The following is a 56,972-nucleotide window of genomic DNA, read 5'->3' as shown; positions in this document are numbered from 1 at the left end:
CAACGGCCATCTGTTCATCGATACCGGGGTGATCAAGATCCGCAACGCGTTCCATCGCCACGATGATTCGCCGCTGGATCCGACCTGCGATTGCTACACCTGCACTAACTTCTCCCGCGCCTATCTCCATCACCTGGACAAATGCGGCGAAATGTTGAGCAGCATGTTGAATACGATCCATAACTTGCGTCATTACCAGCGTCTGATGGCCGGTTTACGCGAGGCTATTCAACAAGGTAAATTGGCCGCCTTTGTCGACGCCTTCTATGCCAAACGCGGGCTGCCTGTGCCGCCTTTGGACTGACTGTCTCTCACGTATTGCCAACTCAACACGTGCAACTTAACAACTGGAGTGTCACATGAGCTTTTTGATCCCCGCCGCTTACGCGGACGCAGCTGCCCCGGCCGCCGGCCCTGCTGGTACTGGCTTTGAGTGGATTTTCCTGGTTGGCTTCCTGGTCATCTTCTACCTGATGATCTGGCGTCCACAGGCCAAGCGTGCCAAAGAGCAGAAGAACCTGCTGGGCAACTTGCAAAAAGGTGACGAAGTTGTCACCAACGGCGGCATCGCCGGCAAAATCGTCAAGGTTTCCGATGATTTCGTGGTTCTGGAAGTGTCCGACACCGTCGAGCTGAAGTTCCAGAAGGGCGCCGTGGCTGCGACCCTGCCAAAAGGTACGCTCAAGGCTATCTGAGTTACCGGTTTTCTTTTCCAGTCGGGGCGCGCAACGCGCCCCGCGTCTTGAACGGGCGGCGTGATGCTGAACAAATACCCTCTGTGGAAATACGCACTGATCGTGCTGGTACTGGCGATCGGTTTCATTTATTCCGCTCCCAACCTTTACCCGGATGATCCGGCGGTGCAGATCAGTGGTGCGAGCTCCGCACTGCAGGTCAACCAAGCCGACCTCGATCGCGTCACCAAGGCGCTGAGCGATGCCGGTATCGCCGTGAAGGGCGGTAGCCTGGGCGAGAAGGGCAGTGCGCTGGTGCGCCTGACCAACCAGGAAGACCAGCTCCCTGCCAAGGATGTGGTGCGCAAGGCACTGGGCGATGATTACGTCGTGGCCCTGAACCTGGCCCAGACCACCCCGCAGTGGCTGCGTAACCTGGGTGCAAGCCCGATGAAACTGGGTCTGGACCTGTCCGGTGGTGTGCACTTCCTGCTCGAAGTGGACATGGACAAGGCCATGAGCGCCCGGATGAAAGTCTACGAAGGCGAAGTGAAGACCCTGTTGCGCAAAGAGCGCATCCGCTATCGCAGCCTGCCTCAGCAGGACGGCGGCATCATGCTGGGCTTCTCCGACGACGCCACCCGCGAACAGGCCCGTGCCCTGATCCGCAAGAATTTCACTGATTTCGACCTGACCACCACCGAGCGCAACGAGCTCGCCGTGCTGCGTCTGGCGCTGACCCCGGCCAAAGTTGCCGAGATCCGCGAATACTCGATCAAGCAGAACCTGACCACCGTCCGTAACCGTGTCAACGAGTTGGGCGTGGCTGAGCCACTGGTGCAGCGCCAAGGCGCCAACCGCATCGTGGTCGAGCTGCCAGGCGTGCAGGACACTGCCGAAGCCAAGCGTATCCTCGGCAAGACCGCCAACCTCGAGTTCCGCTTCGGTGCCGAGCCAGGCGCGTCCAAGGCCACCACTGAGGTCTTCGAGTTCCGTGACGGTGGTCGCTCGGCGCCCGTCGAGCGCGGCCTGATCATCACCGGTGACCAGGTCACCGATGCCCAGGCCAGCTTCGACGAGCAGGGCCGTCCGCAGGTCAACATTCGCCTCGATGGCCATGGCGGCGAACTGATGAGCCGCGCTACCCGCAGCAACGTCGGGCGCAGCATGGCGGTAATCTTCATCGAGCAGAAGCCGGTGACCCGCTACGTCAAACAGATGGTCGACGGTGTCGAGAAGGAAGTGCCAGTTCAGAGCTTCCAGGAAGACAAGAAGATCATCAGCCTGGCGACCATTCAGTCGCCACTGGGCAGCCAGTTCCGGATCACCGGTCTGAACGGCCAAGGCGAATCGTCCGAGCTGGCCCTGCTGCTGCGTGCCGGTGGTCTGGCCGCACCGATGTACTTCGCTGAAGAACGTACCATCGGTCCAAGCCTGGGTGCTGACAACATCACCAAGGGTGTCGATGCATCGCTGTGGGGCATGCTGTTCGTCTCGCTGTTCATCATCGCCATCTACCGTGGCTTCGGTGTGATCGCGACCATCGCCCTGACCGGTAACATGATCCTGCTGCTGGCGCTGATGTCGCTGCTCGGCGCGACCCTGACCCTGCCAGGTATTGCCGGTATCGTGTTGACCATGGGTATGGCGGTTGACGCCAACGTGCTGATCTTCTCGCGGATTCGCGAGGAGCTGAAAAACGGCATGACGGTCCAGCGCGCCATCCACGAAGGCTTCAGCCGTGCCTACACCGCGATCATCGACGCCAACCTGACCAGTCTGTTGGTCGGCGGCATCCTGTTCGCCATGGGTACCGGTCCGGTCAAAGGCTTCGCGGTTACCATGTCCCTCGGGATTTTCACCTCGATGTTCACCGCCGTCATGGTGACCCGCGCAATGGTCAACCTGACCTGCGGCGGGCGTGACATCAAGAAGCTGTGGGTTTGAGGGAATAACCATGAAAACCATCAACTTCATGGGCGTGCGCAATGTCGCGTTCGCCATCACCGTACTGCTTACCGTGCTGGCACTGTTCAGCTGGTGGCAGAAGGGCCTGAACTTCGGTCTGGACTTCACCGGCGGTACGCTCATCGAGCTGACCTACGAGCGTCCGGCAGACCTGAAAACCGTGCGTGCCGAGCTGGTCGAGTCGGGCTTTGGCGATGCCGTGGTGCAGAGCTTTGGTGCGACCACCGACCTGCTGGTGCGGATGCCTGGCGACGACCCGCAACTGGGTAGCAAAGTCGCGGCGGCGTTGCAGAAGGCCGGTGGCGACAACCCGGCAACCCTCAAGCGCGTCGAGTTCGTCGGCCCGCAGGTGGGCGAGGAGCTGCGTGACCAGGGCGGCCTGGGCATGCTCCTGGCGCTGGGCGGGGTGTTGATCTACCTGGCCTTCCGCTTCCAGTGGAAGTTCGCCGTGGGCGCGATCATCTCGCTGATCCACGACGTGGTGGTGACCGTAGGTATCCTGTCGTTCTTCCAGATCACCTTCGACCTGACGGTGCTGGCGGCGGTCCTGGCGATCATCGGTTACTCGCTCAACGACACCATCGTCGTGTTCGACCGGGTACGTGAGAACTTCCGGGTCATGCGCAAGGCTTCGTTGATCGAGAACATCAACGTCTCGACCACCCAGACCCTGCTGCGTACCATCGCCACCTCGGTGTCGACCTTGCTGGCCATCGCGGCGCTGCTGTTCTTCGGCGGCGACAACCTGTTCGGCTTCTCCCTGGCACTGTTCATCGGGGTCATGGCCGGTACCTACTCGTCGATCTACATCGCCAACGTGGTGCTGATCTGGCTGAATTTGAACAGCGAAGACCTGATTCCACCGGTCAAGGCTGAGGGTGTGGACGACCGTCCGTAAGGATTTGTCCTACGCCGTTTGACGCAAAGAGAGCCGCGAGTGTTGAACTCGCGGCTTTTTTTTTACTCCAAGGCTGGGAGAAGCGCGGGTTCGGACCCGCAAGTACGATCAGGAGGTTCACGTGAATAAATCAATGCTAGTGGGTGCGGTGCTGGGTGCTGTCGGTGTCACTGCCGGAGGTGCTGTGGCGACCTACAGCTTGGTGAACAAAGGCCCTGAGGTTGCTCAGGTGACGGACGTGCAGCCGATTAAACAGCAGGTCAAGACCCCGCGCGAAGTGTGCAAGGACGTCACCGTGACCCGTCAGGCGCCGGTCAAGGACCAGCACCAGATTGCCGGCACCGTGGTCGGTGCACTGGCTGGCGGCTTGCTGGGTAACCAGATTGGCGGCGGTACCGGCAAGAAGATCGCCACCGTGGCCGGTGCGGTCGGTGGCGGTTATGCCGGTAACAAGGTGCAGGAGGGCATGCAGGAGCGTGACACCTACACCACCACGCAAACCCGCTGCAATACGGTCAACGACCTCAGCGAGAAGGTGGTTGGCTACAACGTGACCTATTCGATTGGCGACAAGGTCGGCAAGGTGAAGATGGATCACGAGCCGGGCTCGACCATTCCGCTGGATGAGAATGGCAAGCTGGTGCTGAGCCAGGCGCAGCCGGGGCAGTAAGGCTAGTTCTCTGACTGACGCAGTGCATCTTGGACGGCAGTATCGTGGACGCAGTGCATCGTGGGAGCGGGCTTGCCCCGCGATAGCGTCAGGCGGGCTTCCTAGGTTGATGGGCGCATGCTATCGCGGGACAAGCCCGCTCCCACGCATCTCACCAGGGCAATAGCCACAAAAAAGCACCCCGTAGGGTGCTTTTTTTGTGGCTGAAATCCGCCTCAGCGTTTCAGCGAGTGCGGCACGTGCGGCTGGATGGCAGTCAGCACGGCTTTGAAGCACTTGATGTTGCCCGCAACGATATGGCCCTTCTCGAGGAAGTCATGGCCACCGTTGAAGTCGCTCACCAGGCCGCCGGCTTCTTGTACCAGCAGTACGCCGGCAGCCATGTCCCATTCGGACAGGCCCGACTCCCAGTAGGCGTCGAAACGGCCAGCGGCGACATAGGCCAGGTCCAGGCTGGCGGAGCCGGCGCGGCGGATGCCGGCGGTCTGGCCAGTCAGGGCGCGGAACATGCCCAGGTAGTTGTCCAGGTCTTCCATCTGGTTGTCGCGGAACGGATAGCCGGTACCCAGCAGTGCGCCTTCCAGGCTGGTGCGCGAGCTGACGCGCAGGCGGCGACCGTTGACTTGGGCGCCACGGCCACGGCTGGCGGTGAACTCTTCCTGGCGCACTGGGTCGAGGACCACGGCGTGTTCCAGGCGGCCACGGTATTTGCAGGCGATGCTGACCGCAAAGTGAGGAACGCCACGCAGGAAGTTGGTGGTGCCATCCAGCGGATCGATGATCCACAGGTAATCCTTGCCTTCTTCGCCGGAGCCAGCGTGCAGGCCGGTCTCTTCGCCTTGGATGGAGTGGTTCGGGTAAGCCTTGCGCAAGGCGTTGACGATGCTCTGCTCGGCAGCGCGGTCAACCTCGGAGACGTAGTCCTTGGCTTCCTTTTCGTCGACCTTGATGCTATCCAGGCGTTCGATGGAGCGGAAAATCAGTTCACTGGCGCTGCGAGCAGCGCGCAGGGCGATATTCAGCATAGGCTGCATGGGCGTTTCACCTGGGGATGTTAAAGAAGAAAGCCGCACATTCTAGCAGAAAACTCCTGCGGCAGAAGTGTGACATTTGCTTTCGTGGCGTTACGCTGGTCGGTTCTGTAAGATCAATACCCCCTTCAATCGCATCTATGAGCACACACCTTGCTGCAGAATATTCGTGTTGTTCTGGTCAATACCAGCCACCCCGGCAACATCGGCGGCGCTGCTCGTGCCATGAAAAACATGGGCTTGTCGCGCCTGGTGCTGGTTCAGCCACTGGACTTTCCCGCTGCCGACGCCAGCGCCCGTGCCTCCGGCGCCGACGATGTGCTCGATGGCGCCCAAGTGGTCGGCTCGCTGGAAGAGGCGCTGGTCGGCTGCAGCCTGGCGATCGGCACCAGTGCCCGTGACCGCAGCCTGCCCTGGCCCATGCTCGACCCGCGTGAGTGCGGCGCCAAGGCCGTAGAGCGCGCCGCTACCGGTGAGGAAATCGCCCTGGTGTTCGGGCGCGAGCATGCCGGCCTGACCAACGACGAACTGCAGCGATGTCACTTCCACGTGCACATTCCCTCGAACCCCGACTTCAGCTCGCTGAACCTTGCTGCCGCTGTCCAGGTGCTCGCCTACGAGGTGCGCATGGCCTGGCTGACCGAGCAGGGCACACCGGCGAAAGTCGAGAAAGCGGACGCCGGCGAGCTGGCGACACTGGACGAAATGGAGCGTTTCTACGACCACCTGGAAAAAACCCTGGTGGATATCGCGTTCCTCGATCCCGAGAAGCCCAAGCACCTGATGGCGCGTCTGCGCCGGTTGTATGGGCGTAGTGCGGTCGACCGTTCGGAAATGAGCATTTTGCGCGGCATCCTCACCGAGACCCAGAAGGTCGCCCGAGGCGAGCCGCATAAGCGGAAGGACTGAAAGATGTTTGAACGTCTGCGTGAAGATATCCAAAGCGTATTTCATCGTGACCCGGCAGCGCGCAACGCCTTCGAGGTGCTGACCTGCTACCCGGGGATGCACGCCATCTGGCTGCACCGTCTCGGTCATGCCCTGTGGCTTCGTGACTTCAAATGGCTGGCTCGGCTGGTGTCGAACTTCGGTCGCTGGATGACCGGTATCGAGATCCATCCCGGCGCGACCATCGGTAGGCGCTTCTTCATCGACCACGGCATGGGTATCGTCATTGGCGAGACTGCCGAGATCGGTGACGACGTCACCCTGTACCAAGGCGTGACCCTGGGCGGCACCAGCTGGAATAAAGGCAAGCGCCACCCCACCTTGGAGAACGGCGTGGTAGTCGGTGCCGGCGCCAAGGTGCTGGGCCCGTTTACCGTCGGTGCCGGGGCCAAGATCGGCTCCAACGCCGTGGTCACCAAGGAAGTGCCGCCAGGCGCCACGGCGGTGGGTATCCCAGGGCGCATCATCGTCAAGACCGAAGACAGCGAAGTCGAGGCCAAGCGCAAGGCCATGGCCGAGAAAATCGGCTTTGACGCCTACGGCGTCAGTGGCGACATGCCCGATCCGGTGGCGCGAGCGATTGGCCAGATGCTCGATCATCTGCAGGCCGTCGACGAGCGCCTGGAGGGCATGTGTGGCGCCCTGACCAACCTGGGTAGCGATTACTGTGGCAAGGAACTGCCGGCTTTGCCTGAAGACGACTTCGTCGAGCTGATTCAGGGCGAAGCCAAGCCGGCCGACGCCAAGCAAGCCGCGCAGGGTGACACCCAGCCGCATTGACATCAGTTCGTCATCTGGGGCGTGTGATCACGCCCCATGTCTGCTACACTCGCGCCCGCCTCCCAGATGCAAACCCGACTAAAGCAGTAGGTCTTATAGTTGACTTAAATGCTCGGGAATCGCATACTCGCTCACATCTTGTAACTCCCGTGGTACCCATACGCCATGCGACTGACTACCAAAGGCCGATACGCCGTGACCGCCATGCTTGACCTGGCACTGCACGCGCAGCATGGGCCGGTGTCTTTGGCCGACATTTCCGAGCGCCAGGGCATTTCCCTCTCTTATCTGGAACAGCTGTTCGCCAAGCTGCGCCGTAGCAGCCTGGTTTCCAGCGTGCGCGGTCCAGGCGGTGGCTACCAGCTGTCGCGGGGCATGGAAACCATCCAGGTGGCCCAGGTCATCGATGCGGTCAATGAATCGGTCGATGCCACCCGCTGCCAGGGCCTGGGGGATTGCCATGCCGGTGACACCTGCCTGACTCACCACTTGTGGTGCGACCTCAGCCAGCAGATCCATGAATTCCTCAGTGGCATCAGCCTGGCCGACCTCGTGATGCGCCGTGAGGTGCAAGAAGTCGCCCAACGCCAGGACCTGCGCCGTGTCGCAGGCCGATCCGCCCAGCTGGACAAGATTGAGACGTCCGCCGTCGACTGAACCGTGACGACGAGCGACGCCAACGCCTGATAGGAGATACTCAATGAAGTTGCCGATCTACCTCGATTACTCCGCGACCACCCCGGTCGACCCACGTGTGGCCCAGAAGATGGCCGACTGCCTGCTGGTCGACGGAAACTTCGGTAACCCGGCTTCGCGCTCCCACGTGTTCGGCTGGCGCGCCGAGGAAGCTGTGGAGAACGGCCGTCGTCAAGTAGCCGAGCTGATCAACGCCGACCCGCGCGAGATCGTCTGGACCAGCGGTGCTACCGAGTCCGACAACCTGGCGCTGAAGGGTGTTGCGCACTTCTATCAGACCAAGGGCAAGCACATCATCACCTCCAAGATCGAGCACAAGGCGGTCCTGGATACCGCTCGCCAGCTCGAGCGTGAAGGTTTCGAAGTCACCTACCTCGAGCCGGGCGAAGACGGCATCGTCACCCCGGCCCAGGTCGAGGCGGTGCTGCGCGACGACACCATCCTGGTCTCGCTGATGCACGTCAACAACGAAGTCGGCTCGATCAACGACATCGCCGCCATCGGTGAACTGACCCGTTCGCGCGGCGTGCTGTTCCATGTCGACGCCGCCCAGTCGGCTGGCAAGGTCGAAATCGACCTGCAGAAACTCAAGGTCGACCTGATGTCGTTCTCGGCGCACAAGGTCTACGGCCCGAAAGGCATCGGCGCGCTGTACGTCAGCCGCAAGCCACGGGTTCGCCTGGAAGCCATCATTCACGGCGGTGGCCATGAGCGCGGCATGCGTTCGGGCACCCTGCCAACCCACCAGATTGTCGGCATGGGCGAGGCGTTTGCCATTGCCAAGCAGGAAATGGCCAGCGAGAACGTCCGCATCAAGGCCCTGAGCGACCGCTTCTTCAAGCAGGTCTCGGACCTCGAAGAGCTCTACGTCAACGGCAGCCAGACTGCCCGCGTGCCGCACAACCTGAACCTGAGCTTCAACTACGTTGAAGGCGAGTCGCTGCTGATGTCGCTCAAGGACATCGCGGTATCGTCGGGTTCGGCCTGCACCTCCGCTTCGCTCGAGCCGTCCTATGTACTGCGCGCTCTGGGCCGTAACGACGAGCTGGCACACAGCTCGATCCGCTTCTCCTTCGGCCGCTTCACCACTGAAGAAGAAGTCGACTACGCCGCGCAGGAAGTCTGCAAGGCAGTCAACAAGCTGCGTGAGCTCTCGCCGCTGTGGGACATGTACAAAGACGGCGTCGACATCTCCAAGATCGAGTGGGCCGCCCACTAAGCAGTCGCCGGCAAGAGCGGCTCCCTGATGAGGAAGGAATTGCACCATGGCATACAGTGAAAAGGTCATCGACCACTACGAAAACCCGCGCAACGTCGGCAAGATGAACGCCGACGATCCGGATGTCGGCACCGGCATGGTCGGCGCCCCGGCCTGCGGTGACGTGATGCGTCTGCAGATCAAGGTCAACGAGCAGGGCGTCATCGAAGACGCCAAGTTCAAGACCTATGGCTGCGGTTCGGCCATCGCCTCCAGCTCCCTCGCCACCGAGTGGATGAAGGGCAAGACCCTGGACGAAGCCGAAACCATCAAGAACACCCAGCTGGCTGAGGAACTCGCGCTGCCGCCGGTCAAGATCCACTGCTCGGTACTCGCCGAAGACGCCATCAAGGCGGCCGTACGCGACTACAAGCAGAAGAAAGGCTTGATCTGAGTCGCAAGACTCAACGGTAAGCACAGCTAAGCAAAGGAGCTCCGATGGCTATCAGCATGACAGAAGCCGCCGCCAACCACGTGCGGCGTTCCCTCGACGGGCGCGGCAAGGGTGAGGGCATTCGCCTGGCCGTGCGCACCACCGGTTGCTCGGGCCTGGCCTACGTGCTGGAGTTCGTCGACGAAGTGGCGTCTGAAGATCAGGTGTTCGAGAACCACGGCGTGAAGGTCATCATCGACCCGAAAAGCCTGGTCTACCTCGACGGTACCGAGCTCGACTTCGTCAAGGAAGGGTTGAACGAAGGCTTCAAGTTCAACAACCCCAACGTGCGCGGTGAGTGTGGCTGCGGCGAAAGCTTCAATGTCTGAGGCTTGACGTGGGTACTCCTTGCCATTTCGCTCTGTTTGACCTCAAGCCGGGCTTTCGTCTGGACCTCGACAAGCTGGCCGTTCGCTACCGCGAGCTGGCCCGCGAGGTCCATCCGGACCGTTTCGCCGATGCCTCCGAACGTGAACAGCGCATTGCCCTGGAAAACTCGGCAGCGTTGAACGACGCCTACCAGATCCTGCGCAGCGCCCCGCGGCGTGCCCGCTATCTGCTGGCCATCAGTGGCCATGAAGTGCCGCAGGAAGTCACCGTGCATGACCCGGACTTCCTGTTGCAGCAGATGGAGCTGCGTGAGGAGCTCGAAGAGCTGGACGATCTGGACGGTGTCGCGGTGTTCAAGAAGCGCCTCAAGGCTGCCCAAGACACGCTCAACGAGGATTTCGCCGCCTGCTGGGATGATGCTGCGCAGCGTGAACAGGCCGAGCGCCTGATGCGCCGCATGCAGTTCCTCGACAAGCTCGCCCAAGAAGTGCGCCAGTTGGAAGAGCGCCTCGACGATTAACCCGGCGTTGCCGTGACGACGCCTAAGGTATCTAGATAAGCATGGCCCTACTGCAGATCGCCGAACCCGGTCAGAGCCCACAGCCGCACCAGCGCCGCCTGGCGGTGGGGATCGACCTGGGTACCACCAATTCTCTGGTTGCCGCCTTGCGCAGTGGCCTGAGCGAGCCGCTGCCCGACGCGCAGGGCAGTGTCATCCTGCCGTCCGCCGTGCGCTACCTCGATGGCCGCGTTGAAGTCGGCCAGGCTGCGCGCGACGCTGCCTCCAGCGACCCGCTCAATACTATCTTGTCGGTCAAGCGCCTGATGGGCCGTGGCCTGGCAGACGTCAAGCAACTCGGCGAACAGCTGCCTTACCGTTTTGTGGGCGGTGAGTCGCACATGCCGTTCATCGACACGGTCCAGGGGCCAAAGAGCCCGGTGGAAGTGTCTGCCGACATCCTCAAGGTGCTGCGCCAGCGTGCTGAGCAGACCCTGGGTGGCGACCTGGTAGGGGCGGTGATTACTGTCCCGGCCTACTTCGACGACGCCCAGCGCCAAGCCACCAAAGATGCCGCCAAACTGGCCAGCCTCAACGTTCTGCGCCTGCTCAACGAGCCGACCGCTGCTGCCGTGGCTTATGGTCTGGACCAGAACGCCGAAGGCGTGGTGGCGATCTTCGATTTGGGTGGCGGTACGTTCGATATTTCTATCCTGCGTCTTACCGCTGGCGTCTTCGAAGTGCTGGCCACGGGGGGCGATACGGCCCTGGGTGGTGACGATTTCGATCACGCGATTGCTGGCTGGATCATCGAGCAAGCGGGTTTGTCCGCTGACCTCGATCCCGCTACCCAGCGCCTGCTGCTGCAGACTGCTTGCGCCGCCAAGGAAGCCCTGACCGACGCCGACGCAGTTAGCGTTCAGCACGGTGCCTGGCAGGGCGAGCTGAGCCGGGCGGCCTTCGAAGCGATGATCGAGCCAATGATCGCCCGCAGTCTCAAGGCTTGCCGGCGCGCCGTGCGTGACAGCGGCATCGAACTCGAAGAGGTCGGGGCGGTGGTCATGGTGGGTGGTTCGACTCGCGTTCCGCGTGTGCGCGAAGCGGTCGGCACGCTGTTTGGCCGTACCCCGCTGACGTCGATCGACCCCGATCAGGTGGTCGCTATCGGCGCCGCGATCCAGGCCGATACCTTGGCGGGTAACCGTCGCGAAGGCGGCGAGCTGTTGCTGCTGGACGTCATCCCGCTGTCGCTCGGTCTTGAGACCATGGGCGGCCTGATGGAGAAGGTGATCCCGCGCAACACCACGATCCCTGTGGCCCGCGCGCAAGAGTTCACCACTTATAAAGATGGCCAGTCGGCCATGATGATCCACGTCCTGCAGGGTGAGCGCGAGCTGATCAGCGACTGCCGCTCCCTGGCCCGCTTCGAGTTGCGCGGCATTCCGGCAATGGTGGCAGGCGCGGCGAAGATCCGCGTGACCTTCCAGGTCGACGCCGACGGGCTGCTCAGCGTAGCCGCCCGCGAGCTGGGCTCTGGCGTGGAGTCGAGCATTCAGGTCAAGCCGTCGTACGGCCTGACCGACGGAGAGATCGCCCGCATGCTCAAGGACTCCTTCGAGCACGCAGGTTCCGACAAGCAGGCGCGTCAGCTGCGTGAGCACCAGGTCGACGGCGAACGCCTGCTCGAAGCGGTGCAGGGCGCATTGGACGCCGATGGCGAGCGCCTGCTAAGCGCCGAAGAGCGCGAGGCTATTGCCTTCCAGATGCAACAACTACGTGATTTGCTGGCCGGCACCGATGGCCCTGCCATCGAGCAACAGACCAAGATTCTGTCGCAGGTGACCGATGCATTTGCCGCCCGTCGCCTTGATTCGACGGTCAAAGCCGCACTGGCCGGGCGCAACCTGAATGAGATCGAGGAGTAACCGATGCCCCAGGTGAAATTCCTGCCGCACGAGAAGTTCTGCCCGGAGGGCCTGGTGGTCGAGGTGCCTGCTGGCACCAACATCCTCGAGCTGGCTCACGAGCACCATATCGAGATGGAAAGCGCCTGCGGCGGCGTCAAGGCCTGCACCACCTGCCACTGCATCGTGCGCCAGGGCTTCGACTCGCTGGAAGAAGCCGACGAGCTCGAAGAAGACATGCTGGACAAGGCCTGGGGCCTGGAAGCACAGTCGCGCCTGGGTTGCCAGGTAGTGGTCGGTGATGAAGACCTGACCATCGAAATCCCCAAATATTCGCTCAACCACGCCGCTGAAGCGCCGCACTGAGTCTGGAGGCTGGCATGAGTCTGAAATGGGTTGATGTACTTGAGATCGCCATCCAGCTTGCAGAAAGTAAGCCTGAGGTCGATCCTCGTTATGTAAATTTCGTCGATCTGCACCGTTGGGTACTGGCCCTGCCAGAATTTAGCGACGATCCGTCACGCGGCGGTGAGAAAGTGCTCGAGGCCATCCAGGCGGCTTGGATCGAAGAAGCCGACTGAGCGTTATCTGCAGGTTAGGCAATCCCCTGGAACCCGCGTATAATTCGCGGGTTTAATTTTTCGCAACACTCAATTTTCTGGAGTTATCATGGCTGTTCAACGTACTTTCTCGATCATCAAGCCTGACGCAGTTGCCAAGAACGTCATCGGCAAGATCACCACTCGCTTCGAAGACGCTGGCCTGAAAATCGTTGCTTCGAAAATCAAGCAACTGTCCAAAGCCGAAGCTGAAGGCTTCTACGCTGAGCACAGCGAGCGCGGTTTCTTCGGTGACCTGGTTGCCTTCATGACTTCCGGTCCAGTTGTCGTTCAGGTTCTGGAAGGCGAAAACGCCATCGCTCTGAACCGTGAGCTGATGGGCGCTACCAACCCTAAAGAAGCTGCTGCCGGCACCATCCGTGCTGACTTCGCTGAGTCGATCGACGCCAACGCCGTTCACGGTTCGGACTCCGAAGCTGCCGCTGCTCGCGAAATCGCTTACTTCTTCGCTGCTACCGAGGTAACCACTCGCTAAGCGAAAGCTTACGGGTGAGGGTGAATCCATGACGACATCTACTGGCAAAATCAACCTGTTGGGTCTGACCCAGCCGGAAATGGAACAGTTCTTCGACTCGATTGGGGAGAAGCGCTTCCGTGCCGGTCAAGTAATGAAATGGATTCACCATTTTGGCGTCGATGATTTCGCCGCCATGACCAATGTCGGCAAGGCCTTGCGCGAAAAGCTCGAGGCTGTTGCCGAGATTCGGCCTCCGGAAGTGGTCAGTGAAGACATTTCCGCCGACGGCACCCGTAAATGGGTGATCCGCGTTGCCTCCGGCAGCTGCGTCGAGACCGTCTACATCCCCACCGACGACCGCGGTACCCTCTGCGTTTCGTCCCAAGCCGGCTGCGCCCTGGACTGCAGTTTCTGCTCCACCGGCAAGCAAGGCTTCAATAGCAACCTCACCGCCGCCGAAGTCATTGGCCAGGTGTGGCTTGCGAACAAATCCTTCGGAACCGTCCCGGCCAAAGTCGACCGCGCCATTACCAACGTGGTGATGATGGGCATGGGCGAGCCGTTGCTCAATTTCGACAATGTCATCGCCGCCATGAAGATCATGATGGATGATCTGGGCTATGGCATTTCCAAGCGTCGCGTCACCTTGTCCACTTCCGGCGTGGTGCCGATGATCGACGAACTGGCCAAGCACATCGACGTTTCCCTGGCGCTGTCGCTGCACGCGCCGAACGACGAACTGCGTAACAAGCTGGTACCGATCAACAAGAAGTACCCGCTCAAGGTGCTGCTGGAGTCGTGCATGGGCTACATGGCCACCCTGGGTGGCAAGCGCGTGCTGACCGTCGAGTACACCCTGCTCAAGGACGTCAACGACCAGCCGGAACACGCGGCGCAGATGATCGAACTGCTGCGCGATGTGCCGTGCAAGATCAACCTGATCCCGTTCAACCCATTCCCGCATTCCGGTTACGAGCGGCCGAGCAACAACGCCATCCGCCGCTTCCAGGACATGCTCCATCACGGTGGATTCAACGTCACCACCCGCACCACCCGTGGCGAAGATATCGACGCCGCCTGTGGTCAGCTGGTTGGCCAGGTGATGGACCGCACCCGCCGCAGTGAGCGCTACATTGCTGTGCGTCAGCTCAACGACGACGTGCAGATGCAAGATAGCGCCGCGCGCCACTGACCGAGAACCTGCCAATGACCCTGCGCGCCGCGCTGTCGATCCTGACGCTGTTGCTGCTGGCCGGCTGCGTGTCCGGCGGCGCCGGCGATCCGCTGGCCAGCCATCAAGGTCGGGTCGAAGCGGGGCGGGCTTATGTACAGTTGGGCTTGGGTTATTTGCAACAAGGTTTGACCGAGCAGGCCAAGGCGCCGCTGGCCAAAGCCCTGGCCCTGAATGACCGCGATGCCGACGCCCATGCCGCCCTGGCCTTGGTGTTCCAGGCGCAGGGCGAACCCGCCCTGGCCGAGGAGCATTTTCGCCAGGCCCTGGCGCAGCGTGCCAATGACACGCGGATTCGCAACAACTACGGCAGTTTCCTATATGCTCAGGGGCGTTTTAGTCAGGCCGAGCAGGTCTTTCGCCAGGCCGGCGCCGATACCCTGTATCCTGAGCGCTCGCGAGTCTTTGAAAACCTTGGCCTGACCGCCATGAAGCTAGGGCGTCCAGAGCAAGCGCGCGAGTATTTGGAAAAAGCCCTGCAACTCAACCCACGGCAACCCAGGGCGTTGCTGGAAATGGCTGAGTTGTCCTACGAAAACAGGCATTATGTGCCGGCCCGTGATTACTACGATCGTTTCAGCCAGCTGAGCGACCCGCAAGCCCGCAGCCTGCTGCTGGGTAGCCGCCTGGCGCGGGTGTTCGCTGAACCGGCCGTGGTGGCTGAACTGGGCCAGCAATTACAACGACTTTATCCCGGTACGCCGGAATATCAGCAATACCTGTCGGAGCAACGATGAAAGCCGCTCATCCCGAAGTAGCAGCAGCGTCTCACCAGCACCCCGGTGAGATCTTGCGCCAGGCCCGCGAAAACCGCGATTGGTCGCAAGCCGAGGTAGCCCGCAAGCTCAACCTGACCCTGAGTTCGCTGAACAACCTGGAATCCGGCGCCTTCGACAAGCTGCCAGGGCACACCTTCGCCCGTGGTTACATCCGTGCCTATGCCAAGCTGATGGACATGGACCAAGCCCCGTTGGTGGCCGCCTTCGACCAGATCACCGGTACCCATGCCCAAGGCAGCCAAGTGCATGCGCTGGGCCGTATCGAAGAGCCGGTGCGCCTGTCGCACAACATCCTGCGCGGTGTCAGTCTGCTGTTGCTGGTGGCGGTGGTCGGCGGTGGCTTTTTCTGGTGGCAAGACCAGACCAGCCTGCGCGGCAAGGACTTGGCCAAGATCGCCCTGGAGCACGTTGAAGTCGAAAGCGCCGACGGCACCACGCAGATTCACCCGTTGGACGAGCCAGAAGACCAAGCCGTCAGCGAAGGCCAGCAGCCGCAAACCGAGCCATTGGCGCTAGAGCAGGCACCTGCTGGCGAGACCAGCGGCTCAGCCAATGAAGAAGCTACTGCGCCGGCCACGCCCGCGGCCGCAGCCAGCACCCCAGCGCCGGCAGCCCCGGCCGCTGCGGCACAGGCTCCTGCAGCTGCGGCTGCGCCAGTGGCACCGGTCGCGCCAGTAGCGCCAGTAGCAGCTGCTACCCCGGCCGCCAGCGTGCCGGCTAGCGCCGCCGAACCTGCCGCCCCGGCCCCAGCCGGCAGCGCCAAGGTTGCAATTCAATTCACCGCCGATTGCTGGACTCAAGTCTCCGACGGCAACGGCAAGGTGCTGTTCAGCGCCATCAAGCGCAAGGGTGACAGCCTGGAACTGACCGGCAAGCCGCCGTTCGCGGTACGCCTGGGCTTTGCCCGTGGCGCCCAGGTCAGCTACAACGGCCAGGCCGTCGACGTTGCACCGTTCACCAGTGGCGAAACCGCTCGCCTGAAGTTGGGACAGTAAGTCATGCACGGCGAATCTCCGATCAAACGTCGCGAATCCCGGAAAATCTGGGTCGGCAATGTGCCGGTGGGCGGCGATGCGCCCATCGCGGTGCAGAGCATGACCAACACCGACACCAATGATGTCGCCGCCACGGTCGGGCAGATCCAGCGCCTGGTCGATGCTGGCGTCGACATCGTCCGTGTCTCGGTACCGGACATGGACGCCGCCGAAGCCTTCGGCCGCATCAAGCAGCTGGTCAGCGTGCCGCTGGTGGCCGATATCCACTTCGACTACAAGATCGCCCTGCGTGTGGCTGAACTGGGTGTCGACTGCCTGCGCATCAACCCGGGCAACATTGGCCGCGAAGACCGCGTACGCGCGGTGGTCGATGCGGCGCGTGATCGTGGTATCCCAATCCGTATCGGCGTCAACGCCGGCTCCCTGGAAAAGGACCTGCAGAAGAAGTACGGCGAACCGACCCCAGCCGCGCTGGTCGAGTCGGCGCTGCGCCATGTCGAGCACCTCGACCGCCTGGATTTCCAGGACTACAAGGTCAGCGTCAAGGCATCCGACGTGTTCATGGCCGTCGAGGCCTACCGCCAATTGGCCCGGCAGATCGTCCAACCGCTGCACCTGGGCATCACCGAAGCCGGTGGCCTGCGTTCGGGGACAGTGAAATCCGCCGTCGGCATCGGTATGCTGCTGGCCGAAGGCATTGGCGATACGATTCGTATTTCCCTGGCCGCAGACCCTGTTGAAGAAGTGAAGGTCGGCTACGACATCCTCAAGTCGCTGCACCTGCGTTCGCGTGGCATCAACTTCATCGCCTGCCCGAGCTGCTCGCGGCAGAACTTCGATGTGGTCAAGACCATGAACGAGCTGGAAACGCGCCTGGAAGACCTGCTGGTGCCGTTGGATGTGGCCGTGATCGGCTGCGTGGTCAACGGCCCAGGTGAGGCCAAGGAGTCGCATGTGGGCCTGACCGGCGGTACGCCGAACCTGGTCTACATCGACGGCAAGCCTGCGCAGAAGCTGAACAATGACAACTTGGTCGATGAACTGGAAAAGCTCATCCGCCAGAAAGCGGCCGAAAAGGTCGAGGCCGATGCGGCGCTGATCGCCCGTGGCTGAAACACAGATTGGTAAGGACTTTTCGTGAGCAAATCGCTGCAAGCCATCCGTGGCATGAACGACATCCTGCCTGAGCAGTCGCCGCTGTGGCGCTACTTCGAGGGCACCGTGGCCGGCCTGCTGGATGGTTACGGCTACAGCCAGATCCGCACGCCGATCGTCGAGTTCACCGAGCTGTTCAAGCGCTCGATCGGTGAAGTCACTGACATCGTCGAAAAAGAGATGTACACCTTCGAGGACCGCAACGGCGATTCGCTGACCCTGCGTCCCGAAGGCACCGCCGCCTGTGTACGTGCAGTGCTCGAGCATGGCATCACGGGCAATGGCCAGGTGCAGAAGCTTTGGTACATCGGCCAGATGTTCCGCCACGAGCGCCCGCAGAAAGGCCGCTACCGCCAGTTCCACCAGATTGGCGTGGAAGTGTTCAACCTCGACGGTCCGGACATCGACGCCGAGCTGATCATGCTCACCTGGCGCCTTTGGGGCCAATTGGGCATCCAGGACGCGGTCAAGCTTGAACTGAACAGCCTGGGTACCAGCGAAGCCCGTGCCCGCTACCGTGACGCGCTGGTCGAGTTTCTCTCGGCGCGCCTGGAGCAGCTCGACGAAGACAGCCAGCGCCGCCTTAAAAGCAACCCGCTGCGCATCCTCGACAGCAAGGACCAAGGCACCCAAGCGGTGCTGGTCGGTGCGCCGAAGCTGGAAGATTACCTGGACGAAGAATCGCGCCTGCACTTCGAGGGCCTCAAGGCCCGCCTGGACGCTGCCGGTATTCCGTTCGTGATCAACACCAAGCTGGTGCGTGGCCTGGACTACTACAGCAAGACCGTGTTCGAGTGGGTCACCGACAAGCTCGGCGCCCAGGGCACTGTCTGTGCCGGTGGTCGCTACGATGGCCTAGTCGAGCAGATGGGCGGCAAGCCGACCCCGGGTGTGGGTTTTGCCATGGGTATCGAACGCTTGATCCTGCTGCTCGAGACACTGGGCAAGGTGCCCGAGTCGATCAGCCGTCAGATCGACCTGTACTTGTGCGCCTTTGGCGAGCAGGCGGAGCTGGCGGGCCTGAAGCTCTCCGAAACCCTGCGTGACCAAGTGCCCGGCCTACGCCTGGCGGTCAACGCCGGTGGCGGCAGCTTCAAGAGCCAGTTCAAGAAAGCCGACAAGAGCGGCGCGCTGTTCGCCCTGATCATGGGTGACGACGAACTGGCGCAACAAGTGGTAGGTTTCAAGCCCCTGCGTGGCCAGGGCGAACAACAGAACATTGCCTGGGATGCTCTGGCCGAGCACCTGCAAGCTGCTCTCGCGCAAGCGTAAGCAGTCAAACAGCCGAATTGCTGAATAGGAGTATTGGGGTGTCGAGTACCGATGATGATGGCCTGGTTGCGGTCAAGGACTGGTGGGACCGCAACGGCAAGCCGCTGCTGACCGGCGCCCTGCTGGCTGCTGCCTTGGTAATGGGCTGGCAGGCCTGGCACAAGTACCAGAATAACCAGTCGCAGGGCGCGTCTGTGTTGTACCAGAACCTGCTGGAAACCAGCCTGACGCCAACTGGCCAACCTGATGCGGCCAAGGTTGCGGAACTGGCCGGCAAGCTCAAGAGCGAATTCGCTGGCACCGCCTATGCCCAATACGGCAGCCTGTTCGTGGCTAAAGTGGCGGTCGATAGCGGTAAGCTCGACGATGCTGCCAGCGAGCTCAAGAGCGTGCTGGACAAACCGGCCGATGCCACCCTGGGCGAAATAGCGCGCCAGCGTCTGGCGCGTGTCCTGGCTGCCCAGGACAAGGCTGAAGACGCCCTCAAGCTGCTTGACGGCGATGCTGACAAAGCTTTCCAGGCCAGCCGCGAAGAGCTCAAGGGCGACCTGCTGGTACAGCTCGGTCGTGCCGGTGACGCCCACAATGCATACGAAAAAGCCAAGGCCGCGCTGTCTGATGAAGCAGCGGTCGGTGGCCTGCAACTGAAGCTGGACGACCTGGCCAAAGGGGACGCTTGACGTGATCGGTTGGAAACAAGCAGCAGTGCTGACCCTGGCCGTACTGGCCGCGGGTTGCAGCAGCAACAGCAAGAAGGAACTGCCTCCGGCCGAGCTGACCAAGTTCACCGAAGAAGTGGTGCTCAAGAAGCAGTGGAGCCGTTCGATCGGTGACGGTCAGGGTGAGACCTACAACACCCTGGTCCCGGCCATCGAGAACGACCGTATCTACGCCTCTGACGTCAACGGCTTGGTGATGGCCCTGGACCGCGTCAACGGCGACGTTGTGTGGAAGAAGGATCTGGAGCTGCCGGTTTCCGGCGCTGTCGGCGTAGGCTACGGCCTGGTCATGCTCGGCACCCTCAAAGGTGAAGTGATTGCCCTGGACAGCAGCACCGGTGAGGAGCGCTGGCGCTCCCGCGTCACCAGTGAAGTGCTGGCGCCGCCTGCCAACAACGGTGACGTTGTGGTGGTGCAGACCCAGGACGACCGCCTGATCGGCCTCGATGCCGCCACGGGTGATCGTCGCTGGATCTACGAAAGCACCCCGGCGGTACTGACCCTGCGTGGTACCGGTGCACCGATCGTGACCAATCGCCTGGCCATCGCTGGCCTGTCGACCGGTAAGGTCATTGCCGTGGATACCCAGAACGGCGTGCCGGTGTGGGAAAGCCGCGTAGCCATCCCGCAAGGCCGTTCGGAGTTGGACCGGGTAGTGGATATCGACGGCGGTCTGCTGCTGTCTGGTGGTACCCTGTACGTCAGCACCTACCAGGGCCGCGTTGCGGGCCTGGATCTGGAAAGCGGCCGGGTACTGTGGCAGCGTGATGCCTCCAGCTACGTGGGTGTCGCCCAGGGCTTTGGCAACGTTTACGTCAGCGAGGCCTCGGGTACCGTAGAAGGCGTTGACGAGCGCTCCTCCAGCGCCCTGTGGAGCAACGATTCCATGGCTCGCCGTCAGCTGTCGGCGCCGGAAGTGTTCTCCAGCTACGTCGCTGTCGGTGACTTCGAAGGCTACCTGCACCTGCTCAGCCAGGTCGATGGTCGCTTCGTTGGCCGTGAGCGTATCGACAGTGATGGTCTGCGCGCCCGCCCTCTGGTGGTCGGTGACACCATCTATGTCTTCGGCAACAGCGGCAAGCTCCAGGCACTGACCATCCGCTGAAGCTATGCTTGAGGCCTTGCCGGCCTCGAGCCGCGGCGCACGAAGCGCCGCACGAACTCCGGCCGCTGCTTCGCAGCGGCCTTTGCATTTTCAAGAATTCACGAGTGGAGAGCCGTATGGTTCCCGTAATCGCCCTGGTGGGGCGGCCGAACGTCGGCAAGTCCACCATGTTCAACCGTTTGACCAAAACCCGTGACGCCATCGTTGGCGACCTGTCGGGCCTGACCCGTGACCGCCAGTATGGCGACGCCATGTGGCAGGGTCGTTCGTACATCCTGATCGACACCGGTGGTATCACTGGTGATGAAGTCGGCATGGACGAGAAGATGGCCGAGCAGTCGCTGATGGCCATCGAAGAAGCCGATTATGTGCTGTTCCTGGTCGACGCCCGTGCCGGCATGACCGCCGCTGACCAGATGATTGCCGAGCACCTGCGCAAGCGCAACAAGTCGGCCATCCTGGTTGCCAACAAGATCGACAACATCGATGCCGATGTGGCCCGCGCCGAGTTCTCGCCGCTGGGCATGGGCAATGCGATTCCGGTGGCCGGCTCCCAGGGCCGTGGCATCAACGCCCTGATGGAATCTGTGCTCGGCCATATTCCGCGTGACCAGGAAGAGGAAGCGCTCGACCAGGACGTGGCCCAAGGCGAAGAGGCCGTGCGCATCCCTGGCCCAAGCGAGAAGGATGGCATCAAGATCGCCATCATCGGCCGCCCTAACGTCGGCAAGTCGACCCTGGTCAACCGCATGCTCGGCGAGGAGCGTGTGGTGGTCTACGACCAGCCGGGCACCACCCGCGACAGTATCTACATCCCGTTTGAGCGCGATGGCGAGAAGTACACCTTCATTGACACCGCCGGGGTGCGTAAGCGCGGCAAGATCCATGAAGAAGTCGAGAAGTTCTCGGTGGTCAAGACGCTGCAGGCGATCAAGGACGCCAACGTGGTGATCTTCGTCATGGACGCCCGCGAAGGGGTGGTCGATCACGACCTGAACCTGCTGGGCTTTGCCCTGGAAGCTGGCCGCGCCATCGTCATCGCCCTGAACAAGTGGGATGGCATGCAGCCAGGCGAGCGTGACTACGTCAAGACTGAGCTCGAGCGCCGGCTGTTCTTCGTCGACTTCGCCGACATTCACTTCATCTCCGCGCTGCATGGCACGGGCGTGGGCAACCTGTACAAGTCGGTGCAGGCCGCGTTCAAGTCGGCGGTCACCCGCTGGCCGACCAGCCGCCTGACCCAGATCCTTGAAGACGCGGTCAGCGAGCACCAGCCGCCGCTGGTCAATGGTCGTCGGATCAAGCTGCGTTATGCCCACCTCGGTGGTGCCAACCCGCCGCTGATCGTCATCCACGGCAACCAGACCGACAAGATCCCGCGCTCGTACTCGCGTTACCTGGAAAACACCTATCGCCGGGTGCTCAAGCTGGTCGGTACGCCGATTCGCATCGAGTACAAGGGTGGTGAGAACCCGTACGAGGGTAACAAGAACACCCTCACCGACCGCCAGGTCAACAAGAAGCGCCGCTTGATGTCGCACCACAAGAAGGCCGAGAAGAAGCGCAAGGACAAGCGTAAGTAAGCTCGTTTCGCGTAATTGGGGCCGCTTTGCGGCCCATCGCAGGCTTGCGCCAGCTCACGGATACTGCCCAATCTGGAAATGTGCGCGGTAACTGTCGGAGCTTGCGCAGCCTGCGGCCTCGCTATGGATCTCGCGCAATTCCCTTATTGTTTCAACCTTTTTCCTGACTGCTCGATCCGCTATGCTCGGACTCCATCCCGTGCCGGATACACCCCAGGAAAGAGGGCTCCATGATCCGCAGCAAACTGCCGAACGTCGGCACGACCATCTTCACCACCATGTCGCAACTGGCTGTCCAGACCGGTGCGCTGAACCTTTCCCAAGGCTTCCCTGACTTCAACGGCCCGCAGGCGCTGCTCGATGCCGTTGGTCGGCACGTGGCCGCCGGCCACAACCAGTACGCGCCGATGACCGGCCTGCCAGCGCTGCGCCAGCAGGTAGCAGCCAAGGTTGCCCGGCTGTACGGGGTAAAAGTCGATGCCGATCAGGAAGTGACCATCACCCCCGGCGCCACCGAGGCGATCTTCTGCGCTATCCAGGCGGTGATCCAGGCCGGTGACGAAGTGATCGTGTTCGACCCTGCCTACGACAGCTACGAGCCCTCTGTGGAGCTGGCTGGCGGACGTTGTGTGCACGTTCAGCTGAGCGATGGCGATTTTCGTATCGACTGGCAGAAGTTCAGTGACGCACTGACCCCGCGCACGCGCATGGTTATCCTCAACTCGCCGCACAACCCTAGCGGCGCGCTGATCAGCCGCGAAGACCTCGACCAGCTGGCCCAGCTGATTGCCGAGCGCGACATCTACCTGGTCAGCGATGAGGTGTATGAGCACCTGATCTACGATGGCGTACGCCATGCCAGTGTCCTGGCCCACGAGCAGCTCTATGCGCGCGCGTTCGTCATAAGCTCGTTCGGCAAGACCTACCATGTCACCGGTTGGAAGACCGGCTACGTCATCGCCCCGCCAGCGTTGAGCGCCGAGCTGCGCAAGGTCCACCAGTACGTCAACTTCTGCGGGGTAACGCCCCTGCAGTGCGCGCTGGCTGACTTCATGGCCGAGCACCCTGAGCATATCGATGAGTTGCCGGGCTTCTACCAAGCCAAGCGCGACATGTTCTGCGAGCTGTTGCAGGGCTCGCGTTTCAGCTTTACCCGTACCCCGGGTACTTATTTCCAGCTGGTGGACTATTCGCAGATCCGCCCGGACCTGAACGACGTCGACATGGCCCTGTGGCTGACCCGTGAGCACGGCGTTGCGACCATTCCGGTGTCGGTGTTCTACCAGCGACCTATCCCCGAGCAACGCCTGGTGCGCCTGTGCTTTGCCAAACGTGAGGAGACGCTGCGACAGGCGGCGGAAAAACTATGCGCGATCTGACTGCATTGCCCAATCTGAACATCGCCCTGGTGCAGACCAGTCTGGCCTGGCACGACCGCGAAGCCAACTATGCACATTTCGAGGTGTTGCTGGAGCAGGCGCGTGGCGCCGACCTGGTGATCCTGCCGGAGATGTTCACTACGGGTTTTTCCATGGAGTCCGAGGCCCTGGCTGAGCCTGAACACGGCCCGACCTATAAGTGGCTCAAGGCCCAGGCGAAGAAAATCGAGGCGGTGATCACCGGCAGTGTGATCATCCAGGCTGCCGATGGCAGCCACCGCAACCGACTGCTGTGGGCGCGCCCGGATGGCGAGATCCTGCATTACGACAAGCGCCATCTGTTCCGTATGGCAGGGGAGCACAAGCACTACACTCCGGGTGAACGTCAGGTGCAGTTCGAGCTCAAGGGCTGGCGGATTCGCCCGCTGATCTGCTACGACCTGCGCTTCCCGGTGTGGAGCCGCGATGCCCAGGATACCGACTTGTTGCTGTACACCGCGAACTGGCCGGCAGCGCGGCGCCAGCATTGGAACCGACTGTTGCCGGCGCGCGGGATCGAGAACCTGTGCTATGTGGCGGCGGTGAACCGGGTAGGCACCGATGGCAAGGGCTTTGCCTATTCCGGGGACAGCCAGGTGCTGGACTTCCAGGGTGAAAGCCTGATGAACGCCGGGGAGGCGGATGGGGTGTTTCCCGTGGTACTGCGCGCGGCGGATCTGGCGGCCTATCGCACGCGTTTTCCGGCGAACCTGGATGCCGATACCTTCGAATTGCATTGATTGAACGTATGTTTCGACAGCGCCGGCTCTATCACGGGGCATGTCGGAGCGGCGAACCGCCGCTCCGACACGACCCGCTCGATCGTGGGAGCGGGCTTGTCCCGCGATAGGGCCAGAGGGCGCTACCTCATACCTTGATCAATACACATCCCGCCGATACCGCCCATCCTCCACCAGCCGCTGCACCGCCTCATCGCCCAGAATGCCCTTGAGCGCCGCATCCACTCCCGCAGCCATCCCCTGCAAACTGCCGCAGACATACACACACGCGCCGTCAGCCAACCACTGGCGCAGCGCTTGAGCCTGCTGCAGCAACACATCCTGGACATAGACTTTTTCTGCCTGATCCCGCGAAAACGCCAGGTCCAGCCGTTGCAGATCGCCGCTGTCCAGCCAGCCTTGTAGCTCATCACCACAGAGCAGATCGTAAGCTCGATTGCGCTCACCAAACAGCAACCAGTTACGCTGCTCGCCCTCGCTGATCCGCGCCTTGAGCAAGCTGCGCAGGCCCGCCAAGCCGGTGCCGTTACCAATCAGGATCAGCGGCGCCGGTCCTTCAGGAAGGTGGAAGCCACTGTTACGGCGCAGCCGCAGACTGACGCTGCCCTGCACCGGCAGGTACTCGGTCAGCCAACCCGAACCCAGCCCAAGATTGCCATCGGCATGGCGCTCCTGGCGCACGATCAGCTCCAGCACGCCGTCGCTGGCAATCGAGGCAATCGAGTATTCACGGCTGCCGATGGGCACCAGAGCCTCGACCAGCGCCTGCGCATGCAGGCCCACCAAGTGTTCGCGGCTGACCGGCAGTTGCCGGCTGGCAAGCGCCTGAGCGAGGGGCTCGCTCAGGCCATCGCGCTGCACCCGCGTTTCGCTGTCCAGCCCCAGGCCGCTGAGGAAGGCCTCGACCCGTGCCTGGCCGTTGCGCGGGAGGATGTCTACCAGGTCACCGGCTTGCCAGCTGGCCGGGGCCTCAGGTTGCAGGCCAATCAGATAGACCGGTTGGCCTTGGCTGCCCGGGTTGAGTAGCTCGCGACGGGTCAGCGTCCAGTTAGCGAAGCTCGGCGGCTGCCAGGCGCTGACCGGCTGCGCACCGGTCAATTGCCCCAGCGCTTGTTGCCATTGCTGCAAGGCGGCCTGATCGGCGTTGTCGACTTCGATTGCGCTGAAAGCGCTGCTGGCGCCGCGCTCGCCGAGCCAGGCTTGCAGTCGCCGGGCGAAGCCGCAGAAGTGCGGGTACTGGCGATCGCCGAGGGCGAGCAGGGCGTAGTCGAGGTGCTCCAGTGGCCAGGCTTGGCCGAGCACTTTGCGTTCGAAGGCGCGGGCGCTGTCGGGCGCTTCGCCGTCGCCGAAGGTGCTGACCACGAACAAGGCCCGGCGCGCCTGGCGCAGGTCTTGTTCGCCCAATTCACCCAGGGCACGTACTTGCACGGACAAGCCGGCGGCCTGCAATTGGCCTGCGCTCTGCCAGGCCAATTGCTCGGCAAAGCCGCTCTGGCTGGCAAAGCTGATCAACCAGCTGTCAGCCGCGTTCGAAGCGTTGTCGACAGTGCCACGGGCTGCACGGACCTGGCGCTTCTTGCGGCGGCGGTCCAGGTACAGCAGCCAGCCGGTGACGAAGAACAGCGGCATGCTCAGGCTGGCGAGGGTGACGATGATGCGCCCCGGCAAGCCGAAGTAGCTGCCCACATGCAAGGCATACACGCTTTGCAGCAACTGCGCCTTGAACGACTTGTCGGCGTAGCGCTCCAGGCGCGTGATCTGGCCAGTGGCGGGGTCAAGGGTAATGGTGTTCAAGGCGCGCTCATGCGCGGCGTTTTCGAGCAGGTAGAACAGCGTCGCCGGCTGGCCCCCGGCCGGCGGCAGGCGCAGGTTGTAGGTGGTCAGGCCTGGGCCGGCGGCATCCTTGAGGTTGCTCCAGATGGCATCGTAGTCGACCACCAGGGGAGGTGCGTTGTGGTCGACTTTCTGCGGGCCATGGCGGCCACGGCCTTCGCTGCGTTTGTGTTGTTCGCCGGCAGCGGGGGCATCGGCCAGCAGTCTGTTCAGGCCGTCGCGATACCACTCGTAGGACCAGAACAAGCCAGTCAGGGCGAACAGCAGGTAGAACAGCAGGCACCAGGTGCCGGCGACCGCGTGCAGGTCCCAGTTGAAGGCGCGGCCTTTCTTGGCCCAATCGAGGGTCAGCCAGGTTCGCCAGTTCAGTGCCTTGCGCGGCCAGCGCAGGTACAGGCCGGAAAGGCAGAAGAAAATCAGCAGCAGGGTGCAGGCACCGGTAATCTGCCGACCAGTGTCGCCAATGGTCAGGAACCTATGCAGGTTGAGCATCAGGTTGAAGAAGTCTTGTCCGGCGACTTCACCTTTGAGCTCGCCGGTGTAAGGATCGGCATAGCGCAGTTCACCGCGGCGTTGGCCGGGCGGCGGGGTAAAGAAGACCCGCGCGGCGTTGCCTTCGCGAGTATCGACCCACAGCATCGACACCTTGTCGCCCTGCGCCGCCTCGACCCGTCGTACCAGCTCGGCGGGCGGTAATACGCCTTCTTGGCGTACTTGAACCTTGAGCACCTCGGCGTTGAATAGGCGCAGCAGTTCTTCTTGGAACGACCAGATGGCACCGGTGGTGCCCATCAGTGCCAGCACCAGGCCAGCGGTGATGCCAAAGAACCAGTGCAATTGGAACAGCGACTTCTTCACCACATCGATCACCTTGTCTTGCCGCTCAAGTCCGCACCGCGTGCATTATGCCTTGCTACGCAAAAGCCCCGCTCACTGCAATGAACGGGGCTTGGGCTTACTTCATTATCAGAAGTGCACGCTGGTGGTCAGCAACGCCGTGCGACCGGCAGCCTGGTTGGCATAGTGCGCACCGTAGGCTTTGTCGTAGTAGACCTCGTTGGTGAGGTTCTGCACGTTCAGTTGCAAGTCGACGTTCTTGGTCAGCTTGTAGCTGGCCATAGCGTCATAGCGCCAGTAGGAATCGACCATCACGCTGTTTGTGGTATTGCCGAACACGTCATCGACATAGAAGGCGCCACCGCCGATGGTCAGCTTGGGCGTGACATTGTAGGTAGTCCACAGGGTCAGGCTGTTGTTCGGCGTGTTGGGCAACTGATTACCGTCGTTGTAGCCGTCGATAATCGCCGTGCCGACCTTTTGCGCGCCGCCATCGACCAGCTTGGCGTCCATGTAGGTGTACCCAGCAAACACTTGCCAGTCGTTGGTGAGTTTACCGGTGGCGCTCAGCTCCAAGCCGTCGACGCGGGTCTTACCGACGTTCTGGTAGGTATCGGCATCAACCAGCACCCGCGCGTTGTCTTTTTCGGTGCGGAAGATCGCCGCGGTCAGCGACAGTCGCTCTTGCAGCAAGTCCCACTTGGTGCCGATTTCGTAGTTGGTGGTCTCTTCGGCCTTCAGTTCGCTGCTGGTGGTGGCGGTCAGCAGCGGGTTGCCGTCCGAGCCTTCGCCGAGCGAGGCGCCCGCCGGGGTGGCGGAGGTGGCGTAGGACACATAGACGCTGCCGTTCTCGGCAGGCTTCCAGGTCAGGCCCAGTTGGCCCGTGACGAACTCGCTGGTGTCTTCGGTCTTGAAGTAGGTCAGCTTGCCCTTGGTCAGCGCACGGCTCTTGACCTTGGTGTCGAAGTGGTCGTAACGCAGGCCCATGGTCAGCAGCCACTCTGGCGTCAGCTCCAGGGTATCGGTCAGGTACAGCGCACGGGTGTTGCCGGTGGTGTCGGCGCCCAGGTCGTTGCGCGCGACGCTGCCATCCCAAGGCTCATTGGGATTGGGATTGGGAAACGAGGTGCAGACACCGGAAATCTGCCCGGTGGCAGTGGAGCACTGGCCCGACGCGAAGCCGGTGACGTCATAACCGGTTTTGACCGAAGCCTCGCGGCTGAACTCGATGCCGGTGGAGAAGGTGTTCTTGAAGCCGCCGATGTAGACCTCACCAAACAGATCGGTCTGGTTGGTGGTGGTGCGGGTATTGGCCACGCGGTTGTTCGGGCGGCGCCAGACTTCACCGTTGAGGATGTTGCCCTTGCTGTCATCCGGCTGGCTGTAGATATAGTCCTGCAGGGTGTTGCCATGGCGCAGGGTGTTCTTGAGGGTCAGCGCGTCGCTCAGGTCGTGCTCGATGGCAATGGTGGCGATGTCGGCGCGGGTCTTGTAGAAGTCGCGGTCGACCAGGCCATAGTAGTTGCTGCTGTGACCGCCGCCATGGGTCGGCTTGTCGGGGTTGGCCGAGGTGCGATTGGCCGAGCTGCCGGAGCGCAGGCTGTAAGGCACGCCCGAGTCGGGCAAATCGTCGCTTTCGACGTGGTAGTAATCCAGGTTCAGGCGGGTGTCGGTGCCCAGCCCGAATACCAGCGACGGTGCTACCCCCCAACGGTCGTAGTTGACCTCGTCGCGACCGGCCACATTGCTTTCGTGACTCATCAGGTTCAGGCGAAACGCGGCGCTGTCGAGGAACTGATAGTTGCCATCGAAGGTGTAGCGTTTGGTCTGGTCCGAACCCCAGGTGAAGGCGCCTTCGGTCGAGTTGCCCAGGTGGGCGCGCTTGCTCACCAGGTTGATGGTGCCGCCAGCCGCGCCGCGTCCGCCAATCGCCGAGTTCGGGCCTTTGGCGACTTCTACCGATTCTACGGCGAAGATCTCGCGGGTCTGCGAGCCGGTGTCGCGCACGCCATCGAGGTACATCGAGCTCTGGCTGTCGAAGCCGCGAATGAACGGCCGGTCACCCGAAGGGTTGCCGCCTTCGCCAGCGCCCATGGTGATCCCGGGTACGGTGCGCAGAGCGTCTTGCAGGTTCAGCGCGTTGGTGTCCTTGATGACCTGTTGCGGGACCACGGTGACCGAGCGGGGGATGTCCACCAACGGTGCGGTGTACTTCTGCGAGGAGACTTTGTCTGCCTTGTAGTCGGTATTGGCTTGCTCGACCTTGCCGTTGACGCTGGTCGCATCCAGGGTGACGGCATGGCTGCCGGCAGGGTCGGCGGCATAGGCAGAGGTGGCGCTGATGGCAACGCCAATGGCGCAAGTCAGCAGACGTGGTGAGCTCACAGCAGATGGCACAGGACGCATTGTGATTGGCCTTCCCCAAGGTATGAAGGCCGCGGATGGTAATGTAAGCAAATGTAAGTAACAATTGAGAAGCGTTTCCATTCGCTACAAATTTACAATCTTTACAATTTATCCTTACGGATTTTCCGGTCTCGTACGTCATGTCCGGCAAACGGGGCTTGTGGTGAGTAAAAGGGAATCAATATCATTGCTGCCCCTTCACCCTACGGTGCCGCCACCATGTTGCTTCACATCCCTGGCCTTTTCGAAGCTGATGAGCTGTCCCGTATTCGTGAAGCGCTGGCGCAGGCCGATTGGGCGGACGGCAAGATCACCGCGGGCTACCAGTCGGCCAAGGCCAAGCACAATTTGCAGCTGCCTGAGGCGCATCCCCTGAGCAAGGAAATCGGCGCGGCCCTGATCGAACGTCTGTGGCGCAATCCGCAATTCATGTCGGCGGCATTGCCGCACAAGGTGTTTCCCCCGCTGATCAACTGTTACCGCGAGGGTGATAACTTCGGCTTGCACATCGATAACGCCCTGCGTCAGCCGCAAGGCAGTGCCGAGCGAATCCGCACCGACCTGTCCTCGACCTTGTTCCTCAGCGACCCCGACAGCTACGACGGTGGTGAGCTGGTGATCCACGAAACCTACGGTGTGCAGCAGATCAAACTGGCAGCCGGTGATCTGGTGCTGTACCCCGGCACCAGTCTGCACAAGGTCAACCCGGTCACCCGTGGTGAGCGCCTGGCGGCGTTTTTCTGGACCCAAAGCCTGGTGCGCGAAGACAGTCAGCGGGCATTGTTGTTCGAGATGGACAACGCCATTCGCCAGCTGACCGCCGACGTGCCTGAGCATCCCTCGCTTCTGCAACTGACCGGCACCTATCACAACCTGCTGCGACGCTGGGCGGAGGTTTGAGCATGACCTACCAGGTGCGGCGCGAAAACGTGGTGGATGTGGCGGGCCTGCAAGCAATGCTCGAGCACAGCCCTAGCCAAGCTGCCCAGGCGATTTTGGCCGCGGCGGGGCAGGGCGTGGTTGAAGCGCAATTGCTGCTCGGTCAGATTCTGCTCGATGGGCGCGGTATCGAACGTGATGTCCCGCTTGCCCGGCAGTGGTTCGCGATTGCGGCGCAAGCTGGCAGCGCCATGGCGCACAACATGCTCGGGCGCTGCCTGGAGCATGGTTGGGGCGGCGAGGTGGATTTGCCGCGCGCGGCGCTGGCATATCAGGCTGCGGCCTACGCCGGCCTGGATTGGGGGATGTACAACCTGGGCAATCTGCTCGCCACCGGACGCGGTGTCGAGCAGGATCAGCCGTTGGCGCTGGCGTGCTATGAAAAGGCGGCGCACCTGGGCCATGCCAAGTCGATGAACTTGCTAGGCCGGTATCTGGAAGAGGGCATTGCCACACCCGCCAGCCCCGCGCGCGCCTTGCGTTGGTATCGGCGCTCCGCCGAGGCGGGGGATTTTCGTGGCATGTTCAGCCTGGCGATGGTGCTGGTCGAACGCGGCGATGTACTGGCGGCGGCGCCATGGCTTGAGCGAGCACGCGCGCAGGGCAATATGAAGTTTCTGCGCACAGCCTTGCAGAGTTTGCAGGGGGCTGGTGCGTTGCTCGCCACCGATGCCCTGGCCTATGCCGATGAGATCCGGCGCCGAGAGTCTGCCGGGGAAAACCTACAGTCTTAAATGGGCCAGGGGCAATAGCCATGCTGTGGTGACTCATCCAACGGAGTTGCACCATGGCCAAGTCCTATATCGCCGAGAAATCCTTCATCGCTCGTCTGAATGTAGTGAACACCCAGTACACGGGGCCAGTCGGGCGCTGGGAATACAGCCCAGGCTACAACGGTAATACCTTCTGGCACGCCAGCGAGTGGCTGACCACATCGCGCCAGGATCGAGAGCCGCTGACCCTGTGGTTCGGCGCAGTGCAGCAGGCTGGCGGCGAGGATGCGTATGAGATCCGTCTGTGGACCGGTAACAACGCCCATCCGCTGTTCAACCGCCGGGTAGATGTCAGTGCCAATGGATACCTTGGTCTCTACGAGCACAAGGCCACTGTGGGGCCACTGTGGCGGCTGCAACAAGTAGGTGGATCGCAAGTTCGTATTACTACGCTGGCTGACAAAGCGATTGGTATTTACTGGGACAGGGCTGCCTGGACCACCGGACGTATGGCCAGCTATCTCTGTGTTGACGTGGCGCCGGCTGCGGTATTTGAGGTAGAGATCATCCGGATGGGAGTTGATGCTCCTCTGTAAGTGGTAAACGATGTGTCGGCGATGCAACGACGTCGCTGACTTAGCCGTAAGTACACAAACACACACCGAATTGTTCGATGTGTGTTTTTTTATTTTGTAATACGTTAAAAGTGGCGCGCCCCGAGCGGTTGCGTGCTCGGAAGCGGTGGTTGTTCAGCGTGAGTGAATTCTAGGGTAGAAGCGCATATATACAGGTCTGGCAGTCAGGCTTCAAGAAAGTCTGAACCAGCGCAAAGTTCAGTAGGGAAATTCTTCAGGGTTAACGACTTTAGATCTTCGTCTCATGCTTGGGCGCACTTCTCGCCTCAATATAATTTCTTGGGCAGGGTGCCCGCGAGAAGTATTGATTGACACCCGTTCAATGCTGAGGAGTTTGTCATGTCGAACAACCAGGTATTAAGCTCATTCGTCGCGGTGTTGTACCACGTAGGCCAAGAGGTTCAGCCCGTAAATGTGGTTACCGGAGACTTCCATTTTGGCCGTAATAGTAGCTATCTGGTGATGGAGAAAAGCTTAACAGCCGCCTACTCGATCCACACCTTGGCGTTTAAGTTTGATGTTCGCGGTTATTATCCAGATCACATGTCTGCTTATGTGACGTGCGTCGATGATATTGGCGGTTATCGTTATGATCTTCTGAGCTACAGTACCGATTGGTATGTTTGCTTGGAATCTGATCTCTGGCGGGAGTCCGACGCTCAAGAGGATAATAAGTGGATGATGACCTATACCGGCGAGGTGCGAAAATATAATGGCGAAGAGCGTGCAGTGTTTACATTGAAAAACATGAATATTAATCGCTATGTCGAGGTCGTTCGCCAAAATCAGTTTACTTATCTGAAACTGACCCCGGAGGCAAGTCGCGCTTCGCATTTCATGTTCAGGAAAGTCAAGGATATTGAATTTTCTTAATGAAAAGAGGTACGACTGGGCGGCAACATCCCTTAGACGTCGGCTGATTGCTTACAGGCTTTTCTCTCAGCGACGCAGCCTGGGCGCGAGGTCACACTCGCGCCCAGTTCGTTTCAGAGGTAGTAAGCCTTCAGCGGCGGGAAGCCATTGAACTCCACAGCGCTGTAGCTGGTGGTATAGGCGCCGGTCGATAGCCAGTACATACGGTCACCGATCGCCAGGTTCAGCGGCAGGCCATACTTGTAGTGCTCGTACATGATGTCGGCGCTGTCGCAGGTTGGGCCGGCGATGACCACTTCTTCCATCTCGCCCTTCTTCTCGGTCCAGATCGGGAACTTGATCGACTCGTCCATGGTTTCGATCAGGCCAGAGAATTTGCCCACATCGGTGTATACCCAGCGCTCGACGGCGGTGCGCGATTTTCGCGCGACCAGCACCACTTCGCTGACCAGGATGCCGGCGTTGGCGATCAGCGAACGGCCCGGCTCGAGGATGATTTCCGGCAGGTCGTCACCGAAGTCTTCCTTGAGGAAGCGGATGATCTCTTCTGCGTAGGTTTCCAGGCTGTTGGTACGGGTGATGTAGTTGGCCGGGAAGCCGCCACCCATGTTGATCAGCTTGAGGACGATGCCGTCTTCTTCCTTCAAACGCTCGAAGATCACTTTGACCTTGGCGATAGCGGCGTCCCACACGCTGATATCGCGCTGCTGGGAGCCGACGTGGAAGGAGATGCCGTATGGCACCAGGCCCAGGTCGCGGGCGAGGATCAGCAGGTCCATGGCCATGTCGGTCTGGCAGCCGAATTTGCGCGACAGCGGCCAGTCGGCAGTGGTCGAACCCTCGGTGAGGATACGCACGTAAACCTTCGAACCCGGGGCGGCCTTGGCGATGTTGCGCAGGTCGGCTTCCGAATCGGTGGCGAACAGGCGCACGCCCTTCTCGAAGAAGTAGCGGATGTCCTTGGATTTCTTGATGGTGTTGCCGTAGCTGATGCGATCGGCGCTGACACCCTGGCCCATGACCTTGTCCAGCTCGTAGATCGAGGCGATGTCGAAGTTCGAGCCTTTGTCTTTGAGCAGGTCGATGATCTCCACGGCTGGGTTGGCCTTGACCGCGTAGTAGACCTTGGCGAACTCGAAACCGGCGCGCAGGTCGTCATAGGCCTGGCTGATCATCTGGGTGTCGATGAGTACGAACGGGGTTTCTTGCTTGTCGGCGAACGCCTTCATTTTCTGGAAGGTGTCGCGTGCGAAATAGTCTTCGACTTGGATCGACATGCTCAGGGACTCCATGGGCAAACTGAAAAAGAAAGTGGCTGCAAACTGAACGCCCTCCGTATCCCCACTTTGGTTCGCCTACTTCCCAAGGCATGTCGCCGAAAGCAAAAAGGTCAACCGTGCCCAGGTAGGGAGCTGCGGATGACCTTGCTGTCTCGTCGTCAGTACTTGAGCCGGATGGATCGTTTCCAGCATGGACGTTCGGCGCGCACTTTAGGGCGTGAACCCGGCAAGATCAACAGGCAATCCCGACGTGTTCGTCGTGGATCGACGAGCAGTCACTTGAATAACCGACTCGTATGACCGGCAGATGTTCCCTGAGGGCTTAGCAGCGTTAAATATTGTGGAATAGCGCGTTGGCATGTTCATAGGCAAGCCAGTTCCCACCTGGCTCGCGGCGATCTGCCAATGTGCCTATAGCAGGGGAATGCAAGAGAGGGCTTAGCCACGAAAAGAGCCAGGCGGTCTCTCGGCGATCACCGCTTGATCTTTTGTAGGCAAGGGCCAAGTGTTCATATTTATGGCCACATAAAGCGCGCGGCTTTTGCGATGAAATTCGCCATAAATTTTTTGTTACCGAGGCCTTTGACAGACGTTTGGTCGGCTTGGCTAAACGTCGATTGCCGGCTTTGATGAGAAACATTACTATTCGCGACCTCATCTTGCCTCCCTGACGACCTTGATCGTGTCCGGACATAAAGGCTTTCTCGACCATTACCATGAGCTGATCGGCACCTGGACGCGCAAGCTGCGCAATCGCCAGCAGGCCGAAGATCTCACCCATGACGCCTTTGTGCGGGTTCTTGAAAACCCGCGCGAGCAGGTCGAGCAGCCGCGCGCCTATTTGCACCAGACCGCGCGCAACATTGCCGTGGACGGATTTCGCCGCGAGGATCGCCGCCAGGCGATGGCGCATGATGTGTTCGACGACGGCGCCGCTGCCAACGGCGACCCTGAGGCCTACATGCATGCCCTGGAGCTGGCCGCTAGCGTCGAGCGCGCGTTGGCTGAACTGCCGCTCAATTGCCGGCGAGTATTCATCTGGCAGAAAATCGAGGGCCTGAGCCAGGCGGAGATCGCCGAGCGCATGGGTTTGACCAAGAACATGGTCGAAAAGTATATGATCCGCACGCTCCGACATCTGCGTGAGCACCTGGATGTGTCGACCAGATGAGTCAGGAGACCCTTTCGATGAAACAGCACGGCGCTGATCCCGTAGCCGAGCAGGCGGCGTATTGGTTCGCCCGCGTGCAGGATGCGCAGCACGACGCCGGCCTGCAGGCGCAACTGCACCAGTGGCTCGAGGCTGACCCGCGTCACCGTGCCGAGTACGAGTTGCTCGGCCAGGTGTGGCTGGCCGCTGACCTGATTCCCGGTCAACGCCTGGAGGCCCTGTGCCAGCCCGACCCGGTTCGCCAGCTGTCGCGGCGGCGCTTGGTACGCCAGGCGTTGGCTGCCAGCGTGGCGGTGTTGGCGCTGGGGCTGGGCTGGAGCGGCTGGCACTACCAGCGGCTCAATACCCACGAGCATTACCAGACCGCATTGGGTGAGCGACGCCAGGTCGAGCTGCCGGATGGTTCGCGCTTGGAGCTCAATGGCAGCACGCACTTGAAGGTCGAGTTCAGCCCAGCCGAGCGCCACGTGGTACTGGACGCTGGTGAGGCCATGTTCACCGTAGCTCATGACACTGCCCGGCCGTTCGTGGTGCAGACCAGCCAAGGCAGCGTCACCGTCACCGGCACCCGCTTCGACGTACGTCTGGATCCACAGCGCACAAGGGTCGCGGTGGAGCAGGGCTCGGTGCGCGTGCAGGGTACAGGCCAGTCACTGGCCCAGCTCTCGGCCGGTCAAGGTTCGCACATCGATGCCCAGGGTTCGGTCGCCGCGCCTTATGCGATCGATGCTGGCGCACTGACTGCCTGGCGCCAAGGCAAGCTGGTGTTCGACAACGCCACCTTGGCGCAGGTGGTCAGCGAGGTGTCCCGTTATCGCGCCCAGCCGCTGCGGGTAACCCCTGGCAAAGTGGCCAATCTGCGTCTCTCCAGTACCTTCAGCATTGACGATCCCGACGCTCTGCTGCGCGCCTTGCCGAGTATATTGCCGGTGGCCATCAAGACCCATGACGATGGCTCCAGTGAAATAATCGCAAAATAGATTCAGGTTTTTTTTCGCCCGTTCGTCTTCCCCGCCAGCTGCAACTGCCAAGCATTTACATTTGCGTGCAGTTGGCGTTTGTCCCGACATTCAGGATCATTCGACGACGTGAAAAACAATAAGCCCAAGCTTCGCTCCCTGGCCTTGGCCCTGGCGGTCAGTGCCGCCTCTGCCCACACCTATGCCGAACAGGCGCCTGCTGCCATCCAGATCCAAGCCCAGCCGCTGTCTTCGGCCCTGGCCCAACTCGGCCAGCAGACCAATCTGCAGTTGTTCTTCAGCCCGGAGCTGGTAGCCGGCAAGCAGGCCCCGGCCGTGTCTGGCAGCCTGGCGCCCGAGCAGGCTTTGCAACAATTGCTGCAGGGCAGTGGCCTGACCTACGAGATTTCCCAGGACACCGTGGTGGTCAAACCGGCGCAGAGCGCGGGCACCCTGAGCACCGGCAGCCTGGAGCTGGCGCCTACTGATGTGAAGGTGGTCGGCGACTGGCTGGGCGATGCCCAGCAAAGCGTGGTGCAGAATCACCCCGGCGCGCGCACCGTGGTGCGCCGTGAAGCGATGGTCGAAGAGGGCGCGATGAACGTGCGCGATGTATTGCGCGGCATCCCCGGTGTGCAGGTGCAGGATTCCAACGGCACGGGCGGCAGCGACTTGTCGCTGAACGTCGGCGTGCGCGGCCTGACCTCGCGCCTTTCGCCGCGCTCGACCGTGTTGATCGACGGCATCCCCGCAGCCTTCGCCCCCTATGGGCAGCCGCAACTGTCGATGGCGCCGATTTCCTCGGGCAACCTCGACAGCATTGACGTGGTGCGCGGTGCAGGCTCGGTGCGCTACGGCCCGCAGAACGTCGGCGGGGTGATCAACTTCGTTACCCGGGCAATCCCGCAGAAGGCCAGTGCCGAGTTGTCCACCACCCTGGAAACCTCCAGCCATGGCGGCTGGAAACACACCGAATCGGCGTTCGTTGGCGGCACCGCCGACAACGGCATGGGGGTGGCCTTGCTGTACACCGGGGTCAACGGCAATGGCTATCGCAGCAGCAACAATGGCAACGACATCGACGACGTCATCCTCAAGACCCATTGGGCGCCGACCGACAGCGACGAGTTCTGGCTCAACTTTCACTACTACGACGGCCGCGCCGATATGCCCGGTGGTTTGACCCAGGCGCAGTTCGACAGTGATCCGTACCAGTCGGTGCGGGACTACGACTATTTTGCTGGCCGGCGCAAAGATGTCTCATTCAAATGGCAGCGGCAGATCGATGACGCCACCCAGTTCGAAGTGCTGACCTACTACACCGACAGCTTCCGCGGCAGCGCCATCGCTTCGCGTGACCAGAAAACCTTGTCGTCGTATCCGCGCAACTACCACACCTTCGCGATCGAGCCGCGCGTGTCGCGGATCTTCTTCGCCGGCCCAACGACCCAGGAAGTCAGCGTCGGTTATCGCTACCTGAAAGAAGCCATGCGTGAGCAGTCGACCCGCCTGGAACTGATCGACAATGTGCCGACGCCGACGCCTACCTCCGATGGCCATGTGTTCCAGGACCGTAGCGGTGGCACCGAGGCCAGCGCCTACTACATCGACGACAAGATCGATGTGGGCAACTGGACCATCACCCCTGGCATCCGCTTCGAGCACATCAACACCGACTGGCGTGATCGCCCGGTGCTCGGCGCCAACGGCAAACCGGTGCCAGAGAGGAATCGCAGCATTACCAGTAACGAGCCGCTGCCGGCATTGAGCGTGATGTACCACCTCTCCGATGCGTGGAAAGTGTTCGCCAACTACGAGACCTCGTTCGGCAGCCTGCAGTACTTCCAGCTCGGTCAGGGTGGCACTGGCAACAGCACCGCCAATGGCCTGGAACCCGAGAAGGCCAAGACCTACGAAATCGGTACTCGCTATGACAACGGCAACTTTGCCGGTGAGCTGACCGCGTTCTACATCGACTTCGACGATGAGCTGCAGTACATCAGCAATGACGTTGGCTGGACCAACCTCGGCGCGACCAAGCACCAGGGCATCGAAGCCTCGCTGCGCTATGACCTGGCCGGCCTGGATCCACGCCTGGAAGGCCTGTCGGCCAATGCTGGCTTCACTTATACCCGCGCCACTTATGAAGGCGAGATTCCCGGATTCAAGGGACGCGACTTGCCGTTCTACTCGCGCCAGGTGGCTACTGCCGGGCTGCGTTACCAGGTCAATCGCTGGACCTGGAATCTGGACGCTTTCGCCCAATCCAAGCAGCGTGCGCCGGGCACCGGCATCAACAACGACGGTAGCTTCAACGGCGACTACATCACCGAGCCGAGTGCCGATGGACAGTATGGCGACATTCCTGGTTACGTGACCTGGCATGCCCGTGGTGGTTATGACTTTGGGCCGCAGATGTCCAATTTGAAGTTGGCAGCCGGGGTCAAGAACCTGTTCGACAAGCAGTACTACACCCGCTCCAGCGACAACAACTCGGGGTTGTACCTGGGCGAGCCGCGCACATTCTATGTGCAGGCTAGCGTCGGGTTCTGACATAGGCGGCGCTCTTTTCGCGTGCAAGTCGCAGCGGCCGGTGAGCAGGGCGCTTCTCTACTGACTATCGCGGCCTTGGTTGCCCATCGAGGCTGCGTTTTGGGGGAGCCTGCTCGTCAGTAATGCCAAGCAGACACTGATTGCGATCATGGGCATTGCCCAGCGATTGGCAATCGGATGCAAAGCCCCCACTTTTCTGACACAGACTTTGCTCCATGCCCGTCAGTTTCCGGCAGTCCTGCGCCTGCCACTGCAGGCTTGAGGTCTGCTCGGGTTGTATATTGAATTCCGCTTCGGCTGTCACGCAGGCGAAGATGCAGCAGGCAGTGATCGACTTTCTCATGGCGCGGTCCGGGTAACATCGGTGATCGCCAATGATGCCCGGACGCACGGCTTGTATAAGTCAGCCTGCTCCTAGGTTATTGAGCGAACGGTCTTAAGAAGCCACCGCTTCTGCAGGTGAAACGATGCTGGTCTTGGCCCCGCGCGAGCGTCCCGAGCTCAAGTAGGCAGCAATCGACTCCTGGGTGACCTCGCCGAGGAACACCTGCTCGGCATCCAGCACCGGCAGCCAGGCCCGGTTGAACTCGTACATCCGCGACAACAGGATACGCAGGTGCTCATCGTGCGATGCGGTAGCGTTGAACTGGCGCAGGAAGTCGCCACAGGTGCCTTGCTGGCGATGCATGTCACGCCGGCGCACATAGCCCAGCGCCTTGTTACCGGCATCGGTGACCACCACATAGCGCCGGTCATGCTCGTCCAACAGCTCCAGGGCATCGCTGACCGGCGTCTCGGGGCTGACCGAGGGCGCGTTGTCCGCCGCGTCTTCTGCCCGCACCAGCAGCAGGCGCTTGAGCGTGCTGTCCTGACCTACGAAGTTGCTGACGAAATCATCCACCGGATGGGCCAGCAGGGTGTCCGGATGATCCAGCTGCAACAGCTTGCCGGCGCGGAAGATGGCGATCTTGTCGCCCAGCTTGATGGCCTCGTCGATGTCGTGGCTGACCATGATCACGGTCTTGTTCAGTGCTCGTTGCATCTCGAAGAATTCGTTCTGGATCATCTCCCGGTTGATCGGGTCGACCGCGCCGAACGGTTCGTCCATCAGCAGCACCGGCGCTTCGGCAGCCAGTGCGCGAATCACACCAATACGCTGCTGCTGGCCGCCGGACAGTTCCCGCGGATAGCGTTGCAGGTACTGCTTGGGCTCGAGCTTGATCATGCTCATCAGCTCGCGGGCGCGCTCGTGGCATTTTTGCTTGTCCCAGCCGAGCAAGCGGGGCACCACGGTGATGTTCTCCTCGATGGTCATGTTGGGAAACAGACCGATCTGCTGGATTACGTAGCCGATGTGCCGGCGCAAGGTCACTTCGTCCAGGCCAGTGGTGTCTTCGCCATTGATGAACACCTGGCCGGAGGTCGGCGTGATCAAGCGGTTGATCATCTTCAGGGTGGTGCTCTTGCCGCAGCCCGAGGGGCCGAGGAATACGCAGATTTCGCCTTCGTTGACGGTCAGGCTTACCGAGTCGACGGCTTTGACGTCCTTGCCGTTGACGTTGAAGGTCTTGCTGAGGTTCTTGAGTTCGATCATGAGCGCAGTCCTTCTGGAGTCAGGGCACGTTGCAGGGTTTGCAGGAGCAGGTCGGCGATGATCGCCAGCAGGCTGACCAGCACGGCGCCGACCAGCAGCATCGACATGTCGCTGCGGCTGATGGAAGTGAGGATGAGCACGCCCAGGCCGCCAGCACCGATGGTTGCGGCGATGGTCATGACGCCGATGTTCATCACCACGGCGGTACGCACGCCAGCGAGAATCACCGGCACCGCGATGGGCAGCTCGACCATGCGCAGGCGTTGGCCGAAGGTCATGCCGATGCCGCGTGCCGCTTCACGGATGCCCGGCTCGACGTTGGTCAGCGCCAGGTAGGTGTTGCGCAGGATCGGCAGCAGTGAATAAAGGAACACCGCGGTGATCGCTGGCAGCGGGCCGAGCCCCTGGCCGAACTTGGAGTAGAACGGCAGCAGCAGGCCGAACAGGGCGATCGAGGGGATGGTCAGCAGCACAGTGGCGCTGGCTTGCAGCGGGCCGGCAACGACCGGGAAGCGGGTCATCAGGATACCCAGTGGCACGCCGACGAGAATGGCCAGGCTGACCGCGATGCCGACCAGCATGATGTGCTGCCAGGTCAGCTGCAGCACCTGGGCCCAGTCGAGGTGGGCGAACGTGTCGAGCAAGCTCATGGCTGGACCTCCTTGAGGGGGTGCTCACGCAGGAATGCGGCGGCGACGGCGGTGGGGTTCTGGTGGTCGACGTCGACCTTGGCGTTGAGCTGACGCATGGTCTCGTCGTCGAGCTGCTCGGCCAGCGGCTTGAGCAGGGCGACCAGTTGCGGGTTGGCGTCGAGCACTGCCTTGCGTACCACCGGCGCTGCGGTGTAGTCGGGGAAGTAGTGCTTGTCGTCTTCGAGCAGCTTGAGGTTGAACGCGCTCAGGCGCCCGTCGGTGGTGTAGACCAGGCCGGCGAACACCTGGTTGTTGTGCATGGCGGTGTAGACCAGGCCGGCGTCCATCTGGCGGATGTTGGCGCGGCCAACTTGCAGGTCGTACATCTCTTTGAGGCCGACCAGGCCGTCTGGGCGGTTGGCGAACTCGGTGTCCAGGGCCACCAGGTGATTACGCTGGTGTTCGTCACGCAGCACCTGGTTGAGGTCGCTGATCGAGTTGATCTGCGGGTAGGCCTCGGCGATCTGTTTGGGCAAGCCCAGGGCATAGGTGTTGCTGAATTTCGACGGGGCCAGCCAGATCAGGTCTTTCTTTGCGTCCAGCTCCTTGACCTTGGCATAGGTGGCCTCGGCGCTGGGCATGCGCTCGTCGATGTGGTTGTAGGACACCAGCGACACCCCGGTGTATTCCCACATCAGGTCGAGCTGGCCGGTTTCCTGCGCCTGGCGAGCGATGCTGCTGCCAAGGCCAGTGGTCACGCGCACATCGAAGCCGTTGGCGCGCAGGTATTGGGCGGTGATTTCAGCGAGCACGGTCTGTTCGGTGAACACCCGCGCGCCGATGCGTACCAGCGGTTTGTCCGCCGCCTGGGCAAATCCTGCGAACAGCAGGGCCGCGCCCAGCAGCAAGGCGATTGTCTTGTTCATACGTTCCCTCTTGTTATTGGGCCAGGCCACGTTCCAGCCAGCGCTTGCTGGAGAAACTCACCGCGGCATCCAGCACCAGTGCCAGCAACGCGGTACAGGCAGCGCCGAGCAACAGTTGTGGCTGGTTGTTCAGGGCGATGCCGGGGAAAATCAGGCTGCCCAGGCTGTTGGCGCCGATCAGGAAGGCCAGGGGGGCGGTGCCGACGTTCAGCGCCAGGGCCACGCGCACACCGCCGACGATGATCGGCACGGCATTGGGCAATTCGACCTGCCAGAGTTGCTGGCGCGGGGTCATGCCGATGCCGGTGGCGGCTTCCTTGAGCGAGGCGGGGACGTTTTTCAGGCCTTCGTAGGTGTTGCGCACAATAGGCAGGAGGGAGGCGAGGAACAGCGCGAAGATCGCAGGACCTGCGCCGATGCCCAGGATACTCAGGGCGATGGCCAGAACGGCCAGGGGGGGAATGGTGTTGCCAACGTTGAAGAACTGCATGAAGCGCTCGGCTTTGTCGACCCGGTGCGGTCGACTCAACGCAATGCCAGCGGGGATGCCCACGGCCAACGCCGCCGCCATCGAAGCCAACACCAGCACCAGGTGCGCTTGCAGGTAAAACCACAGATCGTCGCGATAGCGCGCGATCGTATCGAGGCCGATCCAGTGGATCAGCAGGGCCAGGATGACGAGCACGGTGGCGCATCCCAACAGCCCTTTTCCGTAGCGTGTAGCCACAGGCGGACTCCTTGTGTTGTCGGCGAGCACACTCTTTTTTTGGCCGGCCATACCTGGCAGCGAGTGGTGTGTTCGCGAGTAGCAGCGTGAAGCAACCGAAGGCTGCGATCAGGCCATGAGCCGAACCCCGTCGGGCCCGAAAATGCTGATGAAACCAGTCCCCAACCAGCGGCGGTTACAGGGGAGTGGACGTCTCCGTAGCCGTAAAGGTTCCCATCTACAGCGGCATTTGGCCAGCGTTAATCACTGGGTAGCGTGCTTATTAGCAGGATAAAGCAGCGGCTTTGTGCGTTACAGGCGTTGAAATAACTGCGCTGCAGCCATTTGTCATGAAAAGCCTGGGCAGTTAAATTATTTTGTGTCGCAGACATTGGGGTTCTGCCTGTTGCGGCCTCTTCGCGGGCAAGCCCGCTCCCACAGGTTTGGTGGTAATCCCGGTAAGAGCAGGCTGACTCGCGCAGAGGCTGGAGTAGACCACACATCATTTTTGCCGGAACGCCAGACACCCCGGCTTTGGTCCTTGGCCGACTTCAGGTATGATATCGCCCCTTTTTTCAATCCCCAGTCAGGCGATTTCCCATGACCAACCAGGCCGCCGAAGTCGCGAAGCGCCGCACTTTCGCAATCATTTCCCACCCCGACGCCGGTAAGACCACCATCACCGAGAAGCTCCTGCTGATGGGCAAGGCCATTGCCGTCGCCGGTACCGTGAAGTCGCGTAAGTCCGACCGCCACGCCACCTCCGACTGGATGGAAATGGAGAAGCAGCGCGGCATCTCCATCACCACCTCGGTGATGCAGTTCCCCTATCGCGAGCACATGATCAACCTGCTCGACACCCCCGGCCACGAAGACTTCTCCGAAGATACCTACCGCACCCTGACCGCGGTCGACTCGGCGCTGATGGTGCTCGACGGCGGTAAAGGTGTAGAGCCGCGGACCATCGCCCTGATGGACGTCTGCCGTCTGCGGGATACGCCGATCGTCAGCTTCATCAACAAACTCGACCGCGATATCCGCGACCCGATCGAGCTGCTCGACGAGATCGAAGCGGTACTCAAGATCAAGGCCGCGCCGATCACCTGGCCGATTGGTTGCTACCGCGACTTCAAGGGTGTCTATCACCTGGCAGGCGACTACATCATCGTCTACACCCCAGGCCATGGTCACGAGCGGACCGAGGTCAAGATCATCGAGAAGCTCGACTCCGACGAAGCCCGCGCGCATCTGGGCGATGAGTACGAGCGCTTCCTCGAACAACTGGAGCTGGTGCAGGGCGCCTGTCATGAGTTCGACCAGGACGAGTTCATCAACGGTCAGCTGACGCCGGTGTTCTTCGGTACCGCCTTGGGCAACTTCGGCGTCGACCATGTGCTTGACGCCGTGGTCGATTGGGCGCCGCGTCCGTTGGCCCGTGTCGCCCATGAGCGGACCGTAGAGCCCGTGGAAGAGAAGTTCAGCGGTTTCGTGTTCAAGATCCAGGCGAACATGGACCCGAAACACCGCGACCGCATCGCCTTCATGCGGATCTGCTCGGGCAAGTACGAGAAGGGCATGAAGATGCGTCATGTGCGCACCGGCAAGGACGTGCGCATCGGCGACGCCCTGACCTTCTTCTCCTCCGAGCGTGAGCAGTTGGAAGAGGCCTACGCCGGTGACATCATCGGCCTGCACAACCACGGCACGATCCAGATCGGCGATACCTTCAGCGAAGGCGAGAACCTGGGTTTCACCGGTATTCCGCACTTCGCCCCGGAGCTGTTCCGCCGGGTACGCCTGAAGGATCCGCTCAAGTCCAAGCAGCTGCGCCAGGGTCTGCAGCAGTTGGCCGAAGAGGGCGCCACCCAGGTGTTCTTCCCGCTGCGCAGCAACGACATCATCCTCGGCGCTGTCGGTGTGCTGCAGTTCGATGTGGTCGCCAGCCGTTTGAAGGAAGAGTACAAGGTCGAATGCGCCTACGAGCCGATCACGGTTTGGTCGGCGCGTTGGATCAGCTGCGATGACAAGAAGAAGTTCGAGGAATTCGAGAACAAGGCGGTGGAAAACCTGGCGGTGGATGGCGGTGGCCACCTGACCTACCTGGCGCCGACGCGGGTCAACCTGGCGCTGATGGAAGAGCGCTGGCCGGATGTGAAATTCCGCGCGACTCGCGAACACCACTGACAGCCGGCCCCGCGATAGCTATTTCAGGTTCACCTGAGCTATCGCGGGGCAAGCCCGCTCCCACGTATGTTTCAGTTACCGGCCTTGATGCTGGTCCAGATCCTGGTGCGAATCCGGTCGATCTTCGCCGGCATCGCCTCAAGCGCATACAGCTTGCCCATCACATCCTCACTCGGATAAATCATCGTGTTGCCCTTCATCGCCGGGTCAACCAGCGCATCCGCCTTGAGGTTGCCGTTGGCGTACTGCACATGGTTACTGATGTTGGCCATCACATCCGGCTGCAGCAGGTAATTCATGTAGGCGTAGCCGGCCTTCTCGTTGGGCGCATCGGCGGGCATGGCGACCATGTCGAACCACATCGGCGCGCCTTCCTTGGGAATCGAATAACCCACTTTCACGCCATTGTTGGCCTCCTCGGCGCGGTTCTTCGCCTGTAGCACATCCCCCGAAAAACCGACCACCACGCAGACATCGCCGTTGGCCAGATCGCCGGTGTACTTGGACGAGTGGAAGTAGCTGATGTACGGGCGCACCTTCATCAACAGCGCTTTGGCCTTGTCGTAGTCCTTCGGACCCTGGCTGTGGTGCGGCAAGCCCAGGTAGTGCAGAGCGATTGGCAGCAGCTCCGGGCCATTGTCGAGCACCGCCACCCCGCAGCTCTTGAGCTTGGCCATGTACTCGGGATTGAAGATCAAGTCCCAGGAGTCGACCGGGGCGTTATCGCCGAGCACCGCCTTGACCTTGTCGATGTTGTAGCCGATGCCGGTACTGCCCCACAGGTAGGGGAAACCGTACTGGTTGCCTGGGTCGTTGACCTCCAGCGCCTTGAGCAGCACCGGGTTGAGGTTGTGCCAATTGGGCAGCTGGCTCTTGTCCAGCTTCTTCAAGGCCTTGCCTTGAATTTGCCGGGCCATGAAGTGGTTGGAAGGAAAGACCACGTCGTAGCCGGAGTTACCGGTCATCAGTTTGCCGTCGAGCGTCTCGTTGCTGTCGAACACGTCGTAGGTCGGCACGATGCCGCTGGCCTGCTGGAAGTTCTTCAGGGTGTCGGGGGCGATGTAGCTGGACCAGTTGTAGATCTTCACCGAGTCGGCGGCATTGGCCACGCAGGCGGCCAGCATCAGTGGGGCGATAAGAAGCGTGCGCATGTCCGGTATACCTTGCTTGGTCTGTTGTTATCGAAGGGGTATCGAAAGGCGGCAGAGGCGATCAGCGGATCAGAAAATCAGAACGTAGGTCTTGCGCACGGTCTCCTGGATATCCCAGGTGCCGGTGCTGTTGGCCGGTAGCATCAGTGCGTCTCCGGCTTCTATGAGCAGGGGCTCGCCACCGTCGGGGGTGAAGGTGCAGCGGCCCTTGATGAAGTGGCAGAATTCCTGTTGCACGATCTGCCGCCGCCAGCGCCCGGGGCTGCACTCCCAAATGCCGGTTTCGACCCCGTCGCTGCGCTCGACGCTGGTGACCGACGTCACCGCGACGGGCTCGCCAAGGGGGACGGCGACCGGGTTGGCGTGCTCGAGGATGGCGCTGTCGGTGTGCTTGAACTGGGTAATGCTCATGACCGGTGGATCCTATGTGGTGATAAAGGCAAGTCAGTGCATGAAGCCTTCCATGAAGTCCGCCAGGCCACTGGCCAGGCGCCGCCTCCACGGCGCGCTGGCAGGGTTGGCGAGGGTCCTGTCCTCGTGGACGAAACTCTGGATGATCGCGTTGTAGCCCAGCCAGCGGCACGGTTCGGGCGGCCAGCTGGCCAGGCTCGACACTGGGCGGTTGTCGTGCACCCAGGGCTGGGCGGTGAGTGGGTTGTGTTGGCCGAGAATCAACGCCGCCAGGGTGCGCCCGCCGAGGTTGGTAGCGCCGACGCCTTCACCGCCATAGCCGCCGGCCAGGGCAATGCCGCGCTGACGGTCGCAAAGCATGTGCGGGCGGAACCGCCGTGCCATGCCGAGATTGCCGCCCCAGGAGTGGGTGATGCGCACGTGCTTGAGTTGCGGGAACAGTTCGCCGAACAGATAACGGCGCAGCTCGACCTCGTTGTCTTCAAGGTTGAAGTTCTCGCGCAGGCGACCGCCGAAGCGATAACCGCCGCGTGCGCCGAACACCAGGCGGTTGTCGGCGGTGCGCTGGCCGTAGGTGACCTGGCGGCTGCTCTCGCTGAAGGCTTGCCCTTGAGCCAGGCCGATCTGTTCCCAAGTCGATTCAGGCAGCGGCTCGGTGGCCACCAGCAGGCTCTGCACCGGCAATTGATGCTTACCCAGCGGCGGTAGGCTGGCGGCGTAGCCTTCCACAGCCGGCACCACCCAGTGGGCGCGCACCTTGGCCAGCGGCGTGCGCACTTCGCCGGGCTGAAAGTCATTGGCGGGGGTGTTCTCGTAGATTGTCACACCCATGCTCTCGACTACCCGGGCCAGGCCGCGCACCAGCTTGGCTGGCTGAATGGTGGCGGTATGTGGGCTGAAGATCGCGCCGTAGGCATTGCTCACGCGCAGCTGCCCATCCAGCTGCTCGGGGCGCAGCCAGCGGTAGTCATCCTCGGTCATGCCTTGGCGATAGAGGTCGTCGAGGTAGGCGCGCAGGCTGCGCTCCTGCTCGGGGTAGCGCGCAGCGCAATACAGCACGCCGCCTTTGCGATAGTCGCAGTCGATGCCTTCGCGCTGGAGCACGCTGTCGACTTCATCGGGAATGCCATGCAGCAAGTCGATGCTGGCGCGCCGTTGCTGCGGCGAAAGGGTGGCCAGCAGACGATCCTGGCCGAGCAGGTTGCCCATCAGCCAGCCGCCGTTGCGCCCGGAGGCGCCGAAGCCGGCGATATTGGCTTCGACGATGGCGATCTTCAGTTGCGGTGCCTGGCGCTTGAGGTAATAGGCGGTCCACAGCCCGGTGTAGCCAGCACCGATGATGCACACGTCGAGGTCGAGGTCTTCGCGCAGGGCAGGGCGTGCGCAGAGGGGCTCGTCGAGCTGGTCCATCCAAAGGCTGATCGTGCGCCAGGGTTGCATCAGGTGCGGCTCCACATCGGTAAGGTCTGTGACCGATCCTAGGGGCCTGTGGCGGTGGCTGTCTTACGTGCGTGCACGCAGGGAAACTTGCTTCACATAGGCCTTGGGCGAAAGACCGGTGTGTTCGCGAAAGGCTTTGTAGAAGGCCGACAGCGAGTTGAAACCGGCGCTGAAGGCCAGCTCGTCCATGGTCGAGGCGACGCTGTCATCGTCCAGCCCGGCCAGCAGGTGTTGCAGGCGGGCTTGGTTGACGTAGCGATAGAAGCTCTGGCCGAGTACTTGGTTGAGCAGGTAGGAGATCTGGTTGCGGCTGTAGCCGCTCTCTTTGGCAACTCGCTGCAAGTCCAGTTCGGGGTCCAGATAGGGGCGCTGGCGCTGGAAATAGTGCTCAAGGTCCTGAGCCATGGTGCTCAGTTGCCTGGGCGACAAGCCCAGGCGGCTGGTAGCTGGGCGCGAGCTAGCGCCGCTGAGCCCCTGCGTGCTCTGGCGCACCAGGGTGGCGTACTCGTTGACCCGCCAGATCAAGCCGTCCTTGACCGTAATCGCTTCGCTGGACTGGAACGCGGCCAGGCCGTCGCCGCCCTGCACGGTGACCTGGTACTGGATGAACGCAGTACAGCCATCGACGCGGATGCGATCGCTATGGACGATGTCCTCGCCGGCTTCGTGGGGCAGGCACACGCGCACGTAGTCGCGTAGCGCCTGGTAGTTGAGCACGCGGTTCTGGAAAAAGTCGTGGTACTCGACGTCCGGGTGATACAGCGCCATCACCCCGTCGAGGTCGCGGTGCTTCCAGCACAGGTGGTAGCGCAGGACCGTTGCGGCGGTGATCGGCGTTTGTTCAGGGCCGTCGGGGAGTGGGCTCGGGATCATGCAAGTGATGGTGCCGGTGAGATCATCGCGGGGCAAGCCCGCTCCCGCACATTTTGCCACTGTGTCAGGGGCCTGGTGGGAGCGGACTGGCCCCGCGATGCAAGCGCTGGACCTTGCATAAAACCCTGAGCTCAAAGCGCCAATCCGGGTGTTTTGCACGATCCTGACCAGCCTGATCCAGCTAACCCGTTGATTTGCTGTAGTGTAATTTTTTGACACAGTTGGCACAGCGCCTGCACCGCCCTAAGTGCAAAGCACATGGAATCGTTGCTCACCACAAAAGGCGCTGAATCATGATTACCACTGCCGATCTGCCAACCACCGTCGCCGAGGGCCCGAATCGCTCGGGTGTGTCCTGGGCGGCGATCTTCGCGGGTGCCGCTGCGGCGGCTGCCTTGTCATTGATCCTGATGATCCTCGGCGCAGGCCTGGGGTTCGCTGCGTCTTCCCCCTGGGCCCATGAGGGCGCCAGTGCCAAGGCGCTGGGTATTTCCACCATCGTCTGGCTGCTGGTCACGCAGATTATCGCCTCGGGTGCTGGTGGCTACATCGCCGGGCGGCTGCGGGTGAAGTGGGCCAACCTGCACGGTGATGAGGTGTATTTCCGCGATACCGCCCATGGGCTGTTGGCCTGGGCAGTCGCTACCTTGGTCGCCGCCACGCTGATCGTGGCCACCGCTGGCAATATCGCCAGTGCCGGTGCCCAGGCGGGTGCCGCTGCGGTGGGTGGAATGGCTGCCGCGTCGACCGCGGCGGTTGCCAAGGATGTCGGCGGGCCTGATGCCGATCCGATGGGTTACTACGTCGATGGCCTGTTCCGTAGCGAGGGTCCTGCGGCCGTCAGCGAAGATGCGGCCAATGCGGTGGCGGGGCGAATTGTCACCCGCGCCCTGAGCAACGGCGGGGCGATGGATCCGGCTGACCGCACTTATCTGGCGCAGTTGGTGGCGCAGCGTACCCGCTTGACCCAGGCCGAAGCCGAGGCGCGGGTCGATCAGGTCTATGCCCAGGTTCAGGAAGATGCACAAAAAGCCAAGGTTGCCGCTCAGCAAGCGGCAGACACGGCGGCCAAGGTAGGGGCGTGGACGGCGCTGTGGACCTTCATTGCGCTGCTGTGCGGTGCGTTTTTCGCAAGCTTCGCTGCCCTGTTCGGTGGTCGTCAGCGCGATCAAGCGCGCTGGATCGACGAGGATGGGCTGGGGTATGGCGAGCGGCGTGCGGTTAACGCTGGGACTGCGCCGATTCGCTAAGGGTTAACGTTCGAGGAGAAACATCATGCGCTCTATATTGCTGTGGATGCTTGGGGTACCGATTCCGGTGATCATTCTGATCGCGATCTTTATGCATTGAAGATTTTTGGGGCCGCCTTGCGGCCCATCGCAGGCAAGCCCGCTCCTACAGGTACAGCGCAGTTTTCGAACTTCGCGCTAACCCTGTAGGAGCTGGCTTGCCTGCGATGGGCCGCAAAGCGGCCCCAAAAAGCATCATGCCGATCTAAAGAAACTGCTCTGCGTAATGACACGCCACCTGCCGCGTACCTACCTGGCGGAAAGCCGGCACTTCCTTGCCACAGCGCTCCGTGGCATACGGGCAACGCTTGTGAAACGCACAGCCATCCGGCGGATTGAGCGGGTTAGGCAGCTCCCCGGTGATGCGAATTTTTGGCTTCAACGGATCCGGATGAATCGCCGGCGTCGCCGACAGCAAGGCCTGGGTATAGGGATGCAGCGGTTTCTCGTAGATATCTTCCTTCGGCCCCATCTCCGCTGGCCTTCCTAAGTACATCACCAACACCTGATCGGCCACATGCCGCACCACCGCCAAGTTGTGCGAGATGAACACGTAGGCGGTGTTGAACTGTTTTTGCAGGTCCATGAACAGGTTGAGCACCTGCGCCTGGATCGACACATCCAGCGCCGAGGTCGGCTCATCGGCCACCAGCACCTTGGGCTGCAACATCATCGCTCGGGCCAGGGCGATCCGCTGGCGCTGGCCACCGGAGAACATGTGCGGATAACGCTGGTAGTGCTCAGGGCGCAGGCCCACCTGCTGCATCATCGCCTGCACCCGTTCACGGCGCTCGGCCTTGCTCAGCGACGTGTTGATCAGCAGCGGCTCGGCCAACTGGTCGCCGATCTTCTGCCGCGGGTTGAGCGAGGCGTACGGGCTCTGGAAGACCATCTGTACGTCGCGGCGCAGTTGCTTGCGCTCGGCCTTGCTGGCGCCGTTGACTTCGGTGCCGGCGATCTGCAGCGAACCTGCGGTGGGCTCTTCGATCAAGGTCAGTGCGCGGGCCAGGGTCGACTTGCCACAACCGGACTCGCCCACTACGGCGAGGGTCTTGCCAGCCTCCAGCTCGAACGACACGCCATTGAGCGCACGTACCAGGGCGTGGCCTTTGAACAGGCCGCGGGACACTTCGTAATGGCGGGTCAGGTCACGGGCGGTAAGCACGGCGGTCATCACGCCACCTCCTGGTTCAGCGGATAGAAGCAACGCGCCAGGCTATGCGCCTGCGGGGCAAGAGGCGGGCGTTGGCGTCGGCAGTTGTCCTGCACATAAGGGCAGCGCGGCGACAGCAGGCAACCTTGCGGGCGGTCGTAACGGCCGGGGACGATACCGGGCAAGGTGGCCAGGCGCTCGGCGCCGATACTGTGCTCGGGAATGGCCGCCAGCAACGCCTCGCTGTAGGGGTGGGCAGGGAGGTCGAACAGCTCCGGCACCTGGCCGACTTCCACCGCTTGGCCGGCGTACATCACGCATACGCGCTTGGCCGTTTCAGCGACCACGGCCAGGTCGTGGGTGATCAGGATCAGGGCCATGTTGCGTTCTTTCTGCAAGTTGACCAGCAGCTCCATGATCTGCGCCTGGATGGTCACATCCAGCGCGGTGGTCGGCTCGTCGGCGATCAGCAGCTTGGGCTCGCCAGCAATGGCCATGGCGATTGCCACGCGCTGGCTCATGCCGCCGGAGAGCTGATGCGGGTAGGCATCCAGGCGGCTTTCGGCGGCAGGGATCTCGACCTTCTTGAGCAATTCGAGTGCCCGTTGGCGCGCCGCCTTGCCCTTGAGACCCAGGTGTTGGCGCAGTACTTCTTCGATCTGGAAGCCTACGGTGTAGCTAGGGTTGAGCGCGGTCATCGGGTCCTGGAAGACCATGGCGATGTCCTTGCCGACCACTTTGCGCCGCTGACGGCCGCTGAGCTTGAGCATGTCGATGCCAGCGAAGGTCATGGCATCGGCGGTGATCCGCCCCGGGGCGTCGATCAGGCCCATCAGGGCCATCATGGTCACCGACTTGCCTGAGCCGGATTCGCCGACGATGGCGACGATCTCGCCCGCGTCCACCGCCAGGTCCAAGCCGTCCACGACAGGTACGGCATCGGCGTCGCCGAAGCGCACATTGAGATTGTTGATCTGCAACAGTGACATGGCGTTCTCCTCAGGCGGCGTTCTTGAGTTTCGGGTCCAGCGCATCGCGCAGCCCGTCGCCCATCAGGTTGATTGCCAGCACACTGAGCAAAATGGTCAGGCCTGGCAGGCTCACCACCCACCAGGCGCGTTCGATGTAGTCGCGGGCCGAGGCCAGCATGGTGCCCCACTCAGGGGTAGGCGGTTGCACGCCAAGGCCAAGGAAGCCCAGCGCGGCGGCGTCGAGAATCGCCGAGGAGAAGCTCAAGGTCGCCTGCACGATCAGCGGCGCCATGCAGTTGGGCAGCACGGTGATGAACATCAGGCGCGGCAAGCTGGCGCCGGCCAGGCGGGCGGCGGTGACATAGTCGCGGTTGAGTTCACCCATCACCGCGGCGCGGGTCAGGCGCACGTAGGACGGCAGCGAGACGATGGCGATGGCGATCACCGTGTTGATCAGCCCAGGGCCGAGGATGGCGACGATCGCCACTGCCAGTAGCAGCGACGGCAGCGCCAGCATGACGTCCATCAGGCGCATGATCGATGGGCCGAGGATGCGCGGGAAGAACCCGCCAAGCAGACCGAGGAAGATCCCCGGAATCAACGACATCACCACCGACGACAGGCCGATCAGCAGCGACAGCCGTGCGCCCTGGATCAACCGCGAAAGCAGGTCACGGCCCAGCTCGTCGGTGCCGAGGATAAATTGCCAGGTGCCGCCTTCAAGCCATACCGGCGGGGTCAGCAAGAAGTCGCGGTACTGCTCGCTGGGGTTGTGCGGAGCCACCCATGGCGCGAACAGTGCGCAGAACACCACCAGGCACATGAACGCCAGGCCCGCCACCGCGCCTTTGTTGCGCGAGAACGCCTGCCAGAATTCTTTGTACGGCGAGGGGTAGAGCAGGCTCTGGTCGACCGGGCTGGGCGGAGTCACGGAGTTTGGAATGGGGCTAGTCATGACGAGGCCTCAGCGCTGATGACGGATGCGTGGGTTGGCCAGGCCGTAGAGGATATCCACGACGAAGTTGACCAGGATTACCAGGCAGGCGATCAACAGGATGCCGTTCTGGACCACGGGGTAGTCACGGGCGCCGATGGCTTCGATCAGCCATTTGCCGATGCCCGGCCAGGAGAAGATGGTTTCGGTGAGCACCGCGCCGGCCAGCAAGGTGCCGACTTGCAGGCCGAACACAGTGAGCACCGGGATCAGTGCGTTGCGCAGGCCATGCACGAACACCACGCGGGCTGGCGACAGGCCTTTGGCGCGCGCGGTGCGGATGTAGTCTTCGCGCAGCACTTCGAGCATCGACGAGCGGGTCATGCGGGCGATCACCGCCAGCGGAATGGTGCCGAGCACGATGGCCGGCAGGATCAGGTGCATCACCGCGTCCTTGAACGCGCCTTGTTCATCGCTGAGCAGGGTGTCGATGAGCATGAAGCCGGTCTTCGGCTCGATGTCGTAGAGCAGATCGATCCGCCCCGACACGGGCGTCCAGCCCAGGCTCACGGAGAAGAACATGATCAGGATCAGGCCCCACCAGAAGATCGGCATCGAGTAGCCAGCCAGCGAGATGCCCATCACCCCATGGTCGAACAGCGAGCCGCGCTTGAGCGCGGCAATCACCCCGGCCAGCAGGCCGACGATGCCGGCGAACAGCAGGGCGGCGAAAGCCAGTTCGAGGGTGGCCGGGAACAGCGTGGTGAACTCGTTCCACACGCTTTCACGGGTGCGCAGGGACTCGCCCAGGTCGCCCTGGGCCAGCTTGCCGACGTAGTCCAGGTACTGGGCTGGTAGCGGCTTGTTCAGGCCCAGGCGCTCCATGGCCTGGGCATGCATCTCGGGGTCGACCCTGCGCTCGCCCATCATCACTTCCACCGGGTCGCCGGGGATCAGGCGTATGAGCGCAAAGGTCAGCAAGGTGATGCCGAAAAACGTCGGAATCAGCAGGCCTAGGCGCCGGGCAATAAAACTCAACATTGTCTGGGTTACCTCATCAGGCTGGACTTGCCAGCCGGTTAGAGCATGCCGCCGGTGCCCGTGTGGGTTGCCGGCGGTCGTTATTGTTCTACTTCACCCGAGTAGTGGCGAAGTTGTTATTGGTCAGAGGGTTGATGTGATAACCCTCCACGTTCTCACGCATGGCTGTGAACATCTTCGGATGAGCCATGCTGATCCAAGGCTGGTCCTCATCGTACACCGCCAAGGCCTTGAAATAGAGGCTTGCGCGCTCATCGTTGTCGATCACTTCACGGGCGCGGGTAATCAGCTGTTGAAACTTAGGGTTGCACCAGCGCGCATAGTTCTCGCCGCTTTTGGCCGCATCGCAGCTGAGCAGTGGGCTGAGGAAGTTGTCCGGGTCGCCGTTGTCGCCGGCCCAACCGGTGGAAACCATGTCCGCCTCGCCATTCTTGGCCCGGCGCAGCATCTCGGCCCACTCCATCACGCGGATGTCGAGCTTGATGCCGATCTTGGCCAGGTCGGCCTGGAGCATCTCGGCCGACAGCCGTGGGTTGGGGTTGGTCGGGCCGCCGCCATTGCGGGTGAACAGGGTCAGCACCGTGCCTTCTGGAACGCCAGCCTCCTTGAGCAGGGCACGGGCTTTATCCAGATCGCGGGGTGGATTCTTGTTGTCGTTATTGAAGCCGATCATGGTCGGCGGATAGGGATTGACCCCGACCAGCGCATTGCCTTTGCCAAACAACTGATCGACATGGGTCTGGCGGTCGAAGGCCATGTCGATGGCCTTGCGCACGCGTACATCGCGCAGGTACTTGTGCTCGGTATTGAGGGCGATGTAGCCGGTCACCAGGGCTTCCATTTCGGCGACCTTGAGTTTCGGGTCGGTCTTGATCGAAGGCACATCATCGGGCTTGGGATAGAGCGCCACCTGACATTCGTTGGCGCGCAGCTTTTGCAGGCGCACGTTGCTGTCGGTAGCGATGGCGAAGATCAGCGCATCGGCCGGGGGCTTGCCGCGAAAGTACTCAGGGTTGGGCTTGAAGCGGACCTGGGCGTCCTTGTTGTAGCGTTGGAAGATGAACGGGCCGGTGCCAATTGGCTTGCTGTTGAGCTCGCCGGTTTTACCGGCCTTGAGCAACTGGTCGCCATATTCGGCGGAGTAGATCGAGGTGAAGGCCATGGCCATGTCGCGCAGGAACGGCGCCTCCGGGCGATTGAGGGTGAACACCACGGTGTGCGCGTCGGTCTTTTCCACCGACTTGAGCAGGTCCTTGAAGGCCATGCTTTCAAAATACGGGTAGCCGACGCTGGTCTTGTCGTGCCACGGATGGTTCGGATCGAGCTGGCGGCGGATGCTCCACAGCACGTCGTCGGCATTGAAGTCGCGAGTCGGCTTGAAGTAGTCGGTGGTGTGGAATTTCACCCCTTGGCGCAGGTGGAAGGTGTAGCTCAGGCCGTCCTCGCTGACCTCCCAGCGTTCGGCCAGGGCCGGCTGGATATCGGTGGTGCCCGGCTTGAAATCGACCAGGCGGTTGAACACGGTCTCGGCCGAGGCATCGGCGGTGACCGCGGTGGTGTACTGGACGATGTCAAAGCCTTCCGGGCTGGCCTCGGTGCACACCACCAATGGCTTGGCGGCCAGATGACTGGCGGCGCCGAGGATAACCGCTGCCAGGGCAGCGCGTAGCGGTAGAGATCTCATGGAACCTCCCTGCAGTGATGATTCCAGCGTAGCCGCCACGGCCCGCCTGACGCGAGCCGTGGCGTCAACGGTCAGAGGATGTTGAACGGAATGGTGGTGACGATACGCAGCTCGTCCAGGCTACCGTCGGCCTGGGCCTTGCTCGCCCGGTGCGCGGTGTAGGTGGCGCGGATGCTGGTGTCTTTCAGAGGCCCACTCTGCACTGCATAGCTGGTGCCGATACCCCACTCATAGTGGGTCTCGCCGTCCATGCCGCGCACATTGTAGGCATTGCCGCGGTAGTGCGTGCCGTCGATGCCCCAGCCACGAGCGTTGTACAGGTTGAACTTGAGCCCTGGCACGCCGTAAGGCGCCATGTTCAGCACGTAGGAGAGCTGCAGCGATTTCTCGTTGGGGCCGTTGAAGTCCGACAGCAGCGAGTTGGCCAGGTAGATGCCGTTGGTCTCGTTCAGGTAGTCGAAGTACTCGTTGCCATTCACTTGCTGCCAGGAGGCAGTGAGGGTGTGCGCCTGGTGGGTCAGACCGAACGACAGACTGTAGGTGTCGTTGTCGATTTCGCCCATCTTCTTGCTGCCTTCATCCACGGTCTTGTAGTAGTTAAGACCGGTGGTCAGGCTCAGTACCGCGCTGTCGCCAAGCACATGGTTGGCGCCGAAGTAGTACTGGTTCCAGAAGTCGTCGACCTTGGTGGCATACAGGCTGGTGGTCAGGCTCTTGAACGGTTGGTAGTTGACCCCGGCCGTGCTCGCGCGGTCGGTCTCTACCCCGGCGGCGCCGTACTCGCTGCGGAATTTGCTCAGGCTCTGCTCGGTGCGCGGCGAGACCCGGTCGAAGCTGCCCAGGTCGAACGACAAGTTGTCGAACTCGGCGCTGTGCAGGCTCACACCTTGGAAGCTCGAGGGCAGGGCGCGGTTGCCGATGTAGGCGATCATCGGCGTGTCGAGCGACTGGCGGCCGACGGTCAGGGTGGTATTGGAGATGCGTGCCTTGATATTGGCCAGGCCCGCCTTGCTCCATTGGCCGACCGGGTCGCCGTCGCTGTGGGTCAGGGTGCGGTTGTTGGGCCCGGCGATGGCGGCGCGGCCGCGTTCCAGGGCGATGGCGTTGTAGGCCGCGACTTCAGTGGCGAAGCCCACGGTGCCTTGGGTGAAGCCCGAGCTGTAGTTGAGGATGGTGCCCTGCACCCAGTTGTCGCGGCTGTGGGTGTCGTGGCGGCTGCCGTCGCTCTTGCTGTACTGCCACAGCGGTGCGCGGGTGGCGCGTTCGCGGGCGTACCAGTTGCGGGTGCTGCCGGTCAGGCTCTGGCCCTCGAAGAAGCCGCTTGCCTCGGCTTGTTCGCTGGACGCTTTGAGGCTCAGCGGAAAGAACGCCTGGCTGGCCGGTTCGGCCTGGGCGAGGGCGCTGAAGGCGCTGACCGACAGGGCTAGTGCGGTGGGGATAATGGGTCTCAAGGTGAAAGCTCCCTTTCATTTTTTTAGTTATCGACCTGCCTTGTGAGCAGGCGCTGTTGCGGTGGTGCAGGGGTTGCCGCGGGGTGACCGGGCAAGTTCGGGGGCAAGGATTCGGTGCCGGCCTCATCGCGGGGCAAGCCCGTTCCCACGCACGCGAGACGCGTGGGCAT

General features: G+C 61.9%; 54 protein-coding genes (1 of these 54 running past the window's edge). 35 read left to right on the top strand and 19 right to left on the bottom strand.

Annotated features, from left to right (window positions below):
* The 5 genes from tgt to ACF8K2_RS03220 form a co-directional block, all read left to right on the top strand.
* Nucleotides 1-304: the final stretch of a tRNA guanosine(34) transglycosylase Tgt gene (gene tgt / locus ACF8K2_RS03240; RefSeq protein ID WP_186554297.1), read on the top strand. Its footprint begins 812 nt before the window's first position; 304 of the gene's 1,116 nt are visible here — the last part of the coding sequence; its start codon lies off the left edge, out of view; the stop codon is at nt 302-304.
* Nucleotides 305-359: 55 nt separating this feature from the next.
* Nucleotides 360-695 (top strand): preprotein translocase subunit YajC, encoded by a 336-nt coding sequence (gene yajC, locus ACF8K2_RS03235; protein ID WP_186554097.1) that lies wholly within the window; start codon nt 360-362, stop codon nt 693-695.
* A gap of 63 nt (nt 696-758) precedes the next feature.
* Entirely contained in the window at nt 759-2,621 is a 1,863-nt protein-coding gene (secD, locus tag ACF8K2_RS03230) for a protein translocase subunit SecD (RefSeq protein WP_186554096.1), read from the top strand.
* A 10-nt stretch (nt 2,622-2,631) separates the two neighbouring features.
* Nucleotides 2,632-3,540 (top strand): protein translocase subunit SecF, encoded by a 909-nt coding sequence (secF, locus tag ACF8K2_RS03225; RefSeq protein WP_186554095.1) that lies wholly within the window; start codon nt 2,632-2,634, stop codon nt 3,538-3,540.
* A 121-nt stretch (nt 3,541-3,661) separates the two neighbouring features.
* On the top strand, nt 3,662-4,210 hold the full coding sequence (locus tag ACF8K2_RS03220; protein WP_186554094.1) for a glycine zipper 2TM domain-containing protein: 549 nt from the start codon (nt 3,662-3,664) through the stop codon (nt 4,208-4,210).
* Nucleotides 4,211-4,425: 215 nt separating this feature from the next.
* Here the strand turns inward: ACF8K2_RS03220 and suhB are convergent, their stop codons facing one another.
* On the bottom strand, nt 4,426-5,244 hold the full coding sequence (suhB, locus tag ACF8K2_RS03215; protein ID WP_186554093.1) for an inositol-phosphate phosphatase: 819 nt from the start codon (nt 5,242-5,244) through the stop codon (nt 4,426-4,428).
* 150 nt (nt 5,245-5,394) lie between these two features.
* On the opposite strand from suhB, the gene trmJ reads away from it, so the two are divergent.
* The 21 genes from trmJ to ACF8K2_RS03110 all read left to right on the top strand — a co-directional run bounded on the left by trmJ (nt 5,395) and on the right by ACF8K2_RS03110 (nt 24,163).
* Entirely contained in the window at nt 5,395-6,150 is a 756-nt protein-coding gene (gene trmJ, locus ACF8K2_RS03210; protein ID WP_392463420.1) for a tRNA (cytosine(32)/uridine(32)-2'-O)-methyltransferase TrmJ, read from the top strand.
* Between the two features lie 3 nt (nt 6,151-6,153).
* Nucleotides 6,154-6,969, top strand: a complete 816-nt coding sequence (gene cysE, locus ACF8K2_RS03205) for a serine O-acetyltransferase (protein WP_392463419.1) — start codon at nt 6,154-6,156, stop codon at nt 6,967-6,969.
* 165 nt (nt 6,970-7,134) lie between these two features.
* Complete coding sequence (gene iscR, locus ACF8K2_RS03200; protein ID WP_042111731.1) at nt 7,135-7,626, top strand: Fe-S cluster assembly transcriptional regulator IscR; 492 nt, start codon at nt 7,135-7,137, stop codon at nt 7,624-7,626.
* 43 nt (nt 7,627-7,669) lie between these two features.
* Entirely contained in the window at nt 7,670-8,884 is a 1,215-nt protein-coding gene (locus ACF8K2_RS03195; RefSeq protein ID WP_186554090.1) for an IscS subfamily cysteine desulfurase, read from the top strand.
* A 46-nt stretch (nt 8,885-8,930) separates the two neighbouring features.
* Complete coding sequence (gene iscU, locus ACF8K2_RS03190) at nt 8,931-9,317, top strand: Fe-S cluster assembly scaffold IscU (RefSeq protein ID WP_011532337.1); 387 nt, start codon at nt 8,931-8,933, stop codon at nt 9,315-9,317.
* A gap of 44 nt (nt 9,318-9,361) precedes the next feature.
* Complete coding sequence (iscA, locus tag ACF8K2_RS03185) at nt 9,362-9,685, top strand: iron-sulfur cluster assembly protein IscA (protein ID WP_186554089.1); 324 nt, start codon at nt 9,362-9,364, stop codon at nt 9,683-9,685.
* Nucleotides 9,686-9,693: 8 nt separating this feature from the next.
* Nucleotides 9,694-10,206 carry a co-chaperone HscB gene (gene hscB / locus ACF8K2_RS03180; RefSeq protein WP_392463418.1) on the top strand — a complete coding sequence of 171 codons (513 nt, stop codon included), beginning with the start codon at nt 9,694-9,696 and terminating at the stop codon, nt 10,204-10,206.
* A 41-nt stretch (nt 10,207-10,247) separates the two neighbouring features.
* Nucleotides 10,248-12,110: a Fe-S protein assembly chaperone HscA gene (gene hscA, locus ACF8K2_RS03175; protein ID WP_392463417.1), complete on the top strand. Its 1,863-nt coding sequence runs from the start codon at nt 10,248-10,250 to the stop codon at nt 12,108-12,110.
* Between the two features lie 3 nt (nt 12,111-12,113).
* Nucleotides 12,114-12,455, top strand: a complete 342-nt coding sequence (gene fdx / locus ACF8K2_RS03170; RefSeq protein ID WP_186554086.1) for an ISC system 2Fe-2S type ferredoxin — start codon at nt 12,114-12,116, stop codon at nt 12,453-12,455.
* A gap of 14 nt (nt 12,456-12,469) precedes the next feature.
* Entirely contained in the window at nt 12,470-12,670 is a 201-nt protein-coding gene (iscX, locus tag ACF8K2_RS03165) for a Fe-S cluster assembly protein IscX (protein ID WP_136916531.1), read from the top strand.
* 88 nt (nt 12,671-12,758) lie between these two features.
* On the top strand, nt 12,759-13,184 hold the full coding sequence (gene ndk, locus ACF8K2_RS03160) for a nucleoside-diphosphate kinase (RefSeq protein ID WP_033701183.1): 426 nt from the start codon (nt 12,759-12,761) through the stop codon (nt 13,182-13,184).
* Between the two features lie 28 nt (nt 13,185-13,212).
* A complete protein-coding gene (rlmN, locus tag ACF8K2_RS03155; protein ID WP_264234816.1) occupies nt 13,213-14,358 on the top strand; it encodes a 23S rRNA (adenine(2503)-C(2))-methyltransferase RlmN in 1,146 nt (381 codons plus the stop codon).
* Nucleotides 14,359-14,372: 14 nt separating this feature from the next.
* Complete coding sequence (pilW, locus tag ACF8K2_RS03150; protein ID WP_186554084.1) at nt 14,373-15,134, top strand: type IV pilus biogenesis/stability protein PilW; 762 nt, start codon at nt 14,373-14,375, stop codon at nt 15,132-15,134.
* The gene (locus tag ACF8K2_RS03145) at nt 15,131-16,171 is read left to right on the top strand and encodes a RodZ domain-containing protein (protein ID WP_392463416.1); all 1,041 of its coding nucleotides are present in this window, start codon (nt 15,131-15,133) and stop codon (nt 16,169-16,171) included. The genes pilW and ACF8K2_RS03145 overlap by 4 nt, the downstream gene beginning before the upstream one ends.
* A 3-nt stretch (nt 16,172-16,174) precedes the next feature.
* Nucleotides 16,175-17,284, top strand: coding sequence for a flavodoxin-dependent (E)-4-hydroxy-3-methylbut-2-enyl-diphosphate synthase (gene ispG / locus ACF8K2_RS03140; protein ID WP_186554082.1), 1,110 nt, complete (start codon nt 16,175-16,177; stop codon nt 17,282-17,284).
* Nucleotides 17,285-17,308: 24 nt separating this feature from the next.
* Entirely contained in the window at nt 17,309-18,598 is a 1,290-nt protein-coding gene (hisS, locus tag ACF8K2_RS03135) for a histidine--tRNA ligase (protein WP_186554081.1), read from the top strand.
* Between the two features lie 38 nt (nt 18,599-18,636).
* The gene (locus tag ACF8K2_RS03130) at nt 18,637-19,278 is read left to right on the top strand and encodes a tetratricopeptide repeat protein (protein WP_186554080.1); all 642 of its coding nucleotides are present in this window, start codon (nt 18,637-18,639) and stop codon (nt 19,276-19,278) included.
* A 1-nt stretch (nt 19,279) separates the two neighbouring features.
* Nucleotides 19,280-20,422 (top strand): outer membrane protein assembly factor BamB, encoded by a 1,143-nt coding sequence (bamB, locus tag ACF8K2_RS03125; protein ID WP_186554079.1) that lies wholly within the window; start codon nt 19,280-19,282, stop codon nt 20,420-20,422.
* 116 nt (nt 20,423-20,538) lie between these two features.
* Entirely contained in the window at nt 20,539-22,005 is a 1,467-nt protein-coding gene (der, locus tag ACF8K2_RS03120; protein WP_186554078.1) for a ribosome biogenesis GTPase Der, read from the top strand.
* A gap of 230 nt (nt 22,006-22,235) precedes the next feature.
* Nucleotides 22,236-23,384 (top strand): pyridoxal phosphate-dependent aminotransferase, encoded by a 1,149-nt coding sequence (locus ACF8K2_RS03115; RefSeq protein WP_392463415.1) that lies wholly within the window; start codon nt 22,236-22,238, stop codon nt 23,382-23,384.
* On the top strand, nt 23,372-24,163 hold the full coding sequence (locus tag ACF8K2_RS03110; protein WP_186554076.1) for an amidohydrolase: 792 nt from the start codon (nt 23,372-23,374) through the stop codon (nt 24,161-24,163). Before ACF8K2_RS03115 ends, ACF8K2_RS03110 begins: the two co-directional genes overlap by 13 nt.
* Nucleotides 24,164-24,301: 138 nt before the next feature.
* Here ACF8K2_RS03110 and ACF8K2_RS03105 read toward each other — a convergent pair whose 3' ends face one another.
* Nucleotides 24,302-26,857, bottom strand: coding sequence for a PepSY domain-containing protein (locus ACF8K2_RS03105; RefSeq protein ID WP_392463479.1), 2,556 nt, complete (start codon nt 26,855-26,857; stop codon nt 24,302-24,304).
* Nucleotides 26,858-26,962: 105 nt separating this feature from the next.
* On the bottom strand, nt 26,963-29,239 hold the full coding sequence (locus ACF8K2_RS03100) for a TonB-dependent receptor (protein ID WP_392463414.1): 2,277 nt from the start codon (nt 29,237-29,239) through the stop codon (nt 26,963-26,965).
* 219 nt (nt 29,240-29,458) lie between these two features.
* Between ACF8K2_RS03100 and ACF8K2_RS03095 the strand changes: the two genes are divergently transcribed.
* From ACF8K2_RS03095 to ACF8K2_RS03080, 4 genes are all read left to right on the top strand, one after another.
* On the top strand, nt 29,459-30,139 hold the full coding sequence (locus ACF8K2_RS03095; protein WP_392463413.1) for a Fe2+-dependent dioxygenase: 681 nt from the start codon (nt 29,459-29,461) through the stop codon (nt 30,137-30,139).
* 2 nt (nt 30,140-30,141) lie between these two features.
* On the top strand, nt 30,142-30,912 hold the full coding sequence (locus tag ACF8K2_RS03090; RefSeq protein WP_392463412.1) for a tetratricopeptide repeat protein: 771 nt from the start codon (nt 30,142-30,144) through the stop codon (nt 30,910-30,912).
* Between the two features lie 53 nt (nt 30,913-30,965).
* On the top strand, nt 30,966-31,487 hold the full coding sequence (locus ACF8K2_RS03085) for a hypothetical protein (protein ID WP_392463410.1): 522 nt from the start codon (nt 30,966-30,968) through the stop codon (nt 31,485-31,487).
* A gap of 378 nt (nt 31,488-31,865) precedes the next feature.
* Nucleotides 31,866-32,399, top strand: a complete 534-nt coding sequence (locus tag ACF8K2_RS03080) for a hypothetical protein (RefSeq protein ID WP_392463408.1) — start codon at nt 31,866-31,868, stop codon at nt 32,397-32,399.
* Between the two features lie 113 nt (nt 32,400-32,512).
* Here ACF8K2_RS03080 and ACF8K2_RS03075 read toward each other — a convergent pair whose 3' ends face one another.
* Nucleotides 32,513-33,676, bottom strand: a complete 1,164-nt coding sequence (locus tag ACF8K2_RS03075) for a type III PLP-dependent enzyme (RefSeq protein ID WP_186554069.1) — start codon at nt 33,674-33,676, stop codon at nt 32,513-32,515.
* 685 nt (nt 33,677-34,361) lie between these two features.
* Between ACF8K2_RS03075 and ACF8K2_RS03070 the strand changes: the two genes are divergently transcribed.
* The 3 genes from ACF8K2_RS03070 to ACF8K2_RS03060 all read left to right on the top strand — a co-directional run bounded on the left by ACF8K2_RS03070 (nt 34,362) and on the right by ACF8K2_RS03060 (nt 38,362).
* Nucleotides 34,362-34,850 (top strand): sigma-70 family RNA polymerase sigma factor, encoded by a 489-nt coding sequence (locus ACF8K2_RS03070; protein ID WP_392463407.1) that lies wholly within the window; start codon nt 34,362-34,364, stop codon nt 34,848-34,850.
* Nucleotides 34,851-34,867: 17 nt separating this feature from the next.
* Nucleotides 34,868-35,830 carry a FecR family protein gene (locus tag ACF8K2_RS03065; RefSeq protein WP_392463406.1) on the top strand — a complete coding sequence of 321 codons (963 nt, stop codon included), beginning with the start codon at nt 34,868-34,870 and terminating at the stop codon, nt 35,828-35,830.
* Between the two features lie 108 nt (nt 35,831-35,938).
* Nucleotides 35,939-38,362, top strand: coding sequence for a TonB-dependent siderophore receptor (locus tag ACF8K2_RS03060; RefSeq protein WP_392463405.1), 2,424 nt, complete (start codon nt 35,939-35,941; stop codon nt 38,360-38,362).
* A gap of 64 nt (nt 38,363-38,426) precedes the next feature.
* On the opposite strand, the gene ACF8K2_RS03055 is transcribed toward ACF8K2_RS03060, so the two are convergent.
* The 5 genes from ACF8K2_RS03055 to ACF8K2_RS03035 all read right to left on the bottom strand — a co-directional run bounded on the left by ACF8K2_RS03055 (nt 38,427) and on the right by ACF8K2_RS03035 (nt 42,241).
* Entirely contained in the window at nt 38,427-38,705 is a 279-nt protein-coding gene (locus tag ACF8K2_RS03055) for a hypothetical protein (protein WP_392463404.1), read from the bottom strand.
* Nucleotides 38,706-38,798: 93 nt separating this feature from the next.
* Nucleotides 38,799-39,956, bottom strand: coding sequence for a betaine/proline/choline family ABC transporter ATP-binding protein (locus tag ACF8K2_RS03050; RefSeq protein WP_186554064.1), 1,158 nt, complete (start codon nt 39,954-39,956; stop codon nt 38,799-38,801).
* Nucleotides 39,953-40,606, bottom strand: coding sequence for an ABC transporter permease (locus tag ACF8K2_RS03045; RefSeq protein WP_186554063.1), 654 nt, complete (start codon nt 40,604-40,606; stop codon nt 39,953-39,955). Before ACF8K2_RS03045 ends, ACF8K2_RS03050 begins: the two co-directional genes overlap by 4 nt.
* Entirely contained in the window at nt 40,603-41,514 is a 912-nt protein-coding gene (locus ACF8K2_RS03040; RefSeq protein ID WP_186554062.1) for a glycine betaine ABC transporter substrate-binding protein, read from the bottom strand. The genes ACF8K2_RS03045 and ACF8K2_RS03040 overlap by 4 nt, the downstream gene beginning before the upstream one ends.
* A gap of 13 nt (nt 41,515-41,527) precedes the next feature.
* The gene (locus tag ACF8K2_RS03035) at nt 41,528-42,241 is read right to left on the bottom strand and encodes an ABC transporter permease (protein WP_186554061.1); all 714 of its coding nucleotides are present in this window, start codon (nt 42,239-42,241) and stop codon (nt 41,528-41,530) included.
* Nucleotides 42,242-42,820: 579 nt separating this feature from the next.
* Here ACF8K2_RS03035 and ACF8K2_RS03030 point away from each other — a divergent pair.
* Nucleotides 42,821-44,404 (top strand): peptide chain release factor 3, encoded by a 1,584-nt coding sequence (locus ACF8K2_RS03030; RefSeq protein ID WP_186554060.1) that lies wholly within the window; start codon nt 42,821-42,823, stop codon nt 44,402-44,404.
* A 71-nt stretch (nt 44,405-44,475) separates the two neighbouring features.
* Here the strand turns inward: ACF8K2_RS03030 and ACF8K2_RS03025 are convergent, their stop codons facing one another.
* The 4 genes from ACF8K2_RS03025 to ACF8K2_RS03010 form a co-directional block, all read right to left on the bottom strand.
* Entirely contained in the window at nt 44,476-45,555 is a 1,080-nt protein-coding gene (locus ACF8K2_RS03025) for a polyamine ABC transporter substrate-binding protein (RefSeq protein WP_392463403.1), read from the bottom strand.
* Nucleotides 45,556-45,624: 69 nt separating this feature from the next.
* The gene (locus ACF8K2_RS03020) at nt 45,625-45,966 is read right to left on the bottom strand and encodes a cupin domain-containing protein (protein ID WP_186554058.1); all 342 of its coding nucleotides are present in this window, start codon (nt 45,964-45,966) and stop codon (nt 45,625-45,627) included.
* Between the two features lie 33 nt (nt 45,967-45,999).
* Nucleotides 46,000-47,406: an NAD(P)/FAD-dependent oxidoreductase gene (locus tag ACF8K2_RS03015; RefSeq protein ID WP_392463402.1), complete on the bottom strand. Its 1,407-nt coding sequence runs from the start codon at nt 47,404-47,406 to the stop codon at nt 46,000-46,002.
* A gap of 63 nt (nt 47,407-47,469) precedes the next feature.
* A complete protein-coding gene (locus ACF8K2_RS03010; RefSeq protein ID WP_392463477.1) occupies nt 47,470-48,279 on the bottom strand; it encodes a helix-turn-helix domain-containing protein in 810 nt (269 codons plus the stop codon).
* Nucleotides 48,280-48,572: 293 nt separating this feature from the next.
* Here ACF8K2_RS03010 and ACF8K2_RS03005 point away from each other — a divergent pair, with 293 nt between their 5' ends.
* Nucleotides 48,573-49,529 carry a hypothetical protein gene (locus ACF8K2_RS03005; protein ID WP_392463401.1) on the top strand — a complete coding sequence of 319 codons (957 nt, stop codon included), beginning with the start codon at nt 48,573-48,575 and terminating at the stop codon, nt 49,527-49,529.
* A 244-nt stretch (nt 49,530-49,773) separates the two neighbouring features.
* Here ACF8K2_RS03005 and ACF8K2_RS03000 read toward each other — a convergent pair whose 3' ends face one another.
* The 6 genes from ACF8K2_RS03000 to ACF8K2_RS02975 all read right to left on the bottom strand — a co-directional run bounded on the left by ACF8K2_RS03000 (nt 49,774) and on the right by ACF8K2_RS02975 (nt 56,802).
* Nucleotides 49,774-50,742, bottom strand: a complete 969-nt coding sequence (locus ACF8K2_RS03000) for a peptide ABC transporter ATP-binding protein (protein WP_186554055.1) — start codon at nt 50,740-50,742, stop codon at nt 49,774-49,776.
* Entirely contained in the window at nt 50,742-51,710 is a 969-nt protein-coding gene (locus ACF8K2_RS02995; RefSeq protein ID WP_186554054.1) for an ABC transporter ATP-binding protein, read from the bottom strand. The genes ACF8K2_RS03000 and ACF8K2_RS02995 overlap by 1 nt, the downstream gene beginning before the upstream one ends.
* 10 nt (nt 51,711-51,720) lie before the next feature.
* Entirely contained in the window at nt 51,721-52,647 is a 927-nt protein-coding gene (locus tag ACF8K2_RS02990; protein WP_186554053.1) for an ABC transporter permease subunit, read from the bottom strand.
* 9 nt (nt 52,648-52,656) lie between these two features.
* Entirely contained in the window at nt 52,657-53,667 is a 1,011-nt protein-coding gene (locus tag ACF8K2_RS02985; RefSeq protein ID WP_186554052.1) for an ABC transporter permease subunit, read from the bottom strand.
* An 88-nt stretch (nt 53,668-53,755) separates the two neighbouring features.
* Nucleotides 53,756-55,351, bottom strand: coding sequence for an ABC transporter substrate-binding protein (locus ACF8K2_RS02980; protein WP_392463400.1), 1,596 nt, complete (start codon nt 55,349-55,351; stop codon nt 53,756-53,758).
* A 71-nt stretch (nt 55,352-55,422) separates the two neighbouring features.
* Entirely contained in the window at nt 55,423-56,802 is a 1,380-nt protein-coding gene (locus tag ACF8K2_RS02975; protein WP_392463399.1) for an OprD family porin, read from the bottom strand.
* Nucleotides 56,803-56,972: the final 170 nt, after the last annotated feature.

This window comes from Pseudomonas sp. xss_2, assembly GCF_043104195.1.
GTDB lineage: Bacteria > Pseudomonadota > Gammaproteobacteria > Pseudomonadales > Pseudomonadaceae > Aquipseudomonas > Aquipseudomonas urmiensis.
Note: the sequence above shows the minus strand (reverse complement) of the source record. Positions and strands in the feature narration are given on the sequence as shown.

Coding starts and splice junctions, on each gene's coding strand:
- ACF8K2_RS03055 (WP_392463404.1), bottom strand. CDS start 38,705: ATGAGAAAGTCGATCACTGCCTGCTGCATCTTCGCCTGCGTGACAGCC.
- ACF8K2_RS03015 (WP_392463402.1), bottom strand. CDS start 47,406: ATGCAACCCTGGCGCACGATCAGCCTTTGGATGGACCAGCTCGACGAG.
- ACF8K2_RS03030 (WP_186554060.1), top strand. CDS start 42,821: ATGACCAACCAGGCCGCCGAAGTCGCGAAGCGCCGCACTTTCGCAATC.
- iscA (WP_186554089.1), top strand. CDS start 9,362: ATGGCTATCAGCATGACAGAAGCCGCCGCCAACCACGTGCGGCGTTCC.
- iscU (WP_011532337.1), top strand. CDS start 8,931: ATGGCATACAGTGAAAAGGTCATCGACCACTACGAAAACCCGCGCAAC.
- ACF8K2_RS03065 (WP_392463406.1), top strand. CDS start 34,868: ATGAAACAGCACGGCGCTGATCCCGTAGCCGAGCAGGCGGCGTATTGG.
- ACF8K2_RS03095 (WP_392463413.1), top strand. CDS start 29,459: ATGTTGCTTCACATCCCTGGCCTTTTCGAAGCTGATGAGCTGTCCCGT.
- ACF8K2_RS02980 (WP_392463400.1), bottom strand. CDS start 55,351: ATGAGATCTCTACCGCTACGCGCTGCCCTGGCAGCGGTTATCCTCGGC.
- ACF8K2_RS03110 (WP_186554076.1), top strand. CDS start 23,372: ATGCGCGATCTGACTGCATTGCCCAATCTGAACATCGCCCTGGTGCAG.
- ACF8K2_RS02995 (WP_186554054.1), bottom strand. CDS start 51,710: ATGTCACTGTTGCAGATCAACAATCTCAATGTGCGCTTCGGCGACGCC.
- ACF8K2_RS03010 (WP_392463477.1), bottom strand. CDS start 48,279: ATGATCCCGAGCCCACTCCCCGACGGCCCTGAACAAACGCCGATCACC.
- ACF8K2_RS03005 (WP_392463401.1), top strand. CDS start 48,573: ATGATTACCACTGCCGATCTGCCAACCACCGTCGCCGAGGGCCCGAAT.
- secD (WP_186554096.1), top strand. CDS start 759: ATGCTGAACAAATACCCTCTGTGGAAATACGCACTGATCGTGCTGGTA.
- ACF8K2_RS03195 (WP_186554090.1), top strand. CDS start 7,670: ATGAAGTTGCCGATCTACCTCGATTACTCCGCGACCACCCCGGTCGAC.
- ACF8K2_RS03075 (WP_186554069.1), bottom strand. CDS start 33,676: ATGTCGATCCAAGTCGAAGACTATTTCGCACGCGACACCTTCCAGAAA.
- fdx (WP_186554086.1), top strand. CDS start 12,114: ATGCCCCAGGTGAAATTCCTGCCGCACGAGAAGTTCTGCCCGGAGGGC.
- ACF8K2_RS03145 (WP_392463416.1), top strand. CDS start 15,131: ATGAAAGCCGCTCATCCCGAAGTAGCAGCAGCGTCTCACCAGCACCCC.
- ACF8K2_RS03080 (WP_392463408.1), top strand. CDS start 31,866: ATGTCGAACAACCAGGTATTAAGCTCATTCGTCGCGGTGTTGTACCAC.
- yajC (WP_186554097.1), top strand. CDS start 360: ATGAGCTTTTTGATCCCCGCCGCTTACGCGGACGCAGCTGCCCCGGCC.
- ACF8K2_RS02990 (WP_186554053.1), bottom strand. CDS start 52,647: ATGACTAGCCCCATTCCAAACTCCGTGACTCCGCCCAGCCCGGTCGAC.
- ACF8K2_RS03020 (WP_186554058.1), bottom strand. CDS start 45,966: ATGAGCATTACCCAGTTCAAGCACACCGACAGCGCCATCCTCGAGCAC.
- ACF8K2_RS03100 (WP_392463414.1), bottom strand. CDS start 29,239: ATGCGTCCTGTGCCATCTGCTGTGAGCTCACCACGTCTGCTGACTTGC.
- iscX (WP_136916531.1), top strand. CDS start 12,470: ATGAGTCTGAAATGGGTTGATGTACTTGAGATCGCCATCCAGCTTGCA.
- iscR (WP_042111731.1), top strand. CDS start 7,135: ATGCGACTGACTACCAAAGGCCGATACGCCGTGACCGCCATGCTTGAC.
- ndk (WP_033701183.1), top strand. CDS start 12,759: ATGGCTGTTCAACGTACTTTCTCGATCATCAAGCCTGACGCAGTTGCC.
- ACF8K2_RS03090 (WP_392463412.1), top strand. CDS start 30,142: ATGACCTACCAGGTGCGGCGCGAAAACGTGGTGGATGTGGCGGGCCTG.
- ACF8K2_RS03000 (WP_186554055.1), bottom strand. CDS start 50,742: ATGACCGCCGTGCTTACCGCCCGTGACCTGACCCGCCATTACGAAGTG.
- ACF8K2_RS03085 (WP_392463410.1), top strand. CDS start 30,966: ATGGCCAAGTCCTATATCGCCGAGAAATCCTTCATCGCTCGTCTGAAT.
- ACF8K2_RS03045 (WP_186554063.1), bottom strand. CDS start 40,606: ATGAGCTTGCTCGACACGTTCGCCCACCTCGACTGGGCCCAGGTGCTG.
- ACF8K2_RS02985 (WP_186554052.1), bottom strand. CDS start 53,667: ATGTTGAGTTTTATTGCCCGGCGCCTAGGCCTGCTGATTCCGACGTTT.
- secF (WP_186554095.1), top strand. CDS start 2,632: ATGAAAACCATCAACTTCATGGGCGTGCGCAATGTCGCGTTCGCCATC.
- pilW (WP_186554084.1), top strand. CDS start 14,373: ATGACCCTGCGCGCCGCGCTGTCGATCCTGACGCTGTTGCTGCTGGCC.
- hscA (WP_392463417.1), top strand. CDS start 10,248: ATGGCCCTACTGCAGATCGCCGAACCCGGTCAGAGCCCACAGCCGCAC.
- ACF8K2_RS03040 (WP_186554062.1), bottom strand. CDS start 41,514: ATGAACAAGACAATCGCCTTGCTGCTGGGCGCGGCCCTGCTGTTCGCA.
- der (WP_186554078.1), top strand. CDS start 20,539: ATGGTTCCCGTAATCGCCCTGGTGGGGCGGCCGAACGTCGGCAAGTCC.
- ACF8K2_RS03115 (WP_392463415.1), top strand. CDS start 22,236: ATGATCCGCAGCAAACTGCCGAACGTCGGCACGACCATCTTCACCACC.
- rlmN (WP_264234816.1), top strand. CDS start 13,213: ATGACGACATCTACTGGCAAAATCAACCTGTTGGGTCTGACCCAGCCG.
- cysE (WP_392463419.1), top strand. CDS start 6,154: ATGTTTGAACGTCTGCGTGAAGATATCCAAAGCGTATTTCATCGTGAC.
- ACF8K2_RS03025 (WP_392463403.1), bottom strand. CDS start 45,555: ATGCGCACGCTTCTTATCGCCCCACTGATGCTGGCCGCCTGCGTGGCC.
- suhB (WP_186554093.1), bottom strand. CDS start 5,244: ATGCAGCCTATGCTGAATATCGCCCTGCGCGCTGCTCGCAGCGCCAGT.
- ispG (WP_186554082.1), top strand. CDS start 16,175: ATGCACGGCGAATCTCCGATCAAACGTCGCGAATCCCGGAAAATCTGG.
- ACF8K2_RS03050 (WP_186554064.1), bottom strand. CDS start 39,956: ATGATCGAACTCAAGAACCTCAGCAAGACCTTCAACGTCAACGGCAAG.